Below are 53,534 nucleotides of genomic sequence, written 5' to 3' on the forward strand. Positions count from 1 at the left end.
CAGTTGTCTAACGTTATGAGTTTATTGAAGTTAAGAGCGGTCACTTGTTGACGAGACTATCTTTAGAAAAGGTGGGGTTGTTAGGCAGAGTCTGGGCTTTCTTCATTAGGATACTTTCTAGCTATACCTGTTCTTCTTATAGTAGGACTTATTCCGTACTTAGTACACTTTCACACGGTAAGTGGGGAAGTAAAGCAAATCGGAACAGGGAGACTAGGACGAGGTGTGTTACAAGTTGAGGAAAAATATGGTTTCGACATCTCCTTGTATTACCTTAATGTGACACTGAAGAATATCGGGAGTTCTGTCTCAATTTGCTATGCTGATGTACAACAAAACGTAGTTCCATTTAACGAAATTTTTGTATTTAGGTCGAACCACTATTTTGGGGACACCATACCTACTGGAGAGGGAAATTACACCATTGTGTTCAACTACACCCTTGAGGAGGGAGACGCCATATCTCTCTACTTGAGTAACGGCGAACTGCTTACCCTAAACTACACGTAACCCTCACTGATCTAAGGTCCATGAGGGCTCCTTCATTGACCTTGTTCAAGATGAAACCATAGGCGACCTCGAGTTGCTTCAGCCCCAGTACCCTAGACGCCTCCAGTAGGGAGAGCAACGCAGTTGACGCTCTCCTATTAAGGAAGAGGGACGACAAGCCTAGCTCCTCCACAGCGACCTTCCGCTTGCTTGGGTTTCCCTTAGCCTCGTAAACCACGCAATCTGTACCCTTGAAGCAGTCCCCCGACACAGTGCACGAAAATCCCCTTGCCCTGCTCCACGTACACTAGGACGTCCTTAAGGAAGTTCCTCCCCACGTACATCCCTTCTCCTAGCTTCATAAGGCGTACTCCTCTGAGGTCTTCGTTGTTCCTCTTAACGACTACTTTAGGGTTACCCATAAACTTTCTTCTTGACAAAAATAAAAAAGTTTTATAGCCAACTCAAAGATCTTGCTTTTTTACTCCCGGGTACAAAATTCATGTAATGAGCCAAGAAGACCTCCTGCAGAGGATTCTCAACGACCCACAGCTTCTCTCCGCCCTTGCTGACAGGGTATATGAGAGGATAAGGGAGGACGTGGTAATTAAGAAGATAGAGGAGCTAGAAAAAGTGGTCAAGGCTATCCAAGACGAAATAGCGAAGATGAGGGAGGAGTTTGAGAAGAGATTCTTAGCACTTGAAGAAGAGAACAAGAGGATATGGCAGGAGATAGCGAAGATGAGGGAGGAGTTTGAGAAGAGGTTTGAGGAGATGAACAAGAGGTTTGAGGAGTACGACAAGAAGTTCTGGGAAATCCACGAAGAGACCAAGAAAATATGGCAGGAGATTCAAGCCACAAAGGAGGAGAACAAGAGGATATGGCAGGAGATAGCGAAGATGAGGGAGGAGTTTGAGAAGAGGTTTGAGGAGATGAACAAGAGGTTTGAGGCGAACCAAGAGGAGAACAGGAAGATTTGGCATGAGATAAAGCTCTTGAGGATCGCCTTCTCCTCGTTTACCTCCAGGGCAGGACGTTACATAGAAAAGACAATAATGGAGCTCTACAAGGAGGCCCTCAAGCTACACGGCGTCGATCCCTCGAAGGTAAAGCACGGGAAGATAGTAGACGAGAAGGGGATAGTATACAAGGGGAGGACGTATGAGGTGGACTTTTACGAGACAAACGACTACGTCTACCTGTTCGAGGTCAAGAACTTCGCAGACGAGGGAGCTATTGAGCAACTGGAGATAAGGGAAAAGCTGTTCGCTTCCATGTACAACAAGCCCGTAAAGAAGTTCCTAATTGCCAACACAATAGAGGCTAAGGTGAAGAGGGAGGCAGAGGAACGCGGGATTACCGTAATAGCGGGACTCGTGGTGAAGTAAATTCGGGCATATAAGGGCTCTAGTCGAGGCATCGTTTTTGAGCTGCGTTGTACCCTGAGACTTCCCTTAAAGCTCATGCACTTCACGTGAATCTTTAGGCGATAAGATAGAGGAGGTAACGTTAAACTGCGACGTCCCCTTCATCGCTCCCTACACAGTGATGCCCACACGTTGACTCATTTGGTAGACGCTCCGTGCGTGCATCGGTTAGTGCACCAGTGCACTATCCCTGAAAAGTAAAAGGAGAGACCTTACAATAGACCTTACGACTGAAATATTAAACCTATCTAGGTATGTGATCCAGAAGCTATATTCAGACAGAAATTTCTCCCTTGACCCGGAAGGGAAGATAATACCTTGTAAGAATAAATTTACTCAAGGAATAATTATTCCTGAAAAAAGACTTCAAGCAGAAGCTATATTAAGCTACACAAGCTGACGGGTAATACTCTAGGAGGGTAATACTTCTAATTCTACCATGATCAAAAGGTGACAGGTACACGGAAACTACAGGATACACCAGCTGGTGTTGAACGAGAAAAAGCGATCGAGGTCTCCGGGTGTCAAGAACAGGGTGACTATAAGTAATCACCGTAGTTTCTTTATATAGAGTAGGAAGGTGAACAGCGTCGTGGAAACCTTATAATATATAACAAACACAAAAGCACACTGACTACTAGTAGGCGCCCAGTGGTATCTATTTCCTCAAGTTGTACACCAACAGTACAACGACAACTACGACGCCAAGCACGAACAAGTAGGCTGAGTAGGTCTCGAGGAGCTTCGACACGTACCCCACTTGGGCGTAGTAGATGTACCCAAGCGTGGCTAGGAGGGAGTCCCATATTAAGTGGCCTAGGGCGGTGAAGACCACGAACTTGACTAAGTTCATCCTCGCGAGGCCCGCCGGCAGCGAGATCAAAGCCCTTATCTCAGGAACAAAGCGGAACCCGAAGACGGCGTAGGCACCGTGCTTGTCAAACCACTTGTTGAGTAGGGCCAACCTCCTCTCGTTAAACCTTATAGCCCTCCCGTACTTTTTCAGGAATGGGAGACCGAGCTTCAACGCCACATAGTAATCTATTATAGAGCCGACCAGGCTGCCCAGAGTCCCCACAGTTATACCCCCAGCTAAGTCCATTGAGCCCAGCCTTGAGAAGTAACCGACGTAGGGCATTATCACCTCGCTAGGGACTGGGAAGCCTATCCCCTCCAACACCATCAGACCGAAGAGTAGGGCGTAGCTGTAGACCAAGGCGTGATTCATGAAGTAGGAACGGCTAATAAAGTTTCTCATGACACCGTAGACCTTTGAAGACGGTGCACTCAAGGGCCTATGGCCCCGCCCGTGGTTAGCATAGCGTGCTGAGCCATCCCGGGATGCTGAAGGATTGGGAGAAGGGATACCGAAGACAAAATGGATCCTCATCTATATGTGGCCTACGAGCGGTTTCGCCAGATGGAGTTTGTGTAACTTGAAGTTTTAGGTCTTCTCGTAAGAGTCAAAGAACTCCTGATGCCCATCCAGAGTTGACGGGATGTCCGGATTTCCCTTATCTACACAGCGTAGTGAGCAGGGATCCCTATAAAGGGTCAAGTGAGGATAGAGGACGTGATCCCGAAGTCCAAGGGTTTACATAAGAGGTTAAGTCCTATGAGGAACGCAAGACGAGCAAACACGTAGTGTCAAGGGCAGTCGAGCAAAAGCCCACTAAGCTGCACGCTCTCGCTCTGAAATGCACTTTGAAGCTTCACGCGGTGTCTGCACTAAGTAGCTTAAGTAAGACTTCCTCGTTTAAAATGTGTAGCGGGAATTAGAACGCAGTTAAACCGCTCGTACACTGCACTTAGTGGACTTCTAGAAGAAGCGCAGGCTCATCCCTCAACCAGAAATGGGATAAAACGACGGTTCTGTGCTCTGCCCTAAAGGCCTTGATTAGTCTAGGCGTCCGCTAAGCTGTCGTCGTTCCGCGCATACATACACGGTGCAACAAGAAAGGTTCCATTCACGGGAACTCTAAGGGCTCCAACAGCTTCCATTTTTTATTACTAATTTGTTTTTGCTTCCAGAAGCTATATCAACTCCAACTGCCCCGCCTTCATTCACGCATGCGCGTATTACTTTCAATTCATTAAGAGATAAAGAGCACCTACGCTTCAGCTGCAATTTACGTGCCCTATCTTCTCTACATCAAGAGGACATAATACTGGGTATAGTTAACTCCCGGTTATCTAGACAGTTTTACCTCAGAGTTTTGTTGCCGTGGATAGTGAGGGGGATCGTTACTAGCCCTTGTTTTTGATCGGAAATACTCATAAGCTTTACTTCCACTCAACAAAGAATATAAGGAGGAGAAAAAGAGAACAATACAATTACAGAAAGTTTTTGTTAGAATAACGAGATTTAATGTAATGTTCAAGAGAAAAGGGAGTGTAACCCTTTTTATGTCTTCTCTCAAGAAAAATAACTCGTCGTTTTGTAGAGTGAAGAGTGAAGAAGCCCTCGTTTTCTTATGGAAGAAAATTTTTTCCTAAGCAGAATTTTCCTCCTAGAAAGTAAAAATGGTATAGGAATTCTTCCGCCACAAGGAAAAGAAACGGGTTTCCCAATTACTTGTCAAACTTAGGCGGTTGACTTCTTTCGCCTTATTAAGAACAGGGAAAAGAGGGAAGCCAAAAGAACTGCCTCTTCCACAATAACCACCGTGGCTAGAGGGTTTCTTACGTACGTTGCCTTTAGGAAGGGAAGCGAAGCCACGGAAAGAACGCTGGGAACCACCTCAGAGGTGTTGAAAACCAATCCTGCTCCAGTGCTTCTATGCCTAGGGTCGAACTCTCCAACCATGTAGCCCATTCCTCCCCATCCTAGAGAAGAGGTAACGAAGAGAGGAAGAAGAGTAAGTGGGTCGTCGAGAAGTACTAAGGGTACAGTTAACGAGGTCGAGGCAACGGAAGCTATTGCAACCTTAATCCACGATAGCTTAAACGTCATGAGCGCCCCTAGGAAAATGGAGAGAACTGAGAACGCAAAGCCCAAGGCTAGAACAGCAGTTGCGTCTCGACCCTCTTGAGCGAAGAACTTGAAGAGGAAAGGATAAACGAGGAAGTTTAGGGTGATTCTGTAATACACCACGCTGAGAAACGCTAGAAGTACCTCTCTCCATTGGCTCAGCAGTAGGCTTTTAACGGGAAGGTCAGTTACGTAACCTTTCTCTTTAAGTGCTAAGAAATCTGGGCTCTCTATGAGCTTTGTCCTAAGGAAGGACCTAAAGGCGAGAAGACCTGCCCCAACTAGTATGGCCAGTCTCCAGCCGTAGTTTAGAAACGCGGGGTTTTCCTCTATTCCTCGAAAAGCGCTTACCACAACAACGCTAATAACTAGACCAAGCACGGGACCCATCTGAAGGAGCCACATCTTGTGCCTTGTCTTCTTCCCCTTAATCACTAGCTCGTAACTTAAGGTTAAGCTACTCCCGTGGTTCCCGCCAGAGCCAAAACCTTGGATAAACCTTAAGATGGTTATTATTAACAAACCAAAGGCGCCTAGAGAGGCGGGAACTGCTGAAATGAACCCTACTGAGACGGCAGACATGAAGACGCCCCAAAACATTGAAGTTTTCCTTCCCTTTACGTCAGCAACGTGCCCCATGACAATCCCTCCTAGGGGTTTACTGAGGAAGGCAACTAAGTAGGCAAAGAGGGAAATCATCAAGGACAGGTTAGAGGAGTTTAAGAACACCTTTGGCCAAACGCCTACTGCTATGACTCCCATGACGAAGTAATCATAGGCGTCAACGAAGATGCCTAGAGTAGACACTGCAACAACTCTGTTAACTAAGCTGGAAGGTTAATTCCACATGACACTACAGAAGAAGAAGGATTTAAGTAAAAAAGCAAATCACTTCTTTGCCATTTCCCTTAATTCCTCCCACATCTTATCTACGTAATCCTGTAGCGCCTTCACTTCCTCTGGCGTCATCTTGGAGAACCTACCTTGGTACCTTAAGTAGGCTTCCACTGGCTTTCTCTTGCTCTTGTCCACCAAAACCTTGCTAGCGCTCGTCAGCCTAAACTCGCCGTTCTCTATCTCGTATAGTGGCCATATCCCTGTCTCAACTGCGAGCTTTGCTATCTCCACTGTGAGCCCAGCGTCGAACCTCCATCCAGGGGGACAGGGAGAGAGAAGGTGGATGTACCTAAAGCCTTTTTTCCCCTTTGCCTTTCTAACCTTGCTCTGGTAGTCGTTCAAGTAAGCTATTGACGCCGTAGCTACGTATGGTACTCTGTGCTCGGCGATGATAAGAGGCAGGGGCTTCTTGAACTCCCTCTTCCCTGAAGGCGTCGTTGTAGTCCAAGCCCCATATGGAGTTAGGCCAGACCTCTGTATCCCAGTGTTCATGTATGCCTCGTTGTCGTAGCATACGTAAAGGATGTTCTCGTTCCTCTCAGCGGCGCCGCTAAGGGAAGCGAAGCCTATGTCCCCAGTCCCACCATCGCCTGCCCACACCACCACTGTTGCGTCCTCTTCACCCCTCATCCTGAGTGAGGACGCTACTCCGGAAGCTATAGCAGGGGCTGCAGCGAAGGCACTGTGTATCACCGGGATTGTGGCGGGCTGACCTCCTTGGGTGTCACCCAAGATCACGCTAGTGCAACTAGCTGGGACTACCAACACAGTCTTCTTGCCCGTGACCTCTAGCAGGGCGTCAAGCTCCTTGGGTATTGGACAACCCGGGCAGGCAGCGTTTCCCCTTAGGAACATCACGCTAACCACCTCTCCTCCTCCAACTTCCCCTCAATCAAGTCCTCTAACGTGCCTTCAATATCCCTTGGCCTCACGTCCTTACCCCCTAGCCCTGCCACAATCGTGTGTACTGGCGTGGTGAGGCCATAGGCGTTCGCTTTAACCTCCAGCGAGAGCACTCCTCCAGAGCCAAAGGAGTAGGCCCTGTCGAACACCACTACTCCCTTCCTGCTCTTCAAGGCCTCCCTCACTTCCTCCCTTGGGAACGGCCTGAACACCTTGACCTTCAAAAGGCCCACCTTCTTCCCCCTCTCCCTGAGCCTCGACACGGCGACCCTCATATCTCCTACCCACGCTCCCATACCGACTACTAGGTAGTCGGCGTCCTCGCACATGTAGCACTCGGTGAGCCCATACTGCTTCCTCCCAGTGATCTCCTCGAACTTGGCCATCACCTCCTTTATCGCCATCTTTGCCCTTTCCATAGCTTCCATTGCCTTCTTCCTGTACCTAGCGTAGTTGTCCGGGGTAGCTACCGCCCCTATACCTAAGGGGTTATCGAAGTCGACCAGCTTGAACTCCCTTGGAGGGAGGAACTCGTCCACAACGCTGTCTGGGAGGACTTCGACCCTCTCCATTGTGTGGGTCAAGATGAACCCGTCGAAGCCCATCATCACCGGCATCATTACCCTAGGATCTTCTGATATTCTGAACGACATTAAGGTTATGTCGTAGGCATCCTGGACGTTCTCACCCATCATCTGTACCCAGATGGCGTCCCTCTTGCTCACGAAATCTTGGTGGTCGTCCCAGATAGACCAAGGGGACGCTATTGCCCTAGTAGCTACTGCCGCGACTAATGGTACTCTCTGTCCTCCTACCCAGTATATCATCTCCGTCATGTAGAGGAGTCCTTGGGAGGCAGTTGCAGTGAAAACCCTTGAGCCTGTAAGGGCTGCGCCGAAGATGGCTGCCATCGCCGAGTGTTCGCTCTCAACCTTTATTAACTCTGCCTTCAGCTCCCCATTGTCTATGTACTCCGAGAGCTTCTCCAGCATTGTGGTCTGAGGAGTTATGGGGAAGACCGCGAGTACTTGTGGCTTTGCCTGCTTTACCGCGTAGGCAACTGCGTGGTTTCCGACTAAGGCAAGTGCTTTGCCCTTTTGAATTAACACGTCACTTCACCTCCGGGACCATGAGTATTGCCCTCGTGGGGCATACTTGGGCGCAGACTCCACAGCCCTTGCAGTAGTCGTAGTCTATCTTGGGGTAGAGGTTGGGCTCTTGGTCTATTGTGTTCTCCACGCAGTACATTATGCAGAGCCTGCACCTAGTGCACTTATCGTACCTAATTACGGGCCTAAGCACCCTCCACGTGCCAGTTTTCCCTGCCGAGCCCTTAGCAGGTTTTGCCACGGGTATCTCAGAGAGGTCAATCAACCTTTTTCACTCCCCTGTAACCCAAGCTCACCGCTTCGGCGTTCATTTCCCCCAGCTTACCAGGGAACTCTTCCTTTACTACTTCCTCTAAGGCGTCGAGGTCAACGTACTCCTTTAGCAGACTTGCCAGTGCCCCGACCATTGCGGTGTTCACTACTGCCCATCCCGCTATCACTAGCCCTATGTCTTGGGCTATCTTGGTGGCGTCAACGACGTAGGTTTCTCTCCACACTTTCCTAGGGTTAGAGGAGTTCATCAACACTTTTCCGTTTTCCTTTAGCCCCTCAAGGGGGTTCGTCGCGGAGAAGAGGAAAGCGTCAAAGACTGCTACAACGTCTGGGTTGTAGACCCTCCTGTGCAAGAAGATGGGCTCCTTTGAGAGCCTCACCTCTGAGGTAACCGGGGCCCCCCTCCTTTCTCCTCCGTAGAAGGGGATGGACTGGCCGTAGTAGCCCTCCGATATGGAGGAGGCGACAAGGAGCTCTCCTGCAGTTACAACGCCCTGTCCTCCTCTTCCCTTAATTGAAAGCTCTATCATAAGTAGATATTCTCGTCAAGGGTAAAATCCAAGAGTATCTTGGGGCCCAGAGCAAGGCATTTAACACTGTTAAAGGTTAGGCGGTTTTCACCACCCTCCTCATGATTACAGTTACGTTCTCCAGTTGCGTGGGGTGGGGCTGGCTCAACCTAGAGAGGTCGTAGGTAGTTAGCCTCTCTCCCACCGCCAAGGCCAGCTCGCCTATGATCAAGTCCGCGTCTTCTCCTACCGCCTGTGCCCCTAGGATCCTCTGCGAGCCCTGCTCTATTACCACGTCTATCCAGCCCTCTGCGAACCCGTCTATCTGGGCCCTTGAGTCCTTGCTTAAGTCGAACCTCCTAACCTCCACTTGGTATCCAGCCTTTACTGCCTCATCCTTCCACATCCCAGTCCACGCGACTTGGGGATCGCTGTACACTGCGTAGGGGACGGCGTTGTAGTCCATCTCAACCACGGGCCTACCTCCCTCGAGAATGTTCTGGGCAGTTACCCAGCCCTCTAACATGGCTACGTGGAAGAGCATATGCCTGCCGTTGACGTCCCCTGGGGCATACACGTTGTCCACCTTGCTCCTCATGCTGTAGTCCACCTCTATCTCCCCCTTCTTGCCCAAGGGTACTACGCCTTCCACGGCTGAGGTGTTGGGCCTCCTTCCAGTGGCCACCAAGACCTCGTCAAAGTTCCTTTCCCCCTTCTCGCTGATCACCCTCTTCCTACCGTCGGAGACCTTAAGGCCCTTGCACCTCTCCTTCACCACCTCAACCCCCAGTTCGTTGAGCCTCCTCTCCAGCACTTGCTGTACCTCCTGGGAGACGTTGAGGAGGTGCGTAGCGTAGAGGGAGACCTTGACGCCGAACTTGGCCATCATGGCCGACATCTCCACGCCGATGTACCCTCCGCCGACTATTGCCATTGTCTCCGGCAACGTAAACTTGGAGTGGGGAGCGAGGACGTCGTGGGTCGTTATGCCTCCCTCAAACCCGGGGGGCACGTAGGGATAGGCGCCAGTTGCCACAACGACGTACTTGGCAGTGTACACCTTGTCGTTTACCTTGACCTTACTCCTGTCCACAAGCCTTCCCTCAGCCTTGACGAAGGTAACGTTATCGTACTCCCTCAGCTCCTCGTCGTGTTGCTTAAACCTGAGCTCCTGTACGTAGTCCTTCCACTCCATTACTTTGCTGAAGTCCACGCTCACCTTCAGGAAGGGGAGCCTCTTCCCCGCGTCGATAAAACGAGTGGCGTACCAGAGAGTCTTTGAGGGGATGCAGCCCTCGTAGAGGCAGTTGCCGCCGAGAACTCCCTTTGGCTCTAGGAGGAGGACTTTCTTTCCCCCTCTGGAGAGCTCAAAGGCAGTTGTGTACCCAGCGCCCCCACCGCCTAACACTATTACGTCGAAGTCTTCCATAGAAATTTGTGGATTATTCAAGTAAAAAGCTTTCAAGCTCTAAAACCTTAGTGGACGCACTGGTGCACTGAAGAGTGAACCGCACGGGATACCTTTTTTAGGCTGCGACCAGAAAAAATCATGTTTTTGGTGCGAAACATGGACTACGGCTTTAAGTTCTTGGTAGCGTCTAGGGTTGCAAGAAGTATTGGGCTCATCTTCGTCACCCTCTCCTCCTCTCTTTACCTCTCGCTCTTGGGCTTGAGGCCAGGCGAAATAGGGCTGGTCTTCGCCGGGGTTATAGCCTCCACCACCCTTCAGGCCCTTACGTTGGGCGCCTTAGGGGACAGGAAGGGATACAAGAAGGCGTTGTTAATAGGCGAGGGGTTTGCAGTGGTAGGGTCCCTCCTCCTCTCCTTGACTAGCTGGGTGCCCCTGGTGGTGACGGCGTTAATTGTGGCTGGGATCGGGGGGACTGCTGGGGGAGCGAGGGGCGTTTACTCCCCTGGGCTCACTGCATTGGTAATGAGCAACTGGGGGGAGGAGAGGGAGAGAGTAAAGAGGATAGGGCTCTTGACCTCAGTCTCCTCCATCTCTGCGGTAGGGGGTAGCCTAATGCTGAGCTTAAAGTCCTTCCTGCCATTGAAGGGCGTGGAGGCGTACAGGCTACTCTTTGCTGTTGCGTTTGTCCTCCTCTTAACGTCCTTCACCTCCCTCCTGTTCGTCAAGGAGAGGCCTAGGCCCAGGAAGACTACAGCCTTCATGAGGGAGTCCAGCCTAAGGTACGTAGCCAAGGTAATAGCAGTGAACTCCCTTGGGGGCTTTGGCCTAGGCCTTGCCATACCCCTCCTGCCCTTGTGGTTCTCCCTAAGGTTTCACCTGTCCTCCTTTCAGATAGGGCTAGTGTTCACTGGCAACTACGTGGCCACCTCCCTTGGTTCCCTCTTCGCCATAAAGTCCCCATTCGAGGCGTTAAGGGTAGCGTCAGTAACCAGGCTGTTGAACGGGGTTTTCCTCATGGCAATGGCCCTCTCCCCCTTACCCCTCCTCGCCTCAGCCCTATACGTGGCCAGGGGCTTTAACGCGGGCTTCGGTGCGCCAAACAGGACGGCAGTGAACGTGAGGGGGATTCACGAGGAGGACTACGGTACTGCCTCTAGCCTCCAGGGCGTCGCTACAAGGGCGTCGCAGCTCAGCTCGGGGCTTGGGGGGTACTTGATGGAGGTCTCCCTTCCCCTCCCCCTCTTCTTGGGAGGTGCATTTCAAGCAGCCAGCGGTTACCTCTACCCCAAGCTCTTAGGCGGAAAGAACAAGGGGGAGCACCACGGGTACAGCTAGGGTTAAGATAACCCCGTTTATCATTGCGCCTACGCCGTACTCGCTGCCCAGAACCTCCACGTAAAAGCCAAGGGTCGTGTCCATGGAGGTAGCCCCTCCTACCGCTATAGCCCCAAGGGGAGAAGACCTCAGCTTGAGGAAAACCGGGACAAGGGAGAAGGTTAACTGTTCCCTGAGGAAGTTGACTAGGAAGCCTATGACGCCGTACACGGGGCCGTAGAACTTGGCTACCACGGGTCCAGTGTAGGAGTACCAGCCTGAGCCTAGGGAGACTGCCAGGGCAAGGTTAAAGGGCTTTATCCCTAGGAAGTAGAGGAACACGGAGGAGACCACTGCCCCTGTTACTGCAACCAAGATGGAGAAAACGGCAAGCCCAGTTATCCTCCTTAGGACTTCCACGCTCAGCTCCCTCCCTACGCTTATCCCGATTACTACCGCGAGGAGGTAGAGCTCCCAGTCTATGATCTGGTCAAAGGGTAGCGAAAACTTGAGCGGTATCCCCAAGGCGATGCCGACCACTAGGGGTAACAAGTACTTCAACTGAGTTAAGAGGGCAACCTTCGCCTTCCCCTCCTTTACCTCTAGCTTCACAAGGGAACCAATAAAGTAGGTAACTACTACCACCACTACCGAGGAAAATAGGGAGAGGTAGACTATCTTGCCCACTGCTTGAGACGAGACCTCTACTCCTCCCCAGTAGGATATGGTAAATATCAAGGCCAGGACAACAGCATCCGACATCACTGGAGGTATCCTCACCTTCCTACCTAGGGCGATTGAAACTAGGTAGAGAAGTATAAAGGTTGCTGTGAAGTCCACGGTTATAGAAAGAGGGCGTGAAATTAATAGTTTTCTCCCGAACCTTCTGCGTATTTCTTAGCTAGCTCCACGTACTTCCCAGGGTTCATTATGCCCTTTGGGTCTATGAGCCTCTTTATTCCCTCCATTATGTCGAGGACTTCCCTGCCGTTGTGCTTGAGTAGCTGGAGGGCCATGACCTTGGCCTTCTGCGTTCCAATGCCGTGTTCCCCTGACACCGAACCGCCCAGCTCTATTGCAATGTTGGCTACCTCCTCGAACAGCCCCTCCACCTCCCCCTCGTCGTACAGGATATTGGGATGGAGGTTCCCGTCGCCTATGTGAGCAATGACGGGCAGTCTGACGTTATACTTCCTCTCCACCTCCTTTAACCTCTCTATTGCCTCAGGCAACTTGGACACTGGAACCACTATGTCCTCAACCACCATGTGCTTTGCCTCAGCTCTAAGAGCTATTGCCGACTGGGCCCTAATGGAGTAGAGCCTCTCCGCCTCCTCCCCCTCAGCAACTACTACCTCGTTGCCCCTTAGCACGTCAAGGAGGTCTCCCAAGTAGTCCTCCTCCACGGAAAAGAGCATTAGACCTCCATCTGACTCCTTCAGCCCCGCGTTCAAGTGCTTATTCAATGCCCTTACCACTTCCCTGTCCAAGTACTCTGCCATCTCTGGGAGTATCCTCCTCTTTCTCACCTCCACTATTACCCTCCCTGACTCCTCCACGTCCTTCACGTAGACCATGACGGTGAAGGTCTTCCTTCTGGGCAATGGCGTTATCCTGAACCATATCTCAGTTATAACGCCGAGCGTCCCCTCGCTACCTACGAAGAGGCTAACTAAGTCGTAACCTGCTCTGTTCTTCCTCAGGGGCTCCCCAAGCTTCACCACCTTCCCGTTTGGCAACACGACCTTCACAGCGAGGACCCATTCCTTGAAGGTGCCGTACTTGACCCCCCTCATTCCCCCAGAGGAGTTTGCGGTAGCGCCTCCAACTGTACAGAGGAAGAAGCTTGCAGGGTCTGGGGGAAGGAAGAAGCCCCTCTCCGCTAGCCTCCTGTTCAAGTACTCCAAGTTGACGCCAGGCTGTACCCTCGCGTACCAGTCAACTTCGTTTACCTCGAGGATCTTGTCCATGTACTTCACGTCGATCAAGATGCACCCGTTGCACTCAACTGCCCCCGTCAAGGAGGTGCCTGCCCCCCACGTTACCACGGGTATGCCTCGCTCGTAAGCGTACCTAACTACCTTCGCTACCTCTCCCTCGTTCCTGGGGTAGAAGATAATGGAGGGCCTTACCTTGTTCCCCACGAAGTCCTCCCTTTCCTCCCCCTTTGTGAACTCAACGCCTATGTCCATTTATGATGTTCTGAACCTTAGGTTAAAAACTCTTTTTAGTGCGAAGAGGACTTCAACTTATGCAACTGGGGATAGCTGCCCACAGTGGGGAGTACAGCGAGGACATGAGGGAGAGGGTTTACAGCTTCTTGACGACCTTAAGCGAGGAGTGTCAGGAACTGCCTATCCTCTTCCTTGGTGGCTACTGGGGACTCATGAAGGAGATCGTGGATCAAGCTACGGCGTTGGGATTCACCGTGGTCATGTTGCTCCCAGTAGAGCACGAGGAGGTCTACCCACCTAAGGGGGTCATCCTGGTTAAGACGGGCATGGAGTTTAGGGCAAGGTCAGTCCCCCTGGTGAGGTCGAGCGACGCAATAGTCGCCCTAGGAGGTGGAGTAGGGACTGAGATAGAGGTGCTCATGGCCTATGGCATGGGGAAGCCAGTGTACGTGTTGGTGGACACGGGTTACAGCACTGACCTACTACAAAGGGTGTACCCAGAGTACTTTGACCACAGAGCAGTTGTGAAGGTGAAGTACTTCAGGGATCCTAGGGCGATGGCAAGAGACTTGTGCGGGCTGGAGGAAAAGGGGAGGACACTGGACTTCGGGTGAAGCCTCTCGCCGTGAAGAAAGTATTTAGGGAATTCGCGGAAAAATAGATAGAGAGACTCCATAATGCTCATGTACGATATACTAGTACTCTCAGCAATAACCGTGGTCCTAGGCCTCGCCTCAGAAGCCCTAGCGAGGGGGGCAGAGGAGCTGGAAAAGGGTTTGAGCCAGGGGATTGTGGGGGGCTTGGTGCTTGGGCTTCTGACTTCCCTCCCAGAGACTATATTCGTAGTGGTGGCCCTATTAAACGAGAAGTTCTCCGTAGCCCTTGGCTCAGCCATAGGAGGTAACGTAGTGCTCTTCACCTTTGGGGTGGGGCTGGTGGGGTTAGCGTACTTCTTGAAGTGGAGGACGAAGCTCAGGATGGTGGGTGACTACAAGGTAGAGAATAGGTTTCTCCTCTTGACCACCTTGTCCCTAGCCGGGGTAATAGCCTACGGGAGGCTCGACGTGTGGGACGCCGTACCCCTCCTCCTTATCTACTCCGGATACGTGGGATACAGACTAAGGGCCGGAGAGAAGAGGAGCAGCGAAGGAGAAGTTAACAAGAGGAAGGCTGGGTTCTACTTGCTGTTGGGCTCAGCTACGATAGTCGCCCTCTCAGACCTCTTCGTCAACTACCTCTACGACACGGCAGTTATCCTAGGCGTCTCTCCAGTGTGGCTCTCCCTTGTCTTGACGCCTATTGCCAGCGAGATAGAGGAGAAGGTTTCAGCAATAAGGCTCGCTACCTCCCACGCTGAAGGGGGATCCCTGGCAATAGTGAGCTTCATAGGCAGTAAGATAGAGAACGCCACCGTCCTCCTGGCGTTAATAGGGGTCTTCACAGACTTCGATCTCCACCCAGCGCTGCCGGAGGTGATCTCGGCATTAATAGCCAACGTGATAGGGGTAGTTACCTTGTTGGACGGGAAGCTCGGGGCAAAGGAGTCTGTGATGTTGATAGTCCTTTACTTTGCAATGATCTACTTCTCCTTCCTATATTATTAGCAGGGCTAAGGCTATGGCTATGGCCAGGATAACTCCCGCGAAGGCCACGTTCTCCACTGTTCTGGGGTAGTACTGGTTCCTCTCTAGGTCCCTCTCGTTCCTTAAGTACGTGTATATACCGTAAGCTATGATCGCTCCTCCCATGAGTATCATCACCTCGCCGTAGGTCACTGATGATCCGCCAAACTGTTTATCTCCCTTTAGTATCTCCAAGAAGAGGGCGAACTTAGCAATGACGAAGCCGAAGCCTATGAGCGCTATCCCAGTCCTAACCCAAGCTAGGAAGGTTCTCTCGTTTGCCAAGTGGTCAGAAGGAGATGGCATGAGAATAAGAAGAAAGGAGAGTAAAAAAGAGATTCTTATAAGTACCTCTTTAGGACGGACATGGGATTCGTTAAGTTGGCTGTCAGTAGCGTCTCGTCGGGGCTGTGGCCGAAGGCGAAGGCAAGTAGCTGAGTGAAGTAAGCCAAGGGCATCCTCAAGTCCTCTCCGTACCTGGAGGCTATCTTGTTCATGTTGCTCTCTATTGCTACGTGCCCCAATGGGCAATCCGTCACTAGTATCTCTGCGCCGTTCCTCCTTGCCTCCTTCAGTATCCTGGCCTCCAAGTGCAACGAGGTCTCTGCGTCAGAATAGACGTGTGGCCCTCCACAGCACATAGTCTTTGCCTCGAAGGGTACTACCTCAGCTCCAAGTGCCTTCAGTAGCTCGTCCATGAAGAAGGGCCTCTCTGGGTCGTCCTTCATCCTCATATATCCTGTGAGCGTGTAGGCCTTAGGCCTCGTGTACAGACAGCCGTAGTATGGGGCGACCTTTAACCCAGTCAGAGGTCTCTTTACCTTGGCTTTTATCCCCTCTAGGCCAACGGTGTTGTAGAAGAACTCCACTGCGTGTATCATGAGGAGCTGCCTGTCGTACGGCTTCTCTCCCATCTTCTCTAGGTAGGCGTTTACCTTGGCGGATAGCTTGGGGTACCTCGTCATGAAGTACTGCGTCCTGGAGAGGGAGTAGTGGCACCCTGGGCAGGCTGACATTATGGCGTTAGCTCCCATGCTCCTAGCCAGCGACAAGTTCCTAGCAGGCAACAGTAATCCTGCCATTGTGTTTACGTTCTTTACCTCCAGCGCTCCACAGCAGTTGTAGTCCTCAATCTTCTCGTACTCTAGGCCTAGGTCTTGTGCCGCTAACTTCAGAGATACCTCGTATGGCTTGCCAAGCCCGTCTAGGGCACATCCCGGGTAGAAGGCTACTTTACCGTAAGTGCTCATTCTGGGGTCACCTCCTCTTTCATTGCCTCCTCAAGTACATTCTTTATTCTGTCCCAGTTCTTTACCTTACTTGGCTTCATGAGGTCCTTTATTAGCCCAGACCTTAACAGCGGTCCCGACATGGCTATCAAGTCCCTTATGCTGAGAGTCACGAACCCTGCCTTTGCTGACGCGCCTCCGAGTACTAGCTCGGAGATCCTTCCTCCGTTCTTCATGACCGCCTCGAGGAATATCTCGTCGAACACTGTACCGGGGTCCTTCTTTACTAGCCCATGCTTTAGCATGTAATTGTGGATGGCGTGAACCACCTCTTCAACTAGCACTCCCTTTGGACACCTGTGGGTGCACTTCTGGCAGGAGACGCACCTCCATAGACTATCCTGGAGCTCTATCAAGGACTGCTTGTCTCCCTTCCTAGCCAAGTCTATGAAACGCCTCGGGGAGTAGTTGGGGTCGTACTCCCTCATTGTACAACCTGAGGTACAAGTTCCGCACTGCCAGCACAGGGAGATGGTGTTGCCCTCTACCGTGTTGGCTATTTCGTCCCACACTGAGGGATCGTAGCCGGTCTGCGTCCTCTCTATCATGAAGGCGTTCCATGTGCCGTCTAGCTCTAGGCCGTCTATTACTACTTTATCTTTTTGGATTAGACCTTTAATTATGGGTTTTTCAAGTTCGGGTATTGGCAAGTTTGATCACCTTGAGATAGGGTTTTAGGCCCAAAACAAGGGCCGTTGTGGTTAGGTGCGTGGGGATCAACCCCGCGGCCTTTTTGTCCACCGCGAGGTGGGTTGTGTAGTCCAAATACCTCACGTACGAGTAGACTAAAAAAACTGAAGTCAAGTAAAAGTTCTCGGAGAAGAGCCCAAAAATCTCGAGGACCTTCCTGAGTTCCTTCACTGCCTCGAAGTACTGGTCCAGGGTATCGACCTTTACGTTGTCCTTTAACACGTACGTTATCGACCCAGTCCCCCTGGCCTTGTTCCACGTCCACCTAGTCCAGAGGGGGTACTTCTCCGGCTCTAGGAAGTGGATGACCTCCTTCGCCATGTCCTCTATGTCTTCCCTCTCCCCTCCGGACACGGAGTTAACGAAGGAGCTTACCCTATCCTCGTAAGATAGGGAGGAGTCCTTGAGCTTCTCATAAGCCTTAGCTAGGACAGGGACTGAGGTCTTGGAGATAACGTCGGAAAAGCTCTTCCTAGCGTAGAACACGGAATCGAAGAGCTTCCTAGCGTCCTCCTCAGTAAAGATGGAAAGGGAGGTAAGCGTCTGGGACTTTAACTTCATGGCTTGGAGGATGGTGTCCAGAGACTTCTTGGCGTCCCCGGACACAGTGTTATTTACGTCTACGTCTAACATCGCGTTGTAAATTTCCCTCACGTAATCAACGTTTAAAAAAACTAGGCTAATGATGTGCCACCTCTACCTTTCTCTTGGCGAAGTCTGACTCCTCCCATACGCCCTTTGTCACGTACTCGTAGGCCTTCATTGCAGCAGCGTAACCCTCGGTTATGGAGTCCGAGATGGTCTTGGGCCCAGTTATAGCGCCTGCCAGGAATATGCCCTTCCTGGTCGACTGTACCGGTAGCCTATCTGGGTCGAGTGGCCTTACGAAACCATGCTCCTCGAACTCTAGGCCTAGCGCCTTGGCGACTTGCTTTGAGCCAAGACCTAGCTCCATGCCGTTTGCCAAGATGACCATGTCATATGGAACAACTAACGCTCTGTTCAAGTTCATCGTGTCCTCTCCCTTTATGATGACTGTGTCGTTTGGACCCCTCATGAACTCGGATATCCTTCCCCTTATGAACCCTACCCTGTACTCGAGCTGGGACTTCCAGTACAGCTTGTCCTCCATTAGACCGTAAGTCCTTATGTCCATGTAGTATATATGCACCACAGCATCTGGAATCCTCTCCTTTATCTCCATTGCCTGCTTGATGGATACGGCACAGCATACCCTAGAGCAGTAAGTGTTCCCGACAGTGGCGTCCCTGGACCCCACACATAGGAGGATTGCGACCCTCTTTGGAGGGGTACCCTTGGTAGTTACAAGTTTATTCTCTGAAAGCATCTTCTCTATGTCCGAGATCTGGTAGATGTTGGGGATGAGCCCGTAACCGTACTCGTACTTCCTCCTGGAGTCGAAGTGCTCGAAACCCGAGGCAGCTATTATTGCGTTTACCTTCTCTGTCTGTATCTTACCGCTCTTGTCCTTGATGGACACTGTAAAGCCCTTGCCCTCCTCCTTAACGCCCTCTACTATGCTCTCCATGTAGGTCTTTACTTTTCCCTCTACTGTCTTTATTAGGGGGTCAATGACCTCTGACGCTGGCCTCAACTCGGGAAAGAGGAGGCTGTACTTGAGCTTCTTGGGTGTCCCTCCTAGGTACGACTCCTTCTCCACTAGCACCACGTCTACTCCCATGTTTAGCAGTTCCTTAGTAGCGGATAGCCCTGCTGGACCGGATCCTATTACGAGGACTTTTTCTCCTGACACCAAACTCACCTTCCTACATATTTTTAATAAAAATAATTAAAAAGATTTGCTTAACCTACATTTACTTTGGTACGTCCTTCTTGTACCACTTGACTCTCTCTGGAACCGAGATGTAGAAGTCAATCTTCCTGTGAGGAGTGTACAGGTACTGTGGCTGAGCCTTGCCTTCTCTCAAGTCGGAAAGATACTGGATGAACTTCTCCTTGTAGTCGTCTACTGGTACTCCTATCTTCCTCAGGAAGCCCTCCACATCAGTTGCGTGCCAGTGTATCTGGGCAATGGTGTATGGGTCAGCTCCCATAACTATTGCGGCAAACTGGGCGTCTGCCAACACGGGGAGGTTGTAGTTGAAACCGTGGGCCTTTCCAGCCCACTGGCTCTTGTCCAAGGTAGTTACACATCCGGTGTCGGAGGTGACGAACACGTCAGCGTGAGCCTCCTCAACTGCGGGGATGACCTTCTTGAACAGGGCAAAGCTCCTGGAGAACTCCCTCTCTGTCAGGATGTGCCTAAAGCCGAAACCACAGCAGTCCCACCAAGTTGAGTAGTCAACTAACTTGGCGCCGAAGTTCTGAACAGTACCGCTCGGGGCTGCAGGCCTCCTACCTTGCCATACCTCTGGGTCGTAAATTGTGTCCTCTGGGACTAGCTTGTAAACGTGGCATGGGGTGTGAACTGCGACCTTTACGTTGCTCAAGTCGTACTTCTTCTGCTGGGCCGCCTTCTTGCTCATTGTGTACAACCACTCGGAGTAGTGAACTACCTCTTCCGGCACTACGATGTCCATGTCGAGCTTCCTCATAATTGGCCTCAGCTTCTCCCTTATCTCCTTATGTAGGATGATCATGTTTCTTACTTCCTTGTAGTGCCCAAAGGAAGTACCGCAGTGGATCAAGGGGAAGTAGCCAGTCTCGTAAGCCCTCCACATGTTCCTTACGTAAACTCCAGCTAGGGCGACTGGGTTAGAAGCTCCGGAGGCGTGATAGTTCCAGCCAGTACAGGAGGTCTGATGTGGTTCATCTAAGTAGTCAATTTCCATCTTATTCATCATCCAGAACACGGAGGTCGGGTAGCCAGGGATGTGACCACATTGCCCACAGCTTTTATGGTGCCATAACTTGTTAGTTGGAATTGTCTTGGGTATTCCATTCAAGCTCTGCATCTTAACTGGGTTGTTGTAGGGCTTTATGTGGTGTACTATGATCTCTCCTTTGTCCTCTAGCTTGTACAACTCCTCTTTTACGTGCTGTAGGCCGTGGGGAGTGCTGTACCTATAGATAATCCTCTGGTACACTTCGTTCCAGTCCATTGTGTCCGCCATCGGGAAGGCATTCTGCAACTCCTCCTGTAACTTCTTATCTACTTGTTCTTGTTCACTCATGTATATACCCCTATAACTCTGTAGACTTTTTAGAATAAAAACTTTACTTATTAAAGAAGCTATCTAATAATTTAGATAATTAGAAAAGTTTTAGAATATGTGAAAAAAAGTAAATTATAAGTCCAACCAGCTGTCCGGCAGCTCGTCCTCGTTTAGCTCGCCCTTCTGCCACTTCTCCTTGATCTCCTCGAGTTGGGCCTTCCTGTCCTCATATATGTCCATAATCATGTCGTATAGGTCTGGGTCGACCTTCTTTATGGAGTCCATTACTCCGGACTCTATCATGATAGTCATCATCTCTACTGAGGTTTGAAGTGAGGGCTGCCAACCGACGTCAGTCCTTTGCATTAGGTCAACCGGGATTGCCTTCCTGTAGACGTCCATGTTCTTCGACTCCTCAACGGCTTGAGGACCCCAGTCTGGGAACGCCTCTGGCTGGATCATGTCTGGGGTAACTTGGTTCCCTAGGGTCATCACGGTGTAGAGGACCCTCCTGTAGGGCGCTAAGATCTCCTTAGCTGAGGGGAGCGCGAACTGGACTGCGTACTCCCTTAAGAGCATTATCAGCCCTGCTATCTCGTTGTTGAATGGACACCTCATGGAGCAGGTATAGCACTGAACACAAGCCCAAACCTTCTTATTTGTGAACTCCCAGATCTTGTCTGCTTCGTCCCTCATCATGTACTGGATCATTTCTCTGGGACCGAAATCGTAGAACTTTGCCGCGGGACAACCGGAAGTACATACTCCGCAGTTTAGGCATCCTCTCAAGTACTCGTTAAATCTGAAGTCAGACTTAACTGCCTGCCAAAATTTTATAGCTAACTCTCTCTCCTCTGGCTTTAGTGTGTCTAGATTCCTTACTTCCTCTGGTAAAGCCCCTTGCTCCGGATATGACATGTCTAGGAATCTTGGGTCGTCCGGTAACGACAATAATTTACTTTGTGACATATTTTCTACCGTATTAGAGTTGTAAGAAGTAACTTATAAATTTTCTTAAAAAATAAATAACTTAACTATAAAACTCGTAAGAGGATTGTTACTTAATTCTCTTAATTAATATCCTTGTAACCCCGCCCTGTTGCTGTATGTCGAGGATCTGGTGCCCAGTCCTCCTGGCCCACGCCTCTATGTCGGGCTTGGCAGCGGGGTCTGTAGCTAAGACCTCAAGCACTTCACCAACGCTTATCTGCTTAATGGCCTTCGCAGTCTCCATTACTGGCCCTGGACAGTACATCCCCTTTACATCTAGGGTTTTTGCGATCTTCACATCCTGCGCCATCCTACCTCACCTTCATATGAACAGCGTCATCCCGCCTGTTGCCCTGTCCAAGAAAGTTGCTACTCCCACCACTTCGTCGACGAACGGGGCTAAGTCCTCCTTCTTGATCCCGAAGAACTCCATTGTGGTAGAGCAAGCGTAGACCTTGACCTCTCCTACCTCCTTCGCCTGCTCAACTAGCTGATGCCACATGGGGAACTTCATCTCCTGCATCTTCTGCATCATCATTGGGCCCATCTGCTCGTAGTTCTTGTCGATCTGTGGCATCCCCTGCATTGCCCTCTTCGTAATGGCGTTTAGGCCCCAGAAGGTGAAAAACAGGTTAACCTCGTACCCTGCGGCTGCTGCACCACTAGCCAAAATTCCTACGGGCATTAACTTATCTATTGTTCCAGAGAATACGATTATTGATAGCTTCTTATTGCTACTTGACACACTTTAACACCAAAATAACATTAATCTCAAAAATATTTAAGCTTTGCGGTATTCTTAATTTTTTTAAAAAAAGTAAAAAAACCTTCGTCCTCATAGGTAAATATTTTTGATAAAAAATATAAGTAAGCTAAATTAATATAGTCTGGGGGAAATATGACCCAAACAACGGCTGAGTCGCAAGGACAAGAAGAGCAAAAGAAGAAAATATTAATAGTAGTAACGCACGGTCCAGAGGATCTAGACAGAACTTACGCCCCGCTCTTCATGGCGTCCATCGCTGCCTCCATGGAGTACGAGACCTCAGTGTTCTTCATGATAAAGGGACCGCTCCTGCTCTCAAAGAAGTGGCAAGAGGAAGAGAGGAAGAAGGGAGGCAACCCGTTCATACACTTCTTCGACATGGCAAGGGACAACGGAGTTAAGATGTATGTATGTGTACAGAGCCTAAAGGATATGTGCCACATGAACGAGTCTGACGTCGTAGACGGGATAGAGCTAGTGGGAGGGTCAACTCTCATAGACCTAACCTTGGACGCAGACAGAACGCTATTCTTCTGATTAACATGAGGTATGACGCCGTCGTAATAGGCGGAGGGTCTGCGGGGTACGTAGTAGCTAGCGTGCTGGCCAGGAACGGGGTAAGGACAGCGGTAGTGGAGAAGAAGGCGTTTGGCGGGGTCTGCGTAAACTCCGGGTGTATTCCAAGCATTTTTTTGTCGGACATTTCTTTTCTCTCCTCTAGGTTGCAGGAGATAGGGTACTATAAGGGGCTTAACATCTCCGTGTCCCCAGGGGAGTTCTTTAAGAAGAGGGACGAGATAGTCCAGTACTTGTCTGAGGCGGGAAGAAAGCTGGTCGAGGACGCAGGGGCAGAAGTGTACATGGGCGAAGCGATTATTGAGGACAAGGGAAAGGTCTCAGTGGACGGCAAGACCTTAGAGTACGACAAACTTGTCCTGGCGACAGGATCAGTACCGCTCCCCCCCAAGTACCCTGGCATAGACAGGGCAATAAGCGAAGACGAGGCTGTGAACTTGAGGAGCGTGCCCTCCAGCATGGTGGTTATAGGCGGAGGCTTCGCTGGGGTGGAGATAGCCCAGATATACGCAAGGCTGGGGGCAAAGGTGTCCCTCTTAACCAGGAGCAGGATACTAAAGGAGTACGCGGAGGACGTTAGGAACGTGATAGCGGAGGCGTTGGACTGGGACGGAGTGGAGGTGAGAGAGAACGTAGAGGTGAGGGAAGTTAAGGACGAAAGGGTCGTGACAAATAAGGGCGTATTTGAGGGAGAGGTAGTAGTATACGCCACGGGGAGGAGCCCGGCTTTCCCCAAGGGCATGGAGAGATTGGAGCTCATAAGCTCCGAGAACGGGATTTGCGTGAACAGAAGGATGGAGACTTCCAACCCAAAGGTGTACGCTGTTGGGGACGTTGTTAACAAGAGGAAGAAGGTAGCCCACACGGCAATGCTGGAGGGGATAGTTGCAGGTCTAAATGCTTTGGGGGCAATGGAGGAAGTGGATTACCTCCACGTCCCGCAGGTGATCTACACGGACCCGCAGGTGGGGATAGTGGGCGACTTCAACTTGGCCGTCAGGACTGAGAAGTTCCCGTTCTCAGCAACAAGTAGGGCGATGGTGAGCGGGTTCAGAGAAGGGTACGTCAAGCTGGGAGCAGACGAGGACGGAAAGGTGGTCTACGGCGAGGTAGTGTCAAACGTGGCTGAGGAGATAGTGAACGCCATATCGTTGGCCATAAGGGCTGGGATGACGGTGAAGGATCTAGCTATGACCGCCCTTGTCCACCCCTCGCTCTCGGAGGCTATAGTCAATGCAGCAAGAAGCTTCTATAACCTAGACGTGGATAGGTTTAGGAGGATGAAAAATGATTGAGGATTTCTTGGCAAAGAGGGGGTACTCCGTAGAGAAGCGGGGGGAAAAGCTCTCGGTAAACATGGGGGACTACTCGTTCACCATAGAGGGCAACGCGCTCGTCTTTCCAATACCTCTACCCACTGGGAGGGAGAGCCTAGACGACCTAGTTGCCATGGGCGTGAAGTACGCTAGGGCCTCCAGGCTAGTCCAAGGAATGGGGGAATCGGTGGAGTACAAGATAGAGGGGAGCACCCTCTTGGTGATCAAGAGGTTCCAGACGCGAGATGAGCTTGAAAAAAGGTTAATAAAAGCCGTGGAAGGAATAGAGTCATTGAGGTACTTCTTATGAGTTACGACCCGGTAATAAGGCAGTACTTGAACGCAATCAACGGGATAACCATAGAGTTCTGCAACGCAGAGGACTTCGTGGTGTCGCTAAAAAAGGAAGGGGTAACGCTTGAGGCTATCAGCTGTGAGAAGCCCACCATACGTGTAAGGAGGGGCAACAAGGTGTACTTCACTTACAGGGGAATACCGCAGATGAACGAGCTATGGCCCTTCTTAAACGCCTTAGTGAGGGTCTCCAACAACGTAGTACACTTGGACGAGAAGGAAAAGGAAATGGCTAAGGCCATAAGGGGTAACGTTAAGCTTTTCGTGACCCCGGACTGCACCAAGTGTCCTCTGGCAGCTGAACTACTCTACCAGTTACCGATAATTAACGATAACGTGGACCTAGAGGTAATAGACGTCAACGACTACCCAGACCTTGCAAAGAAGTTCAGGGTTATGAGCGTACCAAAGATAGTGCTTAACGAGAAGGCAGAGATCCCGGGTAGTTTCCCGCCTCACGTCCTACTTAAGATGATGGCAAAGTCCTCAAGCTAGACCAAGATGGCCTTTACTCCCATCTTCTCCGCTTCCTCCTTTACCTTCTCGTCCCCCACTACTAGGACTGCCTCTATGTCCTTAGCTACAAGCAACGCTTCCGACTCGTATATGGACAAGTTAGAGACCTTAGATGGCTTGTGGGAGTACGCCCTCACCTTTGCCCCCAAGTCTAGGGCGAAGTCTATGTCTATTTTGTTCTCTAACGCGTAACTCACGCCATAAGTAGTTATAATAACCTTCTCACCCTTAAACTTCTCTATTATTTCCCTCAGTTTCCCAAAAGCTGAGGGGGATACTACAATCGTCACAAGTTAATGTTCCGCGTGCGAATTAAAAAATTACGTGCTTCCTACTACGTGCGCTCAGCTCAGATAAGTGTGGTTCAACTTCATAAAAGGTTATTTAACTTAAAAATATACATAATTGAGGAATACCTATGTCAAACGTGGAAGACCCCCTAGAGGTGCTATTAAAGCCGGAAAACTTGCAGAAAATAAACAAGTTCGTGCAAGCGCTTCCCACTGTGGAAAAGCTAGTTGACAAGATGGAGGAGTTGGACAAAAAGGGACAGCTTGACCTAGTAATGAACCTCACAGACCAAGTACTCTCCATAGTTGACGCAGTGCAGAAGGCGGACTTGATAAACAGCTTGATAGCCTTTGGCATGGACCAGTTGCCGAAAGTACAAGCTGTGTGGCCGTTGTTAGAGAAGCTCACCAGCGAGAGAGCACTGAACTTGATACAGCAGATGGACGTGGACGCAATGCTGAGCGCACTGGAGAAGCTCACACCAGTGATGCAGAAGCTCACCAGCGAGAGAGCACTGAACTTGATACAGCAGATGGACGTGGAGGGACTCCTCGGAGCGATGGAGACGGCGATGCCCTTGCTGAAGAAGCTCACCGACGAGAAGACCGTGAAGACGTTAATGCAGATGGACATAGACTCTATGATAGGAATGATGCAGAAGTTAGCTGAGTTGCAGAAGTCCGGCGTCATGGACAGGATGATGAAGCTGATGGACGTGATGGCGGATCCACAGTTCCTGGACACCATGCTGGGCGTTATGGAGAAGATGAGCAAGGCCATGAAGATGTGGGCAGCCGACTTACCAAACGTCAAGCCGGTTGGAGCCATGAGCCTGCTGAGATTGACTTCAGACAAGGATACCTCGTACGCCCTTGGCGTGATGACGTCACTGCTTAAGGCTACTGGGAAGGCCTTCAGAGAGTAAGTACGAGACAATACCCCTAACGTATTCTCTTTTTTCCTTGTCCTCAGTCTCTGGTTCTGTCCTTTCCCTTATTCCCTTAAGCCCCCTGACGAACTCCAACATGCAGTAGGCGGAGTACTCCCCGTAACCTCCTCCACCGTAGGAGACGACCTTTGCCCCAACCTCCTTTGCCAACCTGCTTACCTTGTAACCAAGCAGGTTGTAGGAGTTGGAGGTCAAGTTAAGCGACTTGAGGCCGTCGTCCTTGTGGCCATCTACTCCAGCCAAAACCACGAGGTAGTCGGGCTTAAAGTCGTAAACTACGTCGAGGACCTTTAGGGCCTCCTGGAACGCGTCGTCCCCAGAGCCCAGGGGGAGTGTGACGTTGAAGTTTAGCCCCTTTCCCTCCTCAACACCCCTCTCGCTGTAGTGCCCAGTCCCCGGGAAGAACTTCCCGTCGTAGGCGAACACGTTTACCTTTAACACCGATCTGTCGTAAAACAAGTACTGTAGGCCGTTGCCGTGGTGGGCGTCCACGTCGATGATGGCAACCCTTCCCTTTTCCTCTAGTAGCTTTACTGCAATAGCTATGTCGTTTACTGGGCAGAAGCCCATGGCCCTGTCAGGGAAGGCGTGGTGGAAGCCCCCAAGAGGTATGTAAATCCTGTCGAAGAACTTGGAGAGCTTGACCGCAGTCAGAGAGGCCCCCACTACCAGTAGGATGTCCTCCATCATCCCAGGATAGTGGATAGTGTCCCCGGAGTCGAGGAAGCCTATGTGAGGCTCTTGGCTCGCCCTCTCCAGCTTTTCCAAGTATTCCTTAGTGTGGACCATGGTCAACGCGTCCCTTGGTGCTGACTCTGGCCTCACGAAGATCACGTAGTCCTCGCACTTTACGAGTTCGTAGAACTTCCTTATCCTCGCCTTCGCCACATCCCTTATCATGGGGTGCGAAAAGGAGATCTCGCCAAACCTATCGTCCCATATTACGGCAACTTCCATCTCTACTCATTTCTATAACAAGTATTTAAGGGAAAAATCCCTATTCTCTTGAGAGAATGAGCGAAAACAAGATCCTCCAAGTGTTAAAGTTCAAGAACATCGCCACAGTCGGGTTCTCAAAGGACCCGACGAAACCCTCTCATCAAGTGCCCAAGTTCCTAATAGAGCACGGCTACAACGTAATCCCCGTGAACCCCACGGTGGACGAGATCTTGGGCAGGAAGTCCTATCCCTCCATCATGCAAGTCCCAGATCAAATAGACGTGGTACAAGTATTTAGGCCATCCTCCGAGGTCCCCAAGATAGTCCAAGAGGTAATAGAGAGGAAGAAGCAGAGAGGTGACGTAAAGGCAATCTGGCTCCAGGAAGGCATAAGGAACGACGAGGCAGCTAAGCTTGCGGAGGAGAACGGACTAATAGTTATACAAGATAGGTGCATGTACAAGGAGTACGTTAAGAAGATAATGGGGAAGACGCCGGAGCCACTGACTAATAAAAAGTAAAAAAACTAATAAATTTTTAAAGAAGCTTTCAGACTTTTTATTTATGGAAAGCGTTATCAACGACAAGGAAAAGAGGCACAGCATCAAGTGTTGCTACAAACTTAGTGATACTGACGTAGATGTACTATTTAAGCTTATCGAGTTGAAAAGACCGGTCAGTTCTATGGAGCTCTCCAGCATCATGGGAGTGAGTAAGACGACAATAGAGGGAAGCCTAAAGAAGCTCATCCAAGTTGGCTTAGTGGAGAGGATAAAGAGGGACGAGAAGAAGGTGGGGAGGCCAAAGTTCGACTACTCAGTAACGGAGAACCTTTGGAGCAAAATAAGAAACGACTTGCAGGAATGCGCAAAGAGGATTAGCTCAGCAGCCGTTTAGTTCCACCTTTTTGGGCTTCTTGTCGCTGACCTTTTCTAACACAACCTCAAAGATATTACCGTTTTGCTTGTGTTCTATTAGCTTGCAACTCATTAGGTCTACTGCCTGCATTATCATCTCGTCGCACTTGGGATCTTTGTAGATTACCTTTAGCCTACCTTCCTTCATCTGCATTAACTTCCCCACTGTCCTTAGGAAAGGTTCAGGGCACTCCTTGTCAACGAGGTTGAGTTCCTCCATATTTTAATGAAAGAAGAAAAACTTAAAAAAAGTTTGCATCAGAAGGAAAATATGAAAGTAGTCTGCCCCGTGTGCAATAGGCTTTTTGAGGCTGAATGCACTCCGTACAAGGTGCAGTACAATGAAGTAACCTACTACTTCGACACGGAGCTGTGCCAAATAGCCTTCTCCAGGGAGCCCGACAGGTTTGCTGTCAACTGTAAGGGAAAACCAGAACAACAAACTCTCTAGGAGCAATAAAGGGACGAGAAAATGAAATAAACTGTTTTGTCTTTAAAAACCCCCGGACGGCTACTTTAAAAGCTCATTTGGCACTAAGCTGCCGAAGAGCTTAGCACAGTAGTCGAAGTCCTTGGCTATCTTCTGAGTGATTAGAGTAGGCTCCAACGGCTTGTATATGTACCTAGGCCTCCCTCCCTTGGAGTTCTGATCCTTTACCCTCTCTACAAAGCCCACGGATATGAGCTTATTTACAGATCTGTTAATAGACGCCTTGCTGAGCTTCAGGAGGCTGGCGAGCTCGTCCTCTGTCTTCTCCCCGGCGTTTATGAGGGTCTTCAGCACCAGGAAGTCGGTGTCCGAAATGTCGTAGCAGAAGCCCAGAGCCTCTATTAGCCCCACCTCTTTACCCGAGGGTAACCTCACTTTTAGTTTCTCTACTTCCATACTTATCTCACATTATATATGGAAAAAACAAATATATAAATGTTTGCTTATTTTAGCAAAAAACTATTATATCTAATTTATGCCCATACCCCCCTCCTTATGTCGTCGAGCTTGGTGAAGAGGGCTATCTGGAAGTAACGGAAGACCTCAACTGTAAACTTGATGGCGTCCTCGTCGCTCATTCCAGATATCTTATTTCGCAACTCGTTGATAAACCTAGTCATGTCGTTAAAGGTAGGGGTCTTCATCTGGTACTGGGCGAGGTCGAGGATCTTGAGGATTTCGTCTTTGGTCTTGGCCTCCTTTATCTTGGCGTACATTATCTGGACAACGCCCTTCCCACCGCTCCCAAACAAGGCGTCCTCTGGGTCCCTGAGCCACCTTGCGTAAGTTGAGGCTAACTTCTTTGCCTCGTTTTCAATACTTGACATAAGTTTATTTTTTATACCAAGTATTTAAATAAGCGTGAGGAGCCTACTACTCATTTCAGGCGGGCTTGACTCTTCTGCGGCTGCGTACTACTTCAAGGACAAGCTCATGGACTGCCTCTACGTCAATTACGGGCAAAGGGCAAACGCGATGCAACTTAAGTCCGCAAGGGAGATATGCAGTGAACTGGGAAAGAAACTGATATACGTAAATGTAAAGGACATGGGAAGGCACTTCTACGACGCAGACTGGCTAAGGCCACACGAGCCGATAAGGCACAGGAACGTGATCTTGCTAAGCTTTGCCTTGGTCTTCGCGAAGGAGAGAGGCTACGATGAGGTCATATTCCCTACAGTGAGCGACGAGTGCGTCTATGAGACCAACAAGCCCAAGATCTTGGAGGAAATGAGGAGGTTGGGGGAGGTCTTGGGGGTGAGGTTGAGCATGCCTTTCCTCCACATGAGCAAGCCAATGATACTAAAGCTGGGCGTCATGAGCGGGCTAGATCCCTCGAAGACGTATTCCTGCGTTTTGGGGAAGAGGTACCACTGCGGAAAGTGTAGCCAGTGCGAAATGAGGAAAATGGCGTTTAGGGAAGCTAAGATCTCAGACCCAACAAAGTATTACTCTTAGCCTTTAGCTTTGCAGTCTGCCAGATCTCCTTCTTTAACCCTGTCACCGCTATTATTGAGAGGATAGTATAGTACAGTCCCAGAACCTCCAGTCCCATTGATATCCCTACCATCACAATCGGAACGTAATAGGCATTAGTCCCACCAACCCCCGCTAGTAACAACAGTAGGCTAGCTACCATTAGTGAAAACGCTATTCCAATAAGGTACTTTACCTCGTCGAAGTACACTTGAATCCTCCTGAACTTCACCTCAAACCCCTCTAGGACTTCCATGGATTTGTTTAAGTAGCTCACCCCGTCCCTGATCGACTTTAGCTTTCCCTCAAAGTAGTCCATGAAGTCCTCGTCGGATATGTTCAAAGAGGAGGATACCATACTTTCCTCTAATAAGTCATCTGAACCGAGGAACTCCACCAGCGACCTAAACACCCTTAGCAGGAGCAGTTTCCTTATCTCCCTGTACTTTTCCCTAATTGGGAGGAACTTCTTCATGAGCACGTAATAAGATGACACAAACTCAATTAGCAGTATAGAACCCAGCTCGTACAAGGTAGCTTCGTCTGGTACTGCTGAAACTAATTCCATTAAAACAATTCTTTAGAAACGGAATTTATAAGCTCATCTATTTCCAGTTGGAGCCTCCTTATTCTTCTTAGCCTCTCCAACACTTGTTTCCCCTTTTCCGTTATCTCGTACCTGCCGTCCTTGTAAGTTATTAGGCCCTTCTCCGCTAAAATCGACGTGTACTTTTCTGCGAGGACACTACTGAGATTAGCGTTCTTCATTATCCCCGACTTGCTTCCCATGCCGCCGTTTATTACTTCCAACACGTCAACAAAAATATCGAGCTGGTCTCTCCTGTATTTCATGTGATCAAATAATATACTGATTCTATAAAAACTTATTGCTCTAATACGTCCTGTTCTAATACGTCAAGGCTTCTGCTCCCCTTTAAGGGCGTTTAGGGCTTTTTTGAGCACCTCAGCCTCTACCTCTCCCTTATACCTAGACACCAACGACAGGAACTTCTCTAACTCCTCCTGGGAAGTCTGCGACCCAAGCAGGGGCAGGGTCCTCGAGAAGAACTCCCTGTTCAGTAAGTCGACCAACTCCACGTACTCGGGCACTGAGAGCTCCGGCCTGTCCTTAAGCAGGGAAAAGAGACCTTGTGCCACTACGCTCAGCCCCTCCTGAGTTAGCTTCCTAAGTTCCTCCAGCTGAATTGCCTTGTCCTGCTTGGAAAGCTCCTCTGTCTTCTTCTTAACGCCTTCCAGGAACTTAGTTATCTTGAACTTCTGCAGCTCTAAGGCTATCATGGCGTTCCTTACTTCGTTGTTGGCTATGTACCTAACCTCCTGGCCGTCCTTCAGGACGTTGATGTAGTTGGAAAAGTACAAGTTTTCCAGAATAGAGGACAAAGTGCCCTCAGATACTATGTAAGCCAATGACGTCCTGAGCTGACTCAAGGTCAGCCCCCCAGGCCCTCCCTGGGCTATCAGCTGTAACACAAGCCTGCTTTTCTTGTCTAGAAATTCCATGACTTAGTGTTATTAAGCCGGGAATAAAAAGAGCACCAGATGATCTCGGCACCAGGGAAAATCCTCTGGATAGGCAGTTACTCTGTGGTCTTCGGAGGGTTCTCACACGTAATTGCAGTGGACAGAAGGGTTAGATGCGAAGTAGTGGGGAGGGACAAACTACTCTTTGAGACGTCCTACGGTACCTTCACCGAGGGGAACGACTTAGTTAAGAGCGTAATCTCCGTCGTGAAAGAGAAGTTCGGCGAGTTCCCTAAAATGCACGTGAAGTTAATGAACGACCCAGGGTTCGAGATAGACGGGAAAAAGGTGGGTCTGGGCAGTTCTGCAGCAGCTACCGTAGCCTTAACTGCATGCGCGTACAAGGAGGTTACCGGGAGAGTTGACGTGGACGAGGTGTACAAACTGTCGCAGAAGGCAAACTACACAAGGCAGAGAGGAATAGGGAGCGGGTTCGACATAGCGTCTGCCACATACGGTAGCATTGTATACAGGAGGTTTACAGACGTGGAAAGTGTGGACTCCTACGTAGAACCCCTAAAGCTAGGGGACTACGATATGATCTTGGGGTTCACTGGGAGGAGCGCTAGCACGGTAAACTTGGTGGAGAAGTTTGTAATGCAAAGCGGAGACCCCAAGTTTAAGGAGTACATGGAGGAGCTCGACAGAGAGAATAAAACTGCGATAAACTTGCTGAAGCTAGGCAAAGTAGACGAGGCATGTGTTCACGTAAACAACGCGTGGAACTTCTTGAACTACGTTGCAGAAGAAGTCGTTGGAGTAAAGCTGAAGTCTGAGAGGGACGAGGAGATAATGGAGGCAGCGATGGAAGAGGGTGCGTGGGTATCTATAATGCCCGGGGCGGCAGGAGGAGACGTAGTCTTCGCCCTAGGGAAGGAACTAGAGAGAGTAAGGGAGAGGTGGGAAAAGATGGGAATAAAGGTGCTTAATGTGAAAGAGAGTGAAGGGGGTCTCAAAGTTGAGGAGTGAGGCAGAGGCAGTAGCTCCCTCGAATATAGCCATAGTCAAGTACTGGGGAAAGAGGAATAGGGAGCTAAACTTGCCGTTAAATTCGTCGCTCTCCATTTCCTTGGACTCCATATACGCGAGGACAAAGGTGGTTTTCGACGAGGGGCTCGACAGAGACGTAGTGGTAGTTAACGGGAGGACGCTTGACCAAAGGGAGATGAGGGATTACTCTGGGAAGGTGTTAGAGGCGTTCAGGAGGATCTACGGCAGAAGAATTTACGCTAATGTCTACTCTGAGACCAACTTCCCCGACTCCTCTGGCCTAGCGTCATCAGCTGCCGGGATAGCCGCCTTAACCTACGCGGCCAACGAGGCCCTCGGGCTCGGGCTCAACCAGAGGGAGCTCTCCAAGATAGCCAGGATAGGCTCTGGGAGCGCCTGCAGAAGCACCGCTGGGGGCTTCGTAATCTGGGAAAGAGGCGAGAGAGAGGATGGAGAGGACTCTGTGTGCCATCAGCTCTTCCAAGAGGACCACTGGCAGGAACTGGTGGACGTGATAGCAATAGTCAGCGAGGGGAAGAAGAAGGTTTCCTCTAGGCAGGGGATGAACACGACCACGGAGTCCTCCTACTTGCTCAAGTGTAGGCTCGAGTTCGTTGAGAAGACCCTACCAGACGTCGTGGACAGCATTAGGAGGAGGGACGCGGAAAAGTTCTTCGAGCTCACGATGAGGCACAGCAACAGCATGCACGCTGTAATCCTTGACTCCTGGCCCTCCTTCTTCTACTTAAACGACGTCGACTTCGAGATAATGCAGTGGGTCCAGGAGTTCGGCAAGGCTGGATACACATTCGACGCGGGGCAGAACGCCCACGTGCTCACTTTAGAGCCTTACGTGGACGAGGTTGTGGAGTTCCTCAAAAGCATTGGCGTAAACAGGATAATCACCTCCAAGGTAGGTCAAGGACCAAGGGTTTTGCACTCCTCTAGGAGCTGAACTAACTCCCTTGCCTTGTCCTCCACGGTCTCGTGGTACCCTATGACCGCCTTCCTAATCTCCTTTAAGGATTTGGCTATCAACGAGATCGCAGTTAGCTTCTTTACCTCTCCTCCGTCATAGACGTAGAGCGCCTCGTCCTTCTCCTCGTAATAGGGCACATCGTTAAACTCGTGGTATATTAAGAGCCCCTTGTACTCCCTCATTTTCTCGTATATCTCTTCCCTGCGAGAAGAGAAGAGGTCGAGACATTTCCCAGTGACGTCCTTCTTCACCCTCTTAAACCCCTTGCGGAAAAGCACTGCGTTCCTCAGCCTCTCGTCCACATCACTCAGCCTGGACAGGACTATGTCGTCCGTGAACACGGAGAACTCTTTCTCGTCTTCCGGTACCCTGAGCCCTTTCTCCATCAAGTTCACTATTGCGTGGGAAACAATAGCGTTGTAAAGCCCCACTACGCTGTGGAAGTAGACGTTCTCGAACATGTACATTCTTGCCAAAAGAAACTGCTCAACTATGGGGACAGCCTTGGAGATCACGGCGACTTTCCCGTCAACGTACACTAAGAACCTCTTCAACCTCTCCACGTCGAAGTAGCCGTAGGTCACTCCAGCATAATAGGAGTCCCTCAGCAGGTAGTCTCCCCTGTCAGCGTCCACGAAGTTGGAGACCACTAGGTTAGCGAACTTCTCCTCCTCAGTCCTAGGCTTCTCCTCCAAGACCCTAACCACGAAGTCGACGGGGTCAGACATGTTCTTGGAGAACTCCTTGTCTATAACGTGGGAAAGGAAGTTCCTCACGACCATTTCCCCAACCCTGACGTGGGTCTTCTTGCCGTACTCCTCCACGTCCATGCCGTAGACGTGTTTCGCCAAGATTAACGCGTTCTCGAAGGTGTGGGAAAAGGGCATGTGACCAACGTCATGTAAGAGCCCGGCTAGGGCAACCAGTTCCACGTAGTCCTCGTCGACGAAGTCTAACTTGGAGTTATCAGCTATGAACTTCGCGAACTCCCTCGCTAGGTACATTACCCCAAGGCTGTGCTCAAAGCGGGTGTGGTTCATCCCAGGGTAGACCATGTAGGCTAGTCCAGTCTGCTTAACGTACCTAAGCCTCTGGAAAACGGGAGCGGAGATGACCTGGAGAAACTTGTCTGGAACCTCAATGTAGCCGTGCACTGGGTCCCTAATGAGTTTCATACTAGTTTTTCTCTCTCCCGGTTAATACGCGTTGAAGGACGTTAGTGCACTCATCACTGCCTCTGCCCCTCTCATGACGCTCTTCTCTAGGTCTTCCTTGGAGATCCAAATACCTCCCTTGGCTAGGTTATCGCTTACCACCAGCACTGCCCCCACTTTCACGTTCCTGAGCTTACCTAGGGCAAAGAGCGTTGCACACTCCATCTCAACTGCTATGTTCCCCCTTGAAGACCATCTCTTTACGAAGTGCTCGTCCTCAGCGTAGAAGGCGTCACTGCTGAAGACGTTCCCAACGTGGAACTTTAGGCTGCTCTCTTGGAAGGACTTGACCAAAGCGCTCAAGAGCCCGTAGTCAGGGGTCGCGGCAACGCTTGCGCCTTCGCCGAAGTATTGATAAAAAAGCCCACCGCTGTTGTACGAGGCTCCAGTGGGTATAACGTACTCTCCCAAGTTTATGTCCTCTACTAATGCTCCGGTAGTCCCGTACCTAACGAACACCTTACCTCCTAGCATTATCAACTCCTCAAGTACTATCGCAGCAGATGGACCTCCTATGCCGTGGGTAGCTACGCTTATCCTACTGCCATTATAGTACCCAGTGTATATGAGGAAGCCCCTATTCTGGTTGACCGGCTTAGCTTCGCTTAGCAAAGAGGACAGAATAGTTGCCCTACCAGGATCTCCCACTACCACTACCTTCTCCGCTATGTCTCCCTTCTTAGCCAGGATGTGAACAGGGTTCATAAGTCTAAACAGCTGAGGTCGCTTTAATTTTTAACACGGGACCACAAGTTCCTGCCATTTCACCGGATCAACGTCGTGTAAGAGGACTGCACCATCTAGGTAAAATAATCTCATAAAACTTTATTAACCTTAATCTAAATAATAAATCTACTAATACTATACAGTCACAGCATTAATAAAATTTACATCTATTTTATTTGATCTCTAACTAAAGAATTTAAATCTTTCAAAATCAAATTAGTCGTATAGCAATCCTTTAAAGTACAAACGCGGAAAAGTTTTAAAAAGAGTAAATGGATATCGTATCTTATGAAAGAGAGAGAAGTAGAGGCAAAAAGACTAATAGGAAAGAAGTCAGTGAGGGGCAAGGTGTACGAGTACGAGTACTACACCCTTCCATTGAACCTCTACATACCTAAGTCCATGGTGGAAAAGTTCGGCACAAAGTACACCTTGGAGGTAGACGAGGAGTCCGGGACAATAACGATAAAGCCAAAAAGCTCCTAAATTAAGTCTTTTATTTCGTAAGGTGTCTTAGCTATTTTTATGCCCACCTCCTTGAACGCGGACACCTTGCTCTCGTAGGTGCCCATGCCCATGTACACCACTGCCCCTGCATGTCCCATCCTTTTTTCCCTTGGAGCTGTGCTCCCAGCTATGTAAGCTATTATCTCCTTTTTGACCTTCCCCTCCTTCTTCATCTTGGCGACTTGTTCCTCCATGGTCCCCCCGATTTCCCCTATAACCACGATCTTCTCTGTCTCGGGATCACGGTCGAACATCTCCACCACTTCCTGCATTGTCGTGCCAACTATGGGATCTCCGCCTATCCCTATTACCGTGGACTGGCCGTACTCCTTCAAGATCTCTGCCACCTCGTAGGTCAGGGTGCCAGACCTAGACACTATCCCTATCTTTCCCCTCCTGAACGCCCTTGGGGGCATTATGCCGATTAAAGTTTCCTCTGGGGCTATTACGCCGGGACAGTTGGGGCCAACCACCCTCGTACCCCTTTCCCTGGCGTACTTTACGACCCTCGCCACGTCCACCACGGGTATGTGCTCCGTCACCACTATGACTAACCTTATCCCGCTGTCTACAGCCTCGTACACTGCGTTGACCGCGAACCTCGCTGGTACAAAGACTATGCTGACGTCAACCTCGTGCTCCTTTAGCGCCTCCTCCACGGTGTCGTAAACTGGAACGCCATGTACTTGGCTACCTCCCTTCCCTGGGGAGACCCCTGCTACCACCTTCGTGCCGTAACCCAACATCTGCCCAGTGTGAAAGGAGCCTTCCTTTCCCGTTATCCCTTGGACAAGTACCCTTGTGTTCCTGTCCACTAACGTAGCGCATCCCTCACCGCGTCTAACGCGTTGTTATATACCTTTATCCCGTGACCTTGGAGTATCTTCCAGCCTTCCTCCTCGTTTGTCCCCACTAGCCTGACGAATATGGGCTTATTAACCTTGGAGTAGGCCTCCACGATCCCCCTAGCGACGTCGTCGCACCTCGTTATACCGCCGTAGATGTTTATTATCATCTTCTTTACCCTTGGGTTGCTCCCCACCTTTTCCACGCAGTACCTCACCCTCTCAGCGTCCGCCCCACCACCAACGTCCATGAAGTCCGCGGGGTTTCCACCTAGTAGCTTTACCAAGTCCATGGTGGCCATCGTGAGCCCTGCCCCGTTCCCTATTATGCCTACGTCCCCCTCCAGTTCCACGTAGGAGTCCGGAGAATAGCTCCTGCCTAGTTCCTTGAGCAAGTTCTCGTGCTTGTAGAGGGCGTTGTCATCTAGGATGACCTTTGAGTCCAGAGCTACCAGCCCGGAACCCGTGACAGCCAAAGGGTTTATTTCAGCTAGCTCGGCGTTGTAGTCCACCACCAGGGAGTAGAGACCCTTGATCACTGCGTCAAGCCCCTTAACCTCCAAGTACTTTTCAAAGGCGATAACGTCGTAGGGCATTACTCCCCTTTCCATTGGGATGACTCTCTTACACAGGTCCTTTGAGCTCTCCACGTCCACTCCTCCGTGCCTTGAGGCTATCACCATTGGCTCCCCAGAGTCCCTGTCCATCAACGCTGAGACGTAGACCTCCCTCTCGTGTGGGACGAATTCCTCCACTAGGACTTTCTCTACTCCCTCCCTTTTCAGCTCGTCTATGGCAGAGTTGACGTCGTCGGTTACCTTAACCAACCCCCTCTTTCCCCTAGAGCCCTCAAGCACTTGGGCCTTGACTACTGCAGTTCCCTTCCACTCCACGTGCCCTGTTGTCAAAACCCCCCTAGGAACTTTTATACCTACGCGGGAAAACAGATACTTACCTTCAAATTCATAAAGTTTCATAAATTAATATATTTGCACAAACCCTTAAAAACGCATCCCTCGCACTTTGGAGAGGTAAGCCTACAGAAGGCCTTTCCCACGCTTACCATTCCCGCGTGAAAGAGCTTATAGTAGTACAGATCCCTTAGTAGGAACTTCTCTGCTTCCTCCTTCGCTTCCCTCTTCCTCATTTCCTTGCCCAAGACCCTTCCCAGTACCCTCCTCAAGTACTCGGTCTGAGGTAGGACTAAGTTGTTCCCGGCAAATAGTAGGAGGGAATCTGCAGTCTCCTCGCCAACTCCCTCCATTGAGAGCAAGAGCTCCCTGTTTTCTACCTTTAGGAGTTTCTGCAGACCCCCAAACTCCTTGACCTTAATGGAGAACTTAGTGAGCCTTATTGCCTTCGTCCTGTGGAAGTTCACGGCCTTGATCAACTCGTCCAGTTCCTCAAGGGAAAGGGAGGAGATGTCCTCTACCTTATGTATCCCCCTCGCCTCTAGCCTCTCAATTACCCTCTTTACAGTCTCCCACTTCGTCATTTGAACAAGGAAGGCAGATATGGCTATCTTATCTGGGGTATCTAGGCCCCCCCACCACTTGTACGACGTTGCGTCTCCCACGATCCAACCCATCTTGACCAAGAGTCCCTTGTTCTCCTCTAGAATCTCAAGAAGTCTCACTTAGGACCACTTTTGCCAGCTTTCCAGTGCCCGGTGTAAACGACTTTGGCTTAGTAGGCCTCTCCAAGAACTCCAGCAAATCCTCGTTACTTCTCCAGAAGACGGGGTCTGGGAGAAACCTGGCTCCCAAGATCTTGGCGTACAGCTCCACGTCCTTCTCTGTGGTGGCCTTAACTAGACTGCTGTTGTAGACTATTGCCGTTGGCTTGCCATACATAACTACTGCCTCCATGGCCGTCTTCCCCTGATGGGTTAGCACAAGAGAGGCGTTTGCTATGTACCTCTCTAGGTCTGGGTCAAAGGAGAAGACCCTCCACCCTTCCCTCTTGTACTTGCTTGGGTCCACCTTTCCCGTCTGCATGACCACGTTCTTCACGCCCAGTTCAGCCACTTTGTCGAACAGCCTAAGGAACCCCTCTGTACCAGCCGTGACCAGAACATAACCCTCGTCCCTTGACTCGTACTTCGGCTTCTCCACTATTGGCCCAACCACTAGGCCGTTCTTGTAAAGGTCCTTCTGCTCCTCCCAGTGCAAGAACACTGCCTTAGAGTACTTGGATATCACGCTCACTGCCTTACCCCTGGTCACTATCCTGTCCTGGCTCTCGATGGCAAAGACCTTAGCCCCCTTCAAGAACTGGAAGAAGGAAGGGAACAAGGAATGGTTAGACCCAGTGGCTACCACCACCTTATACTTCCTTATCCTTGAGCTCAAGGCGAAGGACTTTAACAACTTCAACGCCGAAAAGGAGTTGGGCTCTATGCCTTTCTCCACCTCGTAGATCTTCTCCGCGTAGGGGGAGAGGACTTTCCTGCTGTTCTCGTCGCCCTTGGGGATGACGAAGTCAACCCTTTGCTCCAAGTACTGCGCTACCGCCCTCGCAAAACCCGTGTGCCCCCCTCCGCTGGCAATGATCAAGATATCGGCCATTACCTAAAACTTATTATCGCGTTGTGTTATAAAGCTGTACTATGAGCTTAGAGCACTACAAGGGACTGTGGCTTAAAGGGGGTATAACGCTAGCGCTGAACTTGATAGACGACAACAAGAGGGTAGTTGAGGTAGGGTTGGGAGAAAGGGACTTCTACGTTGACGTGGAGTCCGAGAGCTCCATGAGCCTAGAGGAGGCAAAGAAGTACGCTGTTTTTAAGCAGAGCGAAGTGAAGATGGAGGGGAACTCCTTTTCATATAAGGGGCAGTCAGTAGTTGTTGCCTCTGACGCAAAGCCAGAGGGGAACCCGAGGTACTTTGAGATCCTGAACATCTCAGTCCACCACCCTTCCGCGGAAAAGCAGTACGTTAGGATAAGGGGCGTGGCGTTCGAAACCGAGGAACAGCTGAAGGACTACTTAGGCTGGCTGGAGAGGGCCTCCGAGACCGACCACAGGATAATCGGCGAAAAGATGGACCTCTTCAGCTTCCACGAGGAAGCGGGGCCTGGCCTAGTCCTTTACCACCCCAAGGGACAACTAATTAGGAACGAGCTGATCCAGTATATGAGGGAGATAAACGACTCCATGGGCTACCAGGAGGTCTACACCAGCCACGTGTACAGGACGGTGCTGTGGAAGATAAGCGGGCACTACGAGATGTACAAGGACAAGATGCTCATCTTTACCCACGAGGACGACGAGCTGGGGATAAAGCCAATGAACTGCCCAGCCCACATCTTGATATACAAGTCAAAGGCGAGGAGCTACAGGGACTTGCCAATAAGGTTCTCGGAGTTCGGCAACGTCTACAGGTGGGAAAAGAAGGGGGAGCTCTACGGCCTACTGAGGATAAGGGGGTTCACTCAAGACGACGGGCACATCTTCCTGAGTGAGGACCAGCTAAAGGACGAGATAAAGACTCTGGTGAAGAAGACCCTAGAGGTCTTGGAGAAACTGGGATTCAAGGGAGAGGACGTTAGGATAAACTTGAGCACGAGGCCAGACGAGAGCATAGGCTCTGACGAGCTCTGGGAAAAGGCAACCAAGAGCCTAGTTGACGCGTTGAACGAGCTCGGGATTAAGTACGTGGTCAAGGAGAAGGAGGGGGCCTTTTACGGACCAAAGATAGACTTTGACATAAGGGACAGCCTAGGGAGGTGGTGGCAACTATCGACAATCCAAGTCGACTTCAACCTGCCTGAAAGGTTCAAGTTGGAGTACAAGGACAAGGACGGCAAACTGAAGAGGCCAGTGATGGTACACAGGGCGATATATGGCTCCTTGGAGAGAATCATGGCCATCCTGCTGGAGCACTACAGGGGGAAGTTGCCAACTTGGCTGAGCCCAGTGCAGGTAAGGGTGTTGCCAATAAACGAGGAGGTGAGAGGTTACGCTGAGACCATAGCCAACAAGCTCAAATCCCTCAGGGTTAGGGTCGAAGTGGACGTGGAGGACACCCTGTCAAAGAGGATAAAGAGAGCTTACGACGACGGGGTTCCCTACATACTGGTGGTGGGGAAGAGAGAAATGGCAGAGGGCAAGGTCACCGTGAGGGCTAGGGGCAACGTAGAGGTAAGGGGAGTGGACGTAGAGAGGTTTACCTCCGAGCTCCTCAAGGAGGTATTAAATAGGAGCCCCACCAATACAGCTATTGAGAGCCTCAAATGATAGTTTACGGAATCTACAAGAGTTTTTTGGGCCCAATTACCGTAGCTAGGGACGAGAAGGGCTTCATGATGTTGGACTTCTGCGACTGTGCCGAGAGGGAGTTGCTGGACAACTCCGCCTTCGCCGACTTCTTCCACAAGCTGGACAAGTACTTCGAGGGGAAGGAGGTAGACCTAAGGGAACCTTTATCCCTAAGGGTCAACGAGTTTAGGCTTAGGGTGTTCAAGGAGGTCATGAAGGTGCCGTGGGGCAAGACTAAGACGTACAAGGAGATAGCGGAGGCTATTGGTTCGTCGCCTAGAGCTGTTGGAGTTGCCCTGTCAAAGAACCCCGTCCTCTTGATCATACCCTGCCACAGGATCGTGAGCGAGAACGGCATAGGGGGGTATTCAAGGGGAGTTGAAATAAAGAGGAAATTACTAGAACTAGAGGGTATAAAATATTCCGAAAACATTTAAAATATTCTACGACAGAGAATTTATCCTGTGAAAGCCATAATCCTAGCAGGCGGCTTCGGGAAGAGGTTAAGGCCCCTCACCGACGATAAGCCCAAGCCCATGGTGGAGATAGCCGGGAGGCCGATAATCGAGTGGCAGGTGACTTGGCTCAAGAGCATGGGGGTCAGAACGTTCGTCATTTCCGAGGGCTACAAGAAGGAGACGCTGATCAACTGGCTCACCGAGAACGAGGGGAGGCTAGGGGTTAGGTTTATTCACGTGGTAGAGAACGAGCCCCTCGGTACTGGGGGTGCAGTGAAGAAGGCCATGGAAGTGATAGACGACGAGTTCGTGGTGGTAAACGGGGACATAATAACCAACATAGACGTTAGGAGGCTGAACGTGGGCGAGTGCATAGCTACCATATCCCTAGTCCCCCTCAGGAGCCCATATGGCGTAGTTCAGACGAACGACGGAAAGGTAGTGAAGTTCGTGGAAAAACCAGTGTTAAAGGAGTTCTGGATTAACGCTGGAGTCTACTTGTTTTCGCCAAAAATACTGGAGTACCTTCCGGAGAAGGGAGACATGGAGAAAACCACCTTCCCCAAGCTTGCGGAGAGAGGCCTACTGTGCGGTAAGAAGTTCGAGGACGTGTACTGGAGGTCAATAGACTCAATAAAAGACGTAGAGGAAGCCTCGGCAGAGGTAGGCCAGCTGTTCAACTTCGCTCAACAAGGATGACCTCTCCCTCCTCCCCTAACCACTCCCTTAATACCGCGTCTAGCCCTTTCCTTTTTATTTCCTTGAGCAACAGCTTGTAGTTGTCGTCCAACAACTCTCCGCAGTCCTCCGGCATCCTTTCCTTCAGTATTTCAATTAACACTGCGAACAGCCTTACCTCGTCCATGTGAGGCGTGGGGCTTATAAGCACATGAGGGTCGGCAAAAAGTTTTCCGGAAAATGACGCTAAAATTTTAAATGCCATCCCTTTACTAGTTATAAAGTGCCGCGGTAGCTCAGCCTGGCTAGAGCGTTGCCCTGGTATTTGAGTACCGGGGAGGCAAAGGTCCCGGGTTCAAATCCCGGCCGCGGCTCCTCCTTTTGGGAAAACCTTCTTAAACTTACGCGGTGTTCTAGAGTAAATGATCGCCCTGGTCACTGGAGCTTCAAAGGGAATAGGGAAGAGCGTTGCTTTAAGGCTCAAAAAGCTCGGGTACACCGTGGTCGCGGTTTCCAGGACTCCTCCTGAGATGGGCGACGTGAAATACGTGGCAGACGTCTCCAACAAGGACGAGGTCAAGAAAATAGTTGAGGAGACCTTGGAGAAGTTCTCTGCAATAGACGTGCTAGTGAACAACGCCGGCTTTGGAGTCTACGGCTCCTTCCACGAGACCCCGCTAGAAGAGGAGGAGTACATGGTGAAAACCAATCTCCTCGGGCCAATCTACTTCACCAAGTTTGTCCTGCCTTCCATGATCTCTAAGAGGAGGGGCAACATAGTCAACATAGTCTCTGAGGCAGCCTACGTCTCGTCTCCTAAACTCCTCGTGTACTCCGCTACGAAGGCAGGACTGGCTAGCTTAACAAACGGCCTTTGGGCCGAGGCGAGGAAGTTCAACGTAAAGGTCTCAGGAATTTACCCTGGGCCCGTAAAGACCAACTTCTCCTCCCATCCCTCGTTCAAGGGAGTGAAGAACTCCTTCGATAAGTTCGCCGTTGAGCCAGAGAAGGTGGCGGACGCCGTGGTAAAGGCGATAAAGACGGGTAAGAGGGAAATTTATGTGCCCTCTAAGTTATTACTTGACCCGTATTTTCTGAAATTCTCTAACCTTTTCCAGTCTATTACATATAGGATTGTAAGTAAATGGTTTAGCTAGAAATAAATCTTTTTAAGGATATTTACCTTTGGAAATATTTTTAAACCATAATATGTATATTAGATTAGATCCACATGAATAGGACAACTCTTGTAGGAATAACTGTAGTAGTAATAATAATTGTTGGAGTTGCAGTATATTTGTTGATCCCAAAGAGCCACACCACTACTACAACTAGCCCAACCGCCACTCCGACCAGCTCAACTACCATCACCCCGAGCTCTGAAACTCCGATCTCCGTGTGGGTAGCGGACGCGTATACGGCAGAGGCTGAGACCTTGCTTAACGCCTTCCGCAACTCGACTGGAATCCCAATACTGATGGCAAAAGGTGGAGGATCCTTTGGGCTCGCTCGCGAAATAGAGACAGAGGGATCAAGTGCTGGAGTGACCGTATTTATGCCGGTAGCGTTAAGCGCAGCGACGACAGACCTAGGCCAATACAACTCCGGGTGGGCAATAGCCTTCGTAGCAGACCAGCTATCGATCGCGTATACTAATGCAAGCATAAACAACCAGTACGCCAAGGAGGCCTTAACGGACGCCCAGAACGGGAACTGGTCAGGGTTCTTCACCATCTTAACAAGTGGTAAAGTCAAGGTAGGCATTTCTGACCCCAACACAGACCCAGCCGGTTGCAGGGCGTGGATAGTGCTGGAGATAGCGGGTTACTTGTACCAGCACAACATGTCCTACTACTACGACAGGATGCTGGATAACCAAGGTAACGTTACAGCTTCAAACGCTGCGGAACTCGTCCCAGACCTAACCGCAGGCAACATAAACTTCCTCTTCATTTACAAATCCGCAGCAATTGCCAAGCACCTAGGATACGTCCAGCTTCCCGACCAGCTGAACCTAGGAGACCCCGCTTACGCTAACTTCTACTACAACTTCACCTACAAGCTCGCCACAGGGATAGCCCACGGCTCCCCCATCTACTTGTACATCACTGTACCTAAGGCGACCAACAACTACAACGAGGCCATCCAGTTCGTGATCTTCGTGGTAGAGCACTCCAACATACTATCACAGTACGGGCTGGCCCCCTTGAAGCCTGCCTTCCTGTTCAACACTACCGCAGTCCCACCACAGATAGCCCAATTAATCTCAGAGGGATACTTACAAGTGGCGAACTCTTCATGAGGGTACTAAAGGCAATAGGGATTTTTTTAGCCCTCCTCCTATCCCTTCCCGTACTAGTCCTAGTATACATGGGCTTTTTCGTTTTCAATTCACCACAAGCTTACTCCTCAACCTTCTTGAATAGCGTTCTCCTCACGGTCACCTCTTCTGCCACTGCAGTCGCAGTGGACTTCGCCCTCTTCACCCTGCTCTCCTACTACCTCTCCAGGAACAGGGATCTCATCGCCGACTCCCTAGCTGACGTCCCTGCATCAATACCCCACCCCATCGTAGGGGTTGCCTTAGTGTTCTTGGACAGCCCCTACACCCCAATAGGGGACTTCCTGAGAAGCTTGGGGATAAACTTCTTCGACACATACCTAGGGTTGACATCGGCGTTGGTGGTGGTCTCAGCGCCCATCTACATTAAGAGCTTGAAGAGCTTCTTCGACTCCCTCCCCAGATCATACGAGAATTACGCGAGGAGCCTTGGGGCTGGAGAGCTCAGGACTTTCTTTTCCGTCGTGTTCCCAATGTCATATAAGGGGATCGTGACGTCCCTCCTCGTTGCCATGTCTAGGGCCATGAGCGAGTTCGGTTCCATCGCCATCATATCGTACTACGTGTTGGGAGGGCCATTTAACGGCGTTACCCCTGCGCCCATCCAGATATACGAGTACTTTGGTTATTACGGCCCAGGGGTAGCGGTGACCGCCTCGGCGATAATGATCGTAATAGGCATAGCTGTCCTAGCGACAGTAAGGGTAGTACAGTACAAGTTAGGTGGGGCCGCCGGGATTTGAACCCGGGACCACCAGCGTTCTGGTGGTTAGGGAACTTATCCCCAGGCTGGCATCCTAGTCCATGCTAGACTACGGCCCCCCACATTTAGACAGATATCCTTGCATTTAAAAGTTATGATAGCCATAATATAATTACTTTCGGTTAACTCTCCCCCCATATAAGCCTTGGTAAGGAAAATAATATCGGAAGGGTAATACGTATAGTATATATTAAAGCATTGGACTGGAAAAGCAATAAATAGGTGGTTAGAAATTCCCGTTGTATACAAGTGTAAAAATTGCGGATATGAACTCTACAGGTTCGAGAAGGTGGGTCAAGACTTTTACGGAGTTAGGACTCCGTCGGAAATTAAATCCATTTACGGAGGTAGGTGCCCCAAGTGCGGACATCAGCTCTCTACCCCGACTATGCAGGAAATAAGGATCGCCTTGAGGAAGAAGGTAGCAGTTCTGTCAAGGTAGAGAGGACTTTCCTTAGATCCCTCCCTTTCTTGTACTCCCTTGCTAGTTCGTACAACTTGAAGGCAGAAAGGACTTTAGTTACGTTGTTCGGGTTTTCCTTGACTTGGGAGGAGTCGTAGTCTATTATGTAAGTCCTCTCCCCAGTGACTAGAACGTTCCTCCACGGCCTGGACAGCTCTAAGTGTTCTATTTTTACCTCCTCCAGATACCTTGCCCTAGCTAAGAGGTCTGGCAGAACTCCAAAGTCCTTCGGCGTCAGAGTTCTGCCCCTTACGTACTCCATAACAATGAAATTTCTCCCGTAAAGGTATACCTTTGGGGAGGAGGGATATGCCATCTCCTGTATCCTTGCCTCCAGCTCCAAGCCCTCCTTGGGAGAGTCTGCGCGCTTGATCTTTACTGCCTTGTCCCTGTCTAGGAGCACTACAACTCCTGTCTTCCCTTTGCCCAATACCTTAAGCTTCCCGTACTGTACTCCGCCGAAGGAGTAGGCGTGGGTTATGCCGTTTTCCACTAACTCTTTGTATATTCCCTCGTCGAACCTAGGGTATATAAACGCCCTTATTTCAACCAAGTTGGGGTCTTTTTCAAAAACCTCCTCAGGCAAGGCTCCTCTGGCTCCTCTTCCAACCAGTACTGCTCTATCCTATGTTTATACTTTAACGTGAGCGAGGCTTTAACTATTTCCTCCGGTAACGCGTCCTTCCTCTCCTTTACGGAGTAGAGCTTACCGTCCTCGCCTACCCAGACGTTTTCGTTCTTTTCCACGAAGTCCTCCACAGAGCTTATTAGGTAAAAGGAGGGGCCCTGGTTTAGCTTGTATTTGCCCACGTAGCGCGACTCAAGTTGCACGGCTATTGTCACAACGCTGGAGTCGCCATAGCCTTTAACGTCAATTACCCTGTAGCCCTTAGCCTTGAGCTCATTTCTTATCCTCTCAATGCTCCTGTAGACCTGTCCCCAGAGCACGTCCTCCACGCCCTTCTCCTCTATGTACACCTTCGTGACCAATACGTCTCCCATTAGCCTAGCGTCCTTTACCTCCGGTGGGAAGAAGAAGCTGATGGAGGGGTCCTTAAGGAAGAAGTGGCTGGCTATGACGAATGTAGCTAGGCTCTTGAGGGAAACCGCTGCTGCCGCGTTCCTCCTAGGGTCAACGGGGTCTGGGATTATTACCGGGGAGTCAAATTCCTTCTTGGGCTTCACAAGCTCTACCTTGACTGGGTTCCTCCACTTCCTAGCCTCCTCCAGGACTCTCACAAAGGTACCGTACTTTACCACGAGCAACTCGCTGACGTAACCTGAGAAACCCTGAACCTTTATCTCCGCTCCATACACCCCTATCCCCTTCAAAAACCTCTTGAGGAGCCTCACCTCGTCCTTTTGCTCATCTGATAAGTGGGACAGCACGTACTCCGTGTGGAACGGCGTCCTGTCAACTGCCGTCAACGCCTCTTCCCCGCTCTCCACCTTTAGCCCGGGAACGACGTCGACTTCAACCCCCTCCACCCTGGTTATTAGGTATGGGTGCTCAGCGTAGGCCATGTCCACTTCCAGTCCCTTAAGCCTCTCCAACAACAGCTTTAGGGCCTCAGTCCTCAAGTACTCCTTACCCACTTCCTTGGGGAAGAAGACGAACACGTCTACGTCAGCGTCCCCTTTCAGCCAGGTTCCCTTCCTAAAGGAGCCGTGGACTTGCGCGTCGAGTCCCTTAAGTCTCTCCAGCACCACGTTGAGGGACTGCCCTATCTTGTGTTCATCCTCCTCAGTGGGCTTTACCCTCGAGAGGACTTCCCTAAGCACCTGGTTTAGCTGAGTGGAGTTGCTCATAAATGGGTCCCCTGGGGGTCAAAGTACTCTTAAAGAGGGTAATCTCCCTTACCTCCATTTCCCCCACAATTATGTCGGCGTTCTTCGTGATGAACTCGCTCAACTTGGGCAAATTCCTGGGCCCCTTTACCCTCCCTAAGGTCACGTGGGGGAGGAACTCGTTGTCGTTCTCTGGCCTAACTCCAACCTTCTTGAGGTTCTGGACCAGCTGATCTCTGATCTCCTTCATCTGGTTAAACCCCTTCTCTATCCCGACCCAGACTACCCTTGGCCTAGAGAGGCTGGGAAAAGCGCCCATTCCCCTTAAAGTGACGTTAAACTTGTTGAACTTCACGCCGTCCATGGCCCTCTTTATCGTCTCGACCCTAGAGTCCTCCACTTCCCCCAAGAAGGCAAGCGTTACGTGCACGTTCTCCGGCTCGACGAGCTTCACGTCAGCTCCAATGAGTCTTAAGTCCTCGAGGAGGGAAAGTATTGTTGGAACGCCTTCAATTTTAATTGCTATAAACAACCTCATACTTTTAAACCTCTATTCACAAGATTTGGGTGGTCAATAATTAAAGTAATTCTTATTACTGGAATGCCAGGCTCCGGAAAGACGGAATTCGCAAAGATGTTGAAAGAGAAGGGCTTCCAAGTGATCTCCATGGGCGACGTGCTCAGGAAAAGGTACGAAAAGGAGGCGAGGCACGGCGAAAAGCTAATGGACTTCGCCAAGAGGATAAGGGAGATCTACGGTGAGGGAGTTGTGGCGAGGCTGAGCGTAGAGGAAGTCCCTCCCTCAGCCAAGCTAGTTGCCTTTGAGGGGGTCAGAAGCTTGTACGAGGTGGAGGAGTTCAAGAGGCTGGGAGAACCGCTGATTGTGGCCATCCACTCCCCTCCTCAACTTAGGTACTCCAGAATGATGAGCAGGATGAGACAGGACGACTCCAAGGACGTCCAAGAGTTGAGGAGAAGGGATCTCGACGAAATAAAGTTGGGTATAGGGGGAGTCATAGCTATGGCGGACTACGTAGTACTCAACGACTCGTCGATCGAGGAGTTTAAGAGGAGGTCGGAAGAAATTATACAAAGGATATTAAGATGACTAGAGTAACTTTCGTGGCTGAGGTTAGACCCTCTGAGGACGAGGACAAGGTAAAGATAGCGATAATGAACTTCTTCGACTTCGAGAGCATACGCGTTGAGGAAAAACCACTCGGTAAAGTGATTTTTGCTGAGGCCAATTCCCTTAGTAGCTTGAAGAAGATGCACAGAGTACTTAGGGAGGAGAGGATACTCGACGCTGCAAGGAAGTACTTGAAGAGGGGGATCCAAGGTAAGAAGATAACCTTCATGATACACAAACAAGCTGCAAGCGTCGGGGTTCTGTCATTTGTAGACGACGAGAGGGAGTCGCCTTTAGGGCCCATTGAAGTGACGATCGAATACGAGAACCCCGAGGAGGTAGTGGACTGGCTTGCCCCCAAGACTGCTAGGGGAAGGCCCCTCTGGGAAAACCCTATCCCTGACGAAGTACGTAATAGGAGAGGTCCTTAGGCGCGAAGGACCACTTAAACGTCTTCCTAGCTACCCTTTCCAGCTCCTCGTTGTCCTCGTACCTCCCGCTTATGTGCACTAGGGCTAGCCTCTTTACCTCAGCCCTTTTTGCGACCTCTGCCGCGACCGAGACGGTGGAGTGCCCATACTCCTCAGCATTTACGTCGTCCAAGAACGTCGAGTCGTGAAGGAGAAGGTCTGCCCCCTTGACCGCCTCAACTACCTTGTCAGAGTAAGACGTATCCCCCGTGTAGGCTACCTTCAGGCCCCTCCTCTTGATTAAGTAGTCCTCAGGCTTTAACACCCTGTCGCCTAACTTTACCTCCTTCCCCTCCTTCAGTTGTCTTATCACCCTCCAGTCCCTTATCCCTTCTCTCTCAAGCCTCTCCTTGTCTACGTTAACCCTTTCCTTTTCCTCTAGGATGTACCCTTGGGAGGGGACTACGTGCCTAGTAGGGAAAGGAGTGAGCCTCACCTCCTGGTCTTCGTACTCGCTGACGTACTCTATCTTGAACGTGGGGTAGAAGTGGGTGAGCTCAAACGTGGCCTTTAAGAGCTCTTGTATCTTGCTAGGTCCCATTACGTACAGCTTATCGTTCCTGTTGTACATACTCATCGTCTGCACCATCGCGGGCAGGCCCATCACGTGGTCAGCGTGCATGTGAGTGATTGCTACGACCTTTATGGCCATTATGCTCAAGGAGTGGTTTATCATGGTTATCTGCGTTCCTTCACCGCAGTCCATAAGGACGTTGAAGGCGTTCCTCCTGAAGAGGTAGGCTGGAAGTCTCCTCTTTGATGGCGCACCTCCTCCCGTCCCTAGGAAGAAGATCTCTATCAAGGCTTCTCCACCACGTATATCTTCCTGCTGAGGCTCTTGTGTAGGTAAATGAAGTGTATGGAGACTACTCTCAAACCAGCGCTTTTAATCTTGTCCCTCCACTCCAAGTTGGAACCAGTAGCGAAGACAAGTTTTCCCTTCTCCCTTAAAAGCTCAGCCGAGTTGAAGAAGAAGCCCTCGTATAACATGTCCAGGCTCTCTCCCTTGGCACTTGACGACCTACCGTAGGGTGGGTCTGTCACTATGGCCTCTGCCTCCCTGTAGGGCATTGCTGTGGCAGAGGACTGTAGTAACTCGCACTGATAGCTAAAGAACTCCAGGTTTTTCCTAGCTTTGTCCAGTGCCTTGAGGTCGACGTCGCTTCCCAAGCACTTGTACCCCATCCACGCCGACTCCAGCAAAATAGATCCAAGTCCCACGAAGGGATCGCAGATTGAGCTCTTTGGATTTGCCAAATTGACCAAAAGCCTCGATGTAAAGGGATCCATAGTCCCCGACTGGGAAAAGGGCTTTTTGGAATGGGCCAACATGCTCTTTGTATCCCTCTCCTCCTCCCTGATTCCCGCTATGATTACTCCGTCCGTGAAGATTAGGTCTAGGACGGCGCAGTTCCTCGAGGGCTTAATTGCCTTTAGCACTTCAGAGTACGCTTGCTGGAACTCATCCTTCCCTGAGCCCATTATTACGTTGGGCTTAACTGAAAAGCACTTACCCCTAACGGCGTCCACTATTTCCTTGAAGTCCTCAGATATGGCCAGTACCTCTCCCGTGTACTTTATCGTAGAGGACCTCCTAGCGACGTTCCTGCTTTCTCCGTCAAAAACGGCAACTCCCGTGAAAAAACTCGCGTCCCTCCTAATTATAGCTAGGAGCTCGGCCATTGAGACGAAGAGCTCGTCTGCGCTTAACACTGCGTACTTCATAGCCTCACTGCTATCAGCTCTGAGATGTCCACAACCTTGACGTCACCTTGCACGTTTACAGAATTAGTAGAAATAACGTCCTTGACCCCTGCCTTCTTAAGCCTATCCAAAGCGCTGTTTACCAAAAGCGCGTGGGCAGCTGCAGCTATGACTTTCCTGGCCCCTAACTTGTAGGATGCCTTGGAGGCCAACTCCATTGTTCCCCCTGTGCTTATTATGTCGTCTATGAGGACAACGTCCTTCCCCGACAAGTTCCCCTGAGGCAATTCCTTAATCCTTACCTCCCCAGTTGTCCTGTCCCTCTCCTTTTCCACATAAGAGAAAGGAGAGCCAAGTTCCTTAGCCAACCTCTCCGCCCTACTTAAAGCTCCCCTGTCAGGGGCAAGGACAAAGGGGTCATCCACCTCCTTCCTAATTTCCCTGGCTAGAGCTGGAATTGGGTCTACAAGCTTCACCTCTCCTTTGAAGTACTTCAGCGCGTCCTGGTGATGGGGCTCCACCACGACGAGGCTGTCGCACCCCACGTGGCTGAGTATTCCCAACACTGTCTTTACGCTCAAGGCCTCCCCGTCCTTGAACCTCCTATCCTGCCTCAAGTACGCCATGTAGGGGACTACCGCAGTGACTTTGCTCGCGCCCATGTCCTTAGCAGTCTCCGCCATCAGGAAGAGCTCTATGAGGTGTTTGTCTTGAGGGTAATAAGTGGACTGCACTATGACGACATCCTCGTTGCCCAAGGGCCTTGGATACCTTATGTAGGACTCTCCGTCTGGGAAAACCTTGCTCTCCGCCTTTATTAGGTCGGCTCTCAAGATCTTTGAGATAGCCTCGTCGATTCCGTTCGAGGCTGGCCCTCCTACTATAATCATAGGTATTGCTCTCAGAAGAAGTTTTTAAGATTAAAACCGCTCATTATACTTTATGTATTTTATCTTCTTCACTGGAACTGCAGGAGCCGGGAAGACCACTATCGTAAAGGAATTTCGCGATTACTTGGTTGACCAGGAAATGGACGTGGCTACAATTAACCTAGATCCAGCTGTAGAGAACTTGCCCTATGCCCCCGATTTCGACGTAAGGGATTACGTGGACGCCTTTGAGGTTATGCAGAGGTACCAGCTGGGGCCCAACACCTCTTTGATCGTGTCCATCGACCTAGTACTTTCAAAGGCTGGAGAGATAAAGAAGGAAATAGACGAGATAGAGGCCAACTACGTGTTGGTGGACACTCCGGGCCAAGTGGAGCTCTTTGCCTACAGGGACACGGGCAGGCTAATATCTTCGCTGATAGCTGGAGAAAACAGGGCTATCAACGTGTTCCTCATGGACTCCTTCCTCGCAAAGGAGGCTAGGAGTTTCGTCTCCTTACTTCTGTTGTCAAGTGCTATAAAGTTCAGGCTGAACCTACCACAAGTAAACGTCCTATCCAAGGTAGACTTGTTGAGCGAGAAGGAGCTCGAAAACGTCAAATCGTGGGGAGAAGGCGAGAAGATTGTAGACGACCTAGGGACGATAGACGAGTACTCCTTTGAACTCGTTAAGACGATAGTAGAGAACCTCGACAGCTCCCCGATCCCAGTGTCCTCCGTAACCAATTCTGGGTTTAACGAACTTTACGCGGAGATACAAAAGGTATTTGCTGGAGGGGAGGACTACCTAACGGAGGAAAACAACCCCAGGATTTGACCGTGGGGCTCCACGAAAGGGATAGGATAAACTAGAGCAAAAGCAAAGGACCTCAAACTTTATACGCCTTCCTAGGGAAATATAAAGACATGAAGTTCAAGGCCATCGATGCGTCTGCCTTGGCAAACATCTTCGCTACAGTCGGGGAGTTCATGAACGAGGCCAGCATAGTCTCCACAAAGGACGGTATAAGAATCTCTGGCATAGACCCGTCTAGGGTGGTCTTCCTGGACATCTTCCTACCTTCAGCTTACTTTGAGGACTACGAGTCAGAGGAGAAGGAGGTCTACGGCTTCAGCCTCAAGGAGGTAAACCAAGTACTCAAGAGGGTGAAGAAAAACGACTCCATTACGATCTACACCGAGCAAGAGAAGATAAACGTCGACATTTCAGACGGCTTCGAGAGGATATTCAAGTTGCCCATCCTAGGGTCTTCTGAACCCCAGAACCCCTCCATGAACCTGGAGTTCCCGTTCAAGGCGAAGCTTCTCACCGCTGTCTTCAGCGAAGTTATCTCTGACCTCTCCAACCTAGGTGATACCCTAATTATCTCCTCAAAGGAACAAAAGCTGTACTTAGAGGCACAAGGGGACTTAGGGAACTCTACGGTAGAGCTCTCCACAGACAACGGCGGACTTATAGAGTCCGAGGGAAGCGACGCTACCTCCACCTACGGGATGGAGTACGTCTATAACACCATCCCCATGAGGAAGCCCTCAGACACGGTGCAGTTGGCCTTTGGCTCTCAGTTGCCCCTCAAGCTACGCTACGAGTTGCCCCAAGGGGGCTACGGTGACTTCTACATTGCACCCAGGGTTGAATAACCTAGTGAAGGTGATTTTTAAGGAGTACTACGAGAGGGCTACCCTTGAACTTCCGTACGACATGGAGCTAAGAGAGTTCGCGTACCAACCCTTTGAGTCTGAGTCGTACGTGAGACACTTAAGCTTCTCCAACGAGGTAGAGCTCAAGGCCTACCTCGTGAAGAACGTTCCACTCCACCTCTATTACTCCTCAGCTAAGTACCAACTGCCCTCAGAAAAGGAAATGGAGGGGAAGGGATGGATGGGGGCAGACATGCAGTTTGACCTAGACGCAGACCACTTCTGTAACGTGAGGAAGTTCAACTTTTGCCCCACGTGTGGACAGGCGGTTGAGGGAGAGGTGTGCCCAAGG

The 53,534-nt window shown here is 50.4% G+C and carries 69 protein-coding genes and 2 tRNA genes (1 of these 71 running past the window's edge); 29 read left to right on the top strand and 42 right to left on the bottom strand.

Annotated features, from left to right (window positions below):
* Positions 1-225 precede the first annotated feature (225 nt).
* Entirely contained in the window at positions 226-510 is a 285-nt protein-coding gene (locus MPF33_05910) for a hypothetical protein (protein MCI2414766.1), read from the top strand.
* Here the strand turns inward: MPF33_05910 and MPF33_05915 are convergent.
* Both MPF33_05915 and MPF33_05920 read right to left on the bottom strand, forming a co-directional pair.
* Positions 491-760 carry a hypothetical protein gene (locus MPF33_05915; GenBank protein ID MCI2414767.1) on the bottom strand — a complete coding sequence of 90 codons (270 nt, stop codon included), beginning with the start codon at positions 758-760 and terminating at the stop codon, positions 491-493. The two genes, MPF33_05910 and MPF33_05915, sit on opposite strands and share 20 nt — an antisense overlap.
* Positions 711-911 (bottom strand): hypothetical protein, encoded by a 201-nt coding sequence (locus tag MPF33_05920; protein ID MCI2414768.1) that lies wholly within the window; start codon positions 909-911, stop codon positions 711-713. Before MPF33_05920 ends, MPF33_05915 begins: the two co-directional genes overlap by 50 nt.
* A gap of 85 nt (positions 912-996) precedes the next feature.
* On the opposite strand from MPF33_05920, the gene MPF33_05925 reads away from it, so the two are divergent.
* Positions 997-1,878, top strand: a complete 882-nt coding sequence (locus MPF33_05925; protein ID MCI2414769.1) for a DUF3782 domain-containing protein — start codon at positions 997-999, stop codon at positions 1,876-1,878.
* 697 nt (positions 1,879-2,575) lie between these two features.
* Here MPF33_05925 and MPF33_05930 read toward each other — a convergent pair.
* The 7 genes from MPF33_05930 to MPF33_05960 form a co-directional block, all read right to left on the bottom strand.
* On the bottom strand, positions 2,576-3,145 hold the full coding sequence (locus MPF33_05930) for a DedA family protein (GenBank protein MCI2414770.1): 570 nt from the start codon (positions 3,143-3,145) through the stop codon (positions 2,576-2,578).
* A gap of 1,356 nt (positions 3,146-4,501) precedes the next feature.
* Positions 4,502-5,695 (bottom strand): hypothetical protein, encoded by a 1,194-nt coding sequence (locus MPF33_05935; GenBank protein ID MCI2414771.1) that lies wholly within the window; start codon positions 5,693-5,695, stop codon positions 4,502-4,504.
* Positions 5,696-5,776: 81 nt separating this feature from the next.
* On the bottom strand, positions 5,777-6,640 hold the full coding sequence (locus MPF33_05940) for a 3-methyl-2-oxobutanoate dehydrogenase subunit beta (GenBank protein ID MCI2414772.1): 864 nt from the start codon (positions 6,638-6,640) through the stop codon (positions 5,777-5,779).
* Complete coding sequence (locus MPF33_05945) at positions 6,640-7,797, bottom strand: pyruvate ferredoxin oxidoreductase (GenBank protein ID MCI2414773.1); 1,158 nt, start codon at positions 7,795-7,797, stop codon at positions 6,640-6,642. Before MPF33_05945 ends, MPF33_05940 begins: the two co-directional genes overlap by 1 nt.
* Before the next feature lies 1 nt (position 7,798).
* The gene (locus MPF33_05950) at positions 7,799-8,062 is read right to left on the bottom strand and encodes a 4Fe-4S binding protein (GenBank protein ID MCI2414774.1); all 264 of its coding nucleotides are present in this window, start codon (positions 8,060-8,062) and stop codon (positions 7,799-7,801) included.
* The gene (locus MPF33_05955) at positions 8,055-8,600 is read right to left on the bottom strand and encodes a 2-oxoacid:acceptor oxidoreductase family protein (GenBank protein MCI2414775.1); all 546 of its coding nucleotides are present in this window, start codon (positions 8,598-8,600) and stop codon (positions 8,055-8,057) included. Before MPF33_05955 ends, MPF33_05950 begins: the two co-directional genes overlap by 8 nt.
* 76 nt (positions 8,601-8,676) lie before the next feature.
* Positions 8,677-10,008 carry a dihydrolipoyl dehydrogenase gene (locus MPF33_05960; protein MCI2414776.1) on the bottom strand — a complete coding sequence of 444 codons (1,332 nt, stop codon included), beginning with the start codon at positions 10,006-10,008 and terminating at the stop codon, positions 8,677-8,679.
* A gap of 120 nt (positions 10,009-10,128) precedes the next feature.
* Here MPF33_05960 and MPF33_05965 point away from each other — a divergent pair, with 120 nt between their 5' ends.
* The gene (locus tag MPF33_05965) at positions 10,129-11,325 is read left to right on the top strand and encodes an MFS transporter (protein ID MCI2414777.1); all 1,197 of its coding nucleotides are present in this window, start codon (positions 10,129-10,131) and stop codon (positions 11,323-11,325) included.
* Here the strand turns inward: MPF33_05965 and MPF33_05970 are convergent.
* Both MPF33_05970 and MPF33_05975 read right to left on the bottom strand, forming a co-directional pair.
* Positions 11,284-12,144, bottom strand: coding sequence for a lysine exporter LysO family protein (locus tag MPF33_05970; GenBank protein MCI2414778.1), 861 nt, complete (start codon positions 12,142-12,144; stop codon positions 11,284-11,286). The genes MPF33_05965 and MPF33_05970 overlap by 42 nt on opposite strands.
* 23 nt (positions 12,145-12,167) lie before the next feature.
* Entirely contained in the window at positions 12,168-13,496 is a 1,329-nt protein-coding gene (locus tag MPF33_05975; protein ID MCI2414779.1) for an FAD-binding oxidoreductase, read from the bottom strand.
* Between the two features lie 59 nt (positions 13,497-13,555).
* On the opposite strand from MPF33_05975, the gene MPF33_05980 reads away from it, so the two are divergent.
* On the top strand, positions 13,556-14,092 hold the full coding sequence (locus MPF33_05980) for an LOG family protein (protein ID MCI2414780.1): 537 nt from the start codon (positions 13,556-13,558) through the stop codon (positions 14,090-14,092).
* 63 nt (positions 14,093-14,155) lie between these two features.
* A complete protein-coding gene (locus MPF33_05985) occupies positions 14,156-15,082 on the top strand; it encodes a sodium:calcium antiporter (protein ID MCI2414781.1) in 927 nt (308 codons plus the stop codon).
* Here the strand turns inward: MPF33_05985 and MPF33_05990 are convergent.
* From MPF33_05990 to MPF33_06030, 9 genes are all read right to left on the bottom strand, one after another.
* The gene (locus MPF33_05990) at positions 15,071-15,406 is read right to left on the bottom strand and encodes a DUF202 domain-containing protein (GenBank protein ID MCI2414782.1); all 336 of its coding nucleotides are present in this window, start codon (positions 15,404-15,406) and stop codon (positions 15,071-15,073) included. The two genes, MPF33_05985 and MPF33_05990, sit on opposite strands and share 12 nt — an antisense overlap.
* Positions 15,407-15,441: 35 nt before the next feature.
* Complete coding sequence (locus MPF33_05995) at positions 15,442-16,350, bottom strand: CoB--CoM heterodisulfide reductase iron-sulfur subunit B family protein (protein ID MCI2414783.1); 909 nt, start codon at positions 16,348-16,350, stop codon at positions 15,442-15,444.
* The gene (locus tag MPF33_06000; GenBank protein MCI2414784.1) at positions 16,347-17,039 is read right to left on the bottom strand and encodes a 4Fe-4S dicluster domain-containing protein; all 693 of its coding nucleotides are present in this window, start codon (positions 17,037-17,039) and stop codon (positions 16,347-16,349) included. The genes MPF33_05995 and MPF33_06000 overlap by 4 nt, the downstream gene beginning before the upstream one ends.
* Positions 17,020-17,712, bottom strand: coding sequence for a hypothetical protein (locus tag MPF33_06005; GenBank protein ID MCI2414785.1), 693 nt, complete (start codon positions 17,710-17,712; stop codon positions 17,020-17,022). The genes MPF33_06000 and MPF33_06005 overlap by 20 nt, the downstream gene beginning before the upstream one ends.
* Positions 17,713-17,758: 46 nt before the next feature.
* Complete coding sequence (locus tag MPF33_06010; protein MCI2414786.1) at positions 17,759-18,853, bottom strand: CoB--CoM heterodisulfide reductase iron-sulfur subunit A family protein; 1,095 nt, start codon at positions 18,851-18,853, stop codon at positions 17,759-17,761.
* A 61-nt stretch (positions 18,854-18,914) separates the two neighbouring features.
* The gene (locus MPF33_06015; protein ID MCI2414787.1) at positions 18,915-20,234 is read right to left on the bottom strand and encodes a CoB--CoM heterodisulfide reductase iron-sulfur subunit B family protein; all 1,320 of its coding nucleotides are present in this window, start codon (positions 20,232-20,234) and stop codon (positions 18,915-18,917) included.
* A 114-nt stretch (positions 20,235-20,348) separates the two neighbouring features.
* The gene (locus tag MPF33_06020) at positions 20,349-21,185 is read right to left on the bottom strand and encodes a 4Fe-4S dicluster domain-containing protein (GenBank protein ID MCI2414788.1); all 837 of its coding nucleotides are present in this window, start codon (positions 21,183-21,185) and stop codon (positions 20,349-20,351) included.
* An 88-nt stretch (positions 21,186-21,273) separates the two neighbouring features.
* Positions 21,274-21,516 carry a sulfurtransferase TusA family protein gene (locus MPF33_06025; GenBank protein ID MCI2414789.1) on the bottom strand — a complete coding sequence of 81 codons (243 nt, stop codon included), beginning with the start codon at positions 21,514-21,516 and terminating at the stop codon, positions 21,274-21,276.
* Positions 21,517-21,528: 12 nt separating this feature from the next.
* Positions 21,529-21,891 carry a DsrE/DsrF/DrsH-like family protein gene (locus MPF33_06030; protein ID MCI2414790.1) on the bottom strand — a complete coding sequence of 121 codons (363 nt, stop codon included), beginning with the start codon at positions 21,889-21,891 and terminating at the stop codon, positions 21,529-21,531.
* Positions 21,892-22,104: 213 nt separating this feature from the next.
* On the opposite strand from MPF33_06030, the gene MPF33_06035 reads away from it, so the two are divergent.
* Genes MPF33_06035 through MPF33_06050 form a run of 4 tightly spaced genes read left to right on the top strand, consistent with a single transcriptional unit; the run spans position 22,105 to position 24,713 of the window.
* Positions 22,105-22,509 (top strand): DsrE family protein, encoded by a 405-nt coding sequence (locus MPF33_06035; protein ID MCI2414791.1) that lies wholly within the window; start codon positions 22,105-22,107, stop codon positions 22,507-22,509.
* A 5-nt stretch (positions 22,510-22,514) separates the two neighbouring features.
* Positions 22,515-23,843: an NAD(P)/FAD-dependent oxidoreductase gene (locus MPF33_06040; GenBank protein ID MCI2414792.1), complete on the top strand. Its 1,329-nt coding sequence runs from the start codon at positions 22,515-22,517 to the stop codon at positions 23,841-23,843.
* The gene (locus tag MPF33_06045) at positions 23,836-24,174 is read left to right on the top strand and encodes a hypothetical protein (protein MCI2414793.1); all 339 of its coding nucleotides are present in this window, start codon (positions 23,836-23,838) and stop codon (positions 24,172-24,174) included. Before MPF33_06040 ends, MPF33_06045 begins: the two co-directional genes overlap by 8 nt.
* Positions 24,171-24,713 carry a thioredoxin family protein gene (locus MPF33_06050; GenBank protein MCI2414794.1) on the top strand — a complete coding sequence of 181 codons (543 nt, stop codon included), beginning with the start codon at positions 24,171-24,173 and terminating at the stop codon, positions 24,711-24,713. Before MPF33_06045 ends, MPF33_06050 begins: the two co-directional genes overlap by 4 nt.
* On the opposite strand, the gene MPF33_06055 is transcribed toward MPF33_06050, so the two are convergent.
* A complete protein-coding gene (locus MPF33_06055) occupies positions 24,710-25,024 on the bottom strand; it encodes a hypothetical protein (GenBank protein MCI2414795.1) in 315 nt (104 codons plus the stop codon). The two genes, MPF33_06050 and MPF33_06055, sit on opposite strands and share 4 nt — an antisense overlap.
* Before the next feature lie 128 nt (positions 25,025-25,152).
* On the opposite strand from MPF33_06055, the gene MPF33_06060 reads away from it, so the two are divergent.
* Positions 25,153-25,950 carry a DUF1641 domain-containing protein gene (locus MPF33_06060; GenBank protein MCI2414796.1) on the top strand — a complete coding sequence of 266 codons (798 nt, stop codon included), beginning with the start codon at positions 25,153-25,155 and terminating at the stop codon, positions 25,948-25,950.
* Here the strand turns inward: MPF33_06060 and MPF33_06065 are convergent.
* A complete protein-coding gene (locus tag MPF33_06065) occupies positions 25,912-26,931 on the bottom strand; it encodes a histone deacetylase family protein (GenBank protein MCI2414797.1) in 1,020 nt (339 codons plus the stop codon). The genes MPF33_06060 and MPF33_06065 overlap by 39 nt on opposite strands.
* Before the next feature lie 56 nt (positions 26,932-26,987).
* Between MPF33_06065 and MPF33_06070 the strand changes: the two genes are divergently transcribed.
* Both MPF33_06070 and MPF33_06075 read left to right on the top strand, forming a co-directional pair.
* On the top strand, positions 26,988-27,434 hold the full coding sequence (locus MPF33_06070) for a CoA-binding protein (protein ID MCI2414798.1): 447 nt from the start codon (positions 26,988-26,990) through the stop codon (positions 27,432-27,434).
* A gap of 43 nt (positions 27,435-27,477) precedes the next feature.
* Positions 27,478-27,810: an SMC-Scp complex subunit ScpB gene (locus tag MPF33_06075; GenBank protein ID MCI2414799.1), complete on the top strand. Its 333-nt coding sequence runs from the start codon at positions 27,478-27,480 to the stop codon at positions 27,808-27,810.
* On the opposite strand, the gene MPF33_06080 is transcribed toward MPF33_06075, so the two are convergent.
* A complete protein-coding gene (locus MPF33_06080; protein MCI2414800.1) occupies positions 27,796-28,050 on the bottom strand; it encodes a sulfurtransferase TusA family protein in 255 nt (84 codons plus the stop codon). The two genes, MPF33_06075 and MPF33_06080, sit on opposite strands and share 15 nt — an antisense overlap.
* 51 nt (positions 28,051-28,101) lie before the next feature.
* Between MPF33_06080 and MPF33_06085 the strand changes: the two genes are divergently transcribed.
* The gene (locus tag MPF33_06085) at positions 28,102-28,281 is read left to right on the top strand and encodes a YHS domain-containing protein (protein ID MCI2414801.1); all 180 of its coding nucleotides are present in this window, start codon (positions 28,102-28,104) and stop codon (positions 28,279-28,281) included.
* A gap of 60 nt (positions 28,282-28,341) precedes the next feature.
* Here the strand turns inward: MPF33_06085 and MPF33_06090 are convergent, their stop codons facing one another.
* A complete protein-coding gene (locus MPF33_06090) occupies positions 28,342-28,716 on the bottom strand; it encodes a MarR family transcriptional regulator (GenBank protein ID MCI2414802.1) in 375 nt (124 codons plus the stop codon).
* Between the two features lie 77 nt (positions 28,717-28,793).
* A complete protein-coding gene (locus tag MPF33_06095) occupies positions 28,794-29,162 on the bottom strand; it encodes a hypothetical protein (protein MCI2414803.1) in 369 nt (122 codons plus the stop codon).
* Positions 29,163-29,181: 19 nt separating this feature from the next.
* On the opposite strand from MPF33_06095, the gene MPF33_06100 reads away from it, so the two are divergent.
* Complete coding sequence (locus tag MPF33_06100; protein ID MCI2414804.1) at positions 29,182-29,778, top strand: 7-cyano-7-deazaguanine synthase; 597 nt, start codon at positions 29,182-29,184, stop codon at positions 29,776-29,778.
* Here the strand turns inward: MPF33_06100 and MPF33_06105 are convergent.
* The 3 genes from MPF33_06105 to MPF33_06115 all read right to left on the bottom strand — a co-directional run bounded on the left by MPF33_06105 (position 29,744) and on the right by MPF33_06115 (position 31,317).
* Positions 29,744-30,364 (bottom strand): hypothetical protein, encoded by a 621-nt coding sequence (locus MPF33_06105; protein ID MCI2414805.1) that lies wholly within the window; start codon positions 30,362-30,364, stop codon positions 29,744-29,746. The two genes, MPF33_06100 and MPF33_06105, sit on opposite strands and share 35 nt — an antisense overlap.
* Positions 30,364-30,648, bottom strand: a complete 285-nt coding sequence (locus MPF33_06110; GenBank protein ID MCI2414806.1) for a winged helix-turn-helix domain-containing protein — start codon at positions 30,646-30,648, stop codon at positions 30,364-30,366. Before MPF33_06110 ends, MPF33_06105 begins: the two co-directional genes overlap by 1 nt.
* 63 nt (positions 30,649-30,711) lie before the next feature.
* Positions 30,712-31,317, bottom strand: coding sequence for a hypothetical protein (locus tag MPF33_06115; protein ID MCI2414807.1), 606 nt, complete (start codon positions 31,315-31,317; stop codon positions 30,712-30,714).
* A gap of 39 nt (positions 31,318-31,356) precedes the next feature.
* Here MPF33_06115 and MPF33_06120 point away from each other — a divergent pair, with 39 nt between their 5' ends.
* Positions 31,357-32,307, top strand: a complete 951-nt coding sequence (locus tag MPF33_06120) for a GHMP kinase (GenBank protein ID MCI2414808.1) — start codon at positions 31,357-31,359, stop codon at positions 32,305-32,307.
* Positions 32,297-33,283 (top strand): diphosphomevalonate decarboxylase, encoded by a 987-nt coding sequence (gene mvaD / locus MPF33_06125; protein ID MCI2414809.1) that lies wholly within the window; start codon positions 32,297-32,299, stop codon positions 33,281-33,283. Before MPF33_06120 ends, mvaD begins: the two co-directional genes overlap by 11 nt.
* Here mvaD and MPF33_06130 read toward each other — a convergent pair.
* Both MPF33_06130 and MPF33_06135 read right to left on the bottom strand, forming a co-directional pair.
* Complete coding sequence (locus MPF33_06130) at positions 33,247-34,482, bottom strand: HD domain-containing protein (GenBank protein ID MCI2414810.1); 1,236 nt, start codon at positions 34,480-34,482, stop codon at positions 33,247-33,249. The two genes, mvaD and MPF33_06130, sit on opposite strands and share 37 nt — an antisense overlap.
* Before the next feature lie 21 nt (positions 34,483-34,503).
* Positions 34,504-35,226, bottom strand: coding sequence for a purine-nucleoside phosphorylase (locus MPF33_06135; GenBank protein ID MCI2414811.1), 723 nt, complete (start codon positions 35,224-35,226; stop codon positions 34,504-34,506).
* Positions 35,227-35,535: 309 nt separating this feature from the next.
* On the opposite strand from MPF33_06135, the gene MPF33_06140 reads away from it, so the two are divergent.
* Positions 35,536-35,733: a hypothetical protein gene (locus MPF33_06140; GenBank protein ID MCI2414812.1), complete on the top strand. Its 198-nt coding sequence runs from the start codon at positions 35,536-35,538 to the stop codon at positions 35,731-35,733.
* Here MPF33_06140 and sucD read toward each other — a convergent pair.
* From sucD to MPF33_06160, 4 genes are read right to left on the bottom strand one after another with little or no spacing between them, the layout of a single operon-like run.
* Entirely contained in the window at positions 35,730-36,536 is an 807-nt protein-coding gene (sucD, locus tag MPF33_06145; protein ID MCI2414813.1) for a succinate--CoA ligase subunit alpha, read from the bottom strand. The two genes, MPF33_06140 and sucD, sit on opposite strands and share 4 nt — an antisense overlap.
* Before the next feature lie 32 nt (positions 36,537-36,568).
* On the bottom strand, positions 36,569-37,576 hold the full coding sequence (locus MPF33_06150; GenBank protein MCI2414814.1) for a succinate--CoA ligase subunit beta: 1,008 nt from the start codon (positions 37,574-37,576) through the stop codon (positions 36,569-36,571).
* Positions 37,573-38,235 carry an endonuclease III domain-containing protein gene (locus MPF33_06155; GenBank protein MCI2414815.1) on the bottom strand — a complete coding sequence of 221 codons (663 nt, stop codon included), beginning with the start codon at positions 38,233-38,235 and terminating at the stop codon, positions 37,573-37,575. Before MPF33_06155 ends, MPF33_06150 begins: the two co-directional genes overlap by 4 nt.
* A complete protein-coding gene (locus MPF33_06160; protein MCI2414816.1) occupies positions 38,222-39,166 on the bottom strand; it encodes a polysaccharide biosynthesis protein in 945 nt (314 codons plus the stop codon). Before MPF33_06160 ends, MPF33_06155 begins: the two co-directional genes overlap by 14 nt.
* 41 nt (positions 39,167-39,207) lie before the next feature.
* Between MPF33_06160 and thrS the strand changes: the two genes are divergently transcribed.
* From thrS to MPF33_06175, 3 genes are read left to right on the top strand one after another with little or no spacing between them, the layout of a single operon-like run.
* Positions 39,208-40,836, top strand: a complete 1,629-nt coding sequence (gene thrS / locus MPF33_06165) for a threonine--tRNA ligase (GenBank protein MCI2414817.1) — start codon at positions 39,208-39,210, stop codon at positions 40,834-40,836.
* Positions 40,833-41,294 (top strand): methylated-DNA--[protein]-cysteine S-methyltransferase, encoded by a 462-nt coding sequence (locus MPF33_06170; GenBank protein ID MCI2414818.1) that lies wholly within the window; start codon positions 40,833-40,835, stop codon positions 41,292-41,294. The genes thrS and MPF33_06170 overlap by 4 nt, the downstream gene beginning before the upstream one ends.
* Positions 41,295-41,312: 18 nt before the next feature.
* Positions 41,313-42,014 (top strand): nucleotidyltransferase family protein, encoded by a 702-nt coding sequence (locus MPF33_06175; protein MCI2414819.1) that lies wholly within the window; start codon positions 41,313-41,315, stop codon positions 42,012-42,014.
* Here the strand turns inward: MPF33_06175 and MPF33_06180 are convergent.
* A complete protein-coding gene (locus MPF33_06180) occupies positions 41,992-42,180 on the bottom strand; it encodes a hypothetical protein (GenBank protein MCI2414820.1) in 189 nt (62 codons plus the stop codon). The two genes, MPF33_06175 and MPF33_06180, sit on opposite strands and share 23 nt — an antisense overlap.
* Positions 42,181-42,278: 98 nt before the next feature.
* Between MPF33_06180 and MPF33_06185 the strand changes: the two genes are divergently transcribed.
* From MPF33_06185 to MPF33_06200, 4 genes are all read left to right on the top strand, one after another.
* Positions 42,279-42,367 (top strand) — tRNA-Thr (locus MPF33_06185).
* Between the two features lie 48 nt (positions 42,368-42,415).
* Positions 42,416-43,150, top strand: a complete 735-nt coding sequence (locus MPF33_06190) for an SDR family oxidoreductase (protein ID MCI2414821.1) — start codon at positions 42,416-42,418, stop codon at positions 43,148-43,150.
* Between the two features lie 74 nt (positions 43,151-43,224).
* The gene (locus MPF33_06195; GenBank protein MCI2414822.1) at positions 43,225-44,295 is read left to right on the top strand and encodes an extracellular solute-binding protein; all 1,071 of its coding nucleotides are present in this window, start codon (positions 43,225-43,227) and stop codon (positions 44,293-44,295) included.
* Between the two features lie 68 nt (positions 44,296-44,363).
* Positions 44,364-45,077, top strand: coding sequence for an ABC transporter permease (locus MPF33_06200; protein MCI2414823.1), 714 nt, complete (start codon positions 44,364-44,366; stop codon positions 45,075-45,077).
* Here the strand turns inward: MPF33_06200 and MPF33_06205 are convergent.
* The 4 genes from MPF33_06205 to thpR form a co-directional block, all read right to left on the bottom strand.
* Positions 45,059-45,156, bottom strand: a tRNA-Pro gene (locus MPF33_06205). The two genes, MPF33_06200 and MPF33_06205, sit on opposite strands and share 19 nt — an antisense overlap.
* 327 nt (positions 45,157-45,483) lie before the next feature.
* Positions 45,484-46,146: a serine/threonine protein kinase gene (locus MPF33_06210; GenBank protein ID MCI2414824.1), complete on the bottom strand. Its 663-nt coding sequence runs from the start codon at positions 46,144-46,146 to the stop codon at positions 45,484-45,486.
* A complete protein-coding gene (locus MPF33_06215) occupies positions 46,101-47,369 on the bottom strand; it encodes a CCA tRNA nucleotidyltransferase (GenBank protein ID MCI2414825.1) in 1,269 nt (422 codons plus the stop codon). The genes MPF33_06210 and MPF33_06215 overlap by 46 nt, the downstream gene beginning before the upstream one ends.
* Positions 47,335-47,886: an RNA 2',3'-cyclic phosphodiesterase gene (gene thpR, locus MPF33_06220; GenBank protein MCI2414826.1), complete on the bottom strand. Its 552-nt coding sequence runs from the start codon at positions 47,884-47,886 to the stop codon at positions 47,335-47,337. Before thpR ends, MPF33_06215 begins: the two co-directional genes overlap by 35 nt.
* A gap of 63 nt (positions 47,887-47,949) precedes the next feature.
* Between thpR and MPF33_06225 the strand changes: the two genes are divergently transcribed.
* Entirely contained in the window at positions 47,950-48,456 is a 507-nt protein-coding gene (locus tag MPF33_06225; GenBank protein MCI2414827.1) for an AAA family ATPase, read from the top strand.
* Positions 48,453-48,908, top strand: coding sequence for a hypothetical protein (locus MPF33_06230; protein MCI2414828.1), 456 nt, complete (start codon positions 48,453-48,455; stop codon positions 48,906-48,908). Before MPF33_06225 ends, MPF33_06230 begins: the two co-directional genes overlap by 4 nt.
* On the opposite strand, the gene MPF33_06235 is transcribed toward MPF33_06230, so the two are convergent.
* From MPF33_06235 to MPF33_06245, 3 genes are read right to left on the bottom strand one after another with little or no spacing between them, the layout of a single operon-like run.
* Positions 48,871-49,749 (bottom strand): ribonuclease Z, encoded by an 879-nt coding sequence (locus MPF33_06235; GenBank protein ID MCI2414829.1) that lies wholly within the window; start codon positions 49,747-49,749, stop codon positions 48,871-48,873. The two genes, MPF33_06230 and MPF33_06235, sit on opposite strands and share 38 nt — an antisense overlap.
* Positions 49,746-50,672, bottom strand: coding sequence for a methyltransferase (locus MPF33_06240; GenBank protein MCI2414830.1), 927 nt, complete (start codon positions 50,670-50,672; stop codon positions 49,746-49,748). Before MPF33_06240 ends, MPF33_06235 begins: the two co-directional genes overlap by 4 nt.
* Entirely contained in the window at positions 50,669-51,541 is an 873-nt protein-coding gene (locus tag MPF33_06245; GenBank protein MCI2414831.1) for a ribose-phosphate pyrophosphokinase, read from the bottom strand. Before MPF33_06245 ends, MPF33_06240 begins: the two co-directional genes overlap by 4 nt.
* A 52-nt stretch (positions 51,542-51,593) precedes the next feature.
* On the opposite strand from MPF33_06245, the gene MPF33_06250 reads away from it, so the two are divergent.
* The 3 genes from MPF33_06250 to priS form a co-directional block, all read left to right on the top strand.
* Positions 51,594-52,358, top strand: coding sequence for an ATP/GTP-binding protein (locus MPF33_06250; GenBank protein ID MCI2414832.1), 765 nt, complete (start codon positions 51,594-51,596; stop codon positions 52,356-52,358).
* Positions 52,359-52,447: 89 nt separating this feature from the next.
* Complete coding sequence (locus MPF33_06255) at positions 52,448-53,182, top strand: DNA polymerase sliding clamp (protein MCI2414833.1); 735 nt, start codon at positions 52,448-52,450, stop codon at positions 53,180-53,182.
* A protein-coding gene (priS, locus tag MPF33_06260; GenBank protein ID MCI2414834.1) for a DNA primase small subunit PriS crosses the window boundary here: on the top strand, positions 53,151-53,534 show its start. The gene runs 603 nt beyond the window's last position; 384 of the gene's 987 nt are visible here — the first part of the coding sequence; the start codon lies at positions 53,151-53,153; its stop codon lies beyond the right edge, outside the window. The genes MPF33_06255 and priS overlap by 32 nt, the downstream gene beginning before the upstream one ends.

It is taken from the genome of Candidatus Aramenus sp. CH1, from assembly GCA_022678445.1.
GTDB lineage: Archaea > Thermoproteota > Thermoprotei_A > Sulfolobales > Sulfolobaceae > Aramenus.

Bases quoted from the DNA above. Each gene is read 5' to 3' on its own strand.
- MPF33_05920 (MCI2414768.1), bottom strand. From the start codon at position 911: ATGGGTAACCCTAAAGTAGTCGTTAAGAGGAACAACGAAGACCTCAGA.
- MPF33_05925 (MCI2414769.1), top strand. From the start codon at position 997: ATGAGCCAAGAAGACCTCCTGCAGAGGATTCTCAACGACCCACAGCTT.
- MPF33_05930 (MCI2414770.1), bottom strand. From the start codon at position 3,145: ATGAATCACGCCTTGGTCTACAGCTACGCCCTACTCTTCGGTCTGATG.
- MPF33_05940 (MCI2414772.1), bottom strand. From the start codon at position 6,640: ATGTTCCTAAGGGGAAACGCTGCCTGCCCGGGTTGTCCAATACCCAAG.
- MPF33_05955 (MCI2414775.1), bottom strand. From the start codon at position 8,600: ATGATAGAGCTTTCAATTAAGGGAAGAGGAGGACAGGGCGTTGTAACT.
- MPF33_05960 (MCI2414776.1), bottom strand. From the start codon at position 10,008: ATGGAAGACTTCGACGTAATAGTGTTAGGCGGTGGGGGCGCTGGGTAC.
- MPF33_05965 (MCI2414777.1), top strand. From the start codon at position 10,129: ATGTTTTTGGTGCGAAACATGGACTACGGCTTTAAGTTCTTGGTAGCG.
- MPF33_05975 (MCI2414779.1), bottom strand. From the start codon at position 13,496: ATGGACATAGGCGTTGAGTTCACAAAGGGGGAGGAAAGGGAGGACTTC.
- MPF33_05980 (MCI2414780.1), top strand. From the start codon at position 13,556: ATGCAACTGGGGATAGCTGCCCACAGTGGGGAGTACAGCGAGGACATG.
- MPF33_05985 (MCI2414781.1), top strand. From the start codon at position 14,156: ATGCTCATGTACGATATACTAGTACTCTCAGCAATAACCGTGGTCCTA.
- MPF33_05990 (MCI2414782.1), bottom strand. From the start codon at position 15,406: ATGCCATCTCCTTCTGACCACTTGGCAAACGAGAGAACCTTCCTAGCT.
- MPF33_05995 (MCI2414783.1), bottom strand. From the start codon at position 16,350: ATGAGCACTTACGGTAAAGTAGCCTTCTACCCGGGATGTGCCCTAGAC.
- MPF33_06005 (MCI2414785.1), bottom strand. From the start codon at position 17,712: ATGTTAGACGTAGACGTAAATAACACTGTGTCCGGGGACGCCAAGAAG.
- MPF33_06015 (MCI2414787.1), bottom strand. From the start codon at position 20,234: ATGAGTGAACAAGAACAAGTAGATAAGAAGTTACAGGAGGAGTTGCAG.
- MPF33_06020 (MCI2414788.1), bottom strand. From the start codon at position 21,185: ATGTCACAAAGTAAATTATTGTCGTTACCGGACGACCCAAGATTCCTA.
- MPF33_06025 (MCI2414789.1), bottom strand. From the start codon at position 21,516: ATGGCGCAGGATGTGAAGATCGCAAAAACCCTAGATGTAAAGGGGATG.
- MPF33_06030 (MCI2414790.1), bottom strand. From the start codon at position 21,891: ATGCCCGTAGGAATTTTGGCTAGTGGTGCAGCAGCCGCAGGGTACGAG.
- MPF33_06035 (MCI2414791.1), top strand. From the start codon at position 22,105: ATGACCCAAACAACGGCTGAGTCGCAAGGACAAGAAGAGCAAAAGAAG.
- MPF33_06040 (MCI2414792.1), top strand. From the start codon at position 22,515: ATGAGGTATGACGCCGTCGTAATAGGCGGAGGGTCTGCGGGGTACGTA.
- MPF33_06045 (MCI2414793.1), top strand. From the start codon at position 23,836: ATGATTGAGGATTTCTTGGCAAAGAGGGGGTACTCCGTAGAGAAGCGG.
- MPF33_06050 (MCI2414794.1), top strand. From the start codon at position 24,171: ATGAGTTACGACCCGGTAATAAGGCAGTACTTGAACGCAATCAACGGG.
- MPF33_06060 (MCI2414796.1), top strand. From the start codon at position 25,153: ATGTCAAACGTGGAAGACCCCCTAGAGGTGCTATTAAAGCCGGAAAAC.
- MPF33_06065 (MCI2414797.1), bottom strand. From the start codon at position 26,931: ATGGAAGTTGCCGTAATATGGGACGATAGGTTTGGCGAGATCTCCTTT.
- MPF33_06070 (MCI2414798.1), top strand. From the start codon at position 26,988: ATGAGCGAAAACAAGATCCTCCAAGTGTTAAAGTTCAAGAACATCGCC.
- MPF33_06075 (MCI2414799.1), top strand. From the start codon at position 27,478: ATGGAAAGCGTTATCAACGACAAGGAAAAGAGGCACAGCATCAAGTGT.
- MPF33_06080 (MCI2414800.1), bottom strand. From the start codon at position 28,050: ATGGAGGAACTCAACCTCGTTGACAAGGAGTGCCCTGAACCTTTCCTA.
- MPF33_06085 (MCI2414801.1), top strand. From the start codon at position 28,102: ATGAAAGTAGTCTGCCCCGTGTGCAATAGGCTTTTTGAGGCTGAATGC.
- MPF33_06090 (MCI2414802.1), bottom strand. From the start codon at position 28,716: ATGGAAGTAGAGAAACTAAAAGTGAGGTTACCCTCGGGTAAAGAGGTG.
- MPF33_06105 (MCI2414805.1), bottom strand. From the start codon at position 30,364: ATGGAATTAGTTTCAGCAGTACCAGACGAAGCTACCTTGTACGAGCTG.
- MPF33_06110 (MCI2414806.1), bottom strand. From the start codon at position 30,648: ATGAAATACAGGAGAGACCAGCTCGATATTTTTGTTGACGTGTTGGAA.
- MPF33_06115 (MCI2414807.1), bottom strand. From the start codon at position 31,317: ATGGAATTTCTAGACAAGAAAAGCAGGCTTGTGTTACAGCTGATAGCC.
- MPF33_06120 (MCI2414808.1), top strand. From the start codon at position 31,357: ATGATCTCGGCACCAGGGAAAATCCTCTGGATAGGCAGTTACTCTGTG.
- MPF33_06130 (MCI2414810.1), bottom strand. From the start codon at position 34,482: ATGAAACTCATTAGGGACCCAGTGCACGGCTACATTGAGGTTCCAGAC.
- MPF33_06135 (MCI2414811.1), bottom strand. From the start codon at position 35,226: ATGAACCCTGTTCACATCCTGGCTAAGAAGGGAGACATAGCGGAGAAG.
- MPF33_06140 (MCI2414812.1), top strand. From the start codon at position 35,536: ATGAAAGAGAGAGAAGTAGAGGCAAAAAGACTAATAGGAAAGAAGTCA.
- MPF33_06150 (MCI2414814.1), bottom strand. From the start codon at position 37,576: ATGAAACTTTATGAATTTGAAGGTAAGTATCTGTTTTCCCGCGTAGGT.
- MPF33_06160 (MCI2414816.1), bottom strand. From the start codon at position 39,166: ATGGCCGATATCTTGATCATTGCCAGCGGAGGGGGGCACACGGGTTTT.
- thrS (MCI2414817.1), top strand. From the start codon at position 39,208: ATGAGCTTAGAGCACTACAAGGGACTGTGGCTTAAAGGGGGTATAACG.
- MPF33_06170 (MCI2414818.1), top strand. From the start codon at position 40,833: ATGATAGTTTACGGAATCTACAAGAGTTTTTTGGGCCCAATTACCGTA.
- MPF33_06180 (MCI2414820.1), bottom strand. From the start codon at position 42,180: ATGGACGAGGTAAGGCTGTTCGCAGTGTTAATTGAAATACTGAAGGAA.
- MPF33_06190 (MCI2414821.1), top strand. From the start codon at position 42,416: ATGATCGCCCTGGTCACTGGAGCTTCAAAGGGAATAGGGAAGAGCGTT.
- MPF33_06195 (MCI2414822.1), top strand. From the start codon at position 43,225: ATGAATAGGACAACTCTTGTAGGAATAACTGTAGTAGTAATAATAATT.
- MPF33_06200 (MCI2414823.1), top strand. From the start codon at position 44,364: ATGGGCTTTTTCGTTTTCAATTCACCACAAGCTTACTCCTCAACCTTC.
- MPF33_06215 (MCI2414825.1), bottom strand. From the start codon at position 47,369: ATGAGCAACTCCACTCAGCTAAACCAGGTGCTTAGGGAAGTCCTCTCG.
- thpR (MCI2414826.1), bottom strand. From the start codon at position 47,886: ATGAGGTTGTTTATAGCAATTAAAATTGAAGGCGTTCCAACAATACTT.
- MPF33_06225 (MCI2414827.1), top strand. From the start codon at position 47,950: ATGCCAGGCTCCGGAAAGACGGAATTCGCAAAGATGTTGAAAGAGAAG.
- MPF33_06230 (MCI2414828.1), top strand. From the start codon at position 48,453: ATGACTAGAGTAACTTTCGTGGCTGAGGTTAGACCCTCTGAGGACGAG.
- MPF33_06240 (MCI2414830.1), bottom strand. From the start codon at position 50,672: ATGAAGTACGCAGTGTTAAGCGCAGACGAGCTCTTCGTCTCAATGGCC.
- MPF33_06245 (MCI2414831.1), bottom strand. From the start codon at position 51,541: ATGATTATAGTAGGAGGGCCAGCCTCGAACGGAATCGACGAGGCTATC.
- MPF33_06250 (MCI2414832.1), top strand. From the start codon at position 51,594: ATGTATTTTATCTTCTTCACTGGAACTGCAGGAGCCGGGAAGACCACT.
- MPF33_06255 (MCI2414833.1), top strand. From the start codon at position 52,448: ATGAAGTTCAAGGCCATCGATGCGTCTGCCTTGGCAAACATCTTCGCT.